The sequence below is a fragment of the Arthrobacter sp. U41 genome (assembly GCF_007679325.1).
Taxonomy (GTDB): Bacteria; Actinomycetota; Actinomycetes; order Actinomycetales; family Micrococcaceae; genus Arthrobacter.
In genome coordinates this window covers 1-56,712 of the sequence record NZ_VEGI01000001.1, presented here as the reverse complement: position 1 = coordinate 56,712, position 56,712 = coordinate 1, and the positions used below count along the sequence as shown (strand labels likewise).

The 56,712-nt window shown below is 65.9% G+C and carries 52 protein-coding genes and 1 pseudogene (1 of these 53 only partly in view); 22 read left to right on the top strand and 31 right to left on the bottom strand.

Annotation, left to right across the window (positions count from 1 at the left end; genetic code table 11):
* A protein-coding gene (locus tag FS787_RS00270) for an MBL fold metallo-hydrolase (RefSeq protein WP_144670017.1) crosses the window boundary here: on the top strand, positions 1-866 show its 3' portion. 31 nt of this gene lie to the left of the window's left edge; 866 of the gene's 897 nt are visible here — the last part of the coding sequence; its start codon lies beyond the left edge, outside the window; it ends in the stop codon at positions 864-866.
* Between the two features lie 46 nt (positions 867-912).
* Here the strand turns inward: FS787_RS00270 and FS787_RS00265 are convergent, their stop codons facing one another.
* Positions 913-2,121, bottom strand: a complete 1,209-nt coding sequence (locus tag FS787_RS00265; RefSeq protein WP_260982322.1) for an alanine racemase — start codon at positions 2,119-2,121, stop codon at positions 913-915.
* Between the two features lie 189 nt (positions 2,122-2,310).
* Between FS787_RS00265 and FS787_RS00260 the strand changes: the two genes are divergently transcribed.
* The 5 genes from FS787_RS00260 (at position 2,311) to FS787_RS00240 (ending at position 5,124) form a co-directional block, all read left to right on the top strand.
* Entirely contained in the window at positions 2,311-2,949 is a 639-nt protein-coding gene (locus tag FS787_RS00260) for a hypothetical protein (protein WP_260982321.1), read from the top strand.
* The gene (locus FS787_RS00255) at positions 2,946-3,419 is read left to right on the top strand and encodes an NUDIX domain-containing protein (RefSeq protein ID WP_144670015.1); all 474 of its coding nucleotides are present in this window, start codon (positions 2,946-2,948) and stop codon (positions 3,417-3,419) included. The genes FS787_RS00260 and FS787_RS00255 overlap by 4 nt, the downstream gene beginning before the upstream one ends.
* Positions 3,420-3,529: 110 nt before the next feature.
* The gene (locus tag FS787_RS00250; protein ID WP_144670013.1) at positions 3,530-3,856 is read left to right on the top strand and encodes a GYD domain-containing protein; all 327 of its coding nucleotides are present in this window, start codon (positions 3,530-3,532) and stop codon (positions 3,854-3,856) included.
* 36 nt (positions 3,857-3,892) lie between these two features.
* Complete coding sequence (locus FS787_RS00245; protein WP_144670011.1) at positions 3,893-4,417, top strand: hypothetical protein; 525 nt, start codon at positions 3,893-3,895, stop codon at positions 4,415-4,417.
* 68 nt (positions 4,418-4,485) lie between these two features.
* Positions 4,486-5,124: a thymidylate kinase gene (locus tag FS787_RS00240; RefSeq protein ID WP_144670009.1), complete on the top strand. Its 639-nt coding sequence runs from the start codon at positions 4,486-4,488 to the stop codon at positions 5,122-5,124.
* On the opposite strand, the gene FS787_RS00235 is transcribed toward FS787_RS00240, so the two are convergent.
* A complete protein-coding gene (locus tag FS787_RS00235) occupies positions 5,121-6,308 on the bottom strand; it encodes a TerC family protein (protein WP_144670007.1) in 1,188 nt (395 codons plus the stop codon). The genes FS787_RS00240 and FS787_RS00235 overlap by 4 nt on opposite strands.
* Positions 6,309-6,773: 465 nt before the next feature.
* On the opposite strand from FS787_RS00235, the gene FS787_RS00230 reads away from it, so the two are divergent.
* Together FS787_RS00230 and FS787_RS00225 are read left to right on the top strand one after the other, a co-directional pair.
* Positions 6,774-7,775: a M20/M25/M40 family metallo-hydrolase gene (locus tag FS787_RS00230; RefSeq protein WP_260982320.1), complete on the top strand. Its 1,002-nt coding sequence runs from the start codon at positions 6,774-6,776 to the stop codon at positions 7,773-7,775.
* A 91-nt stretch (positions 7,776-7,866) separates the two neighbouring features.
* Positions 7,867-9,552, top strand: a complete 1,686-nt coding sequence (locus FS787_RS00225) for an alkaline phosphatase D family protein (protein WP_144670003.1) — start codon at positions 7,867-7,869, stop codon at positions 9,550-9,552.
* 84 nt (positions 9,553-9,636) lie between these two features.
* Here FS787_RS00225 and FS787_RS00220 read toward each other — a convergent pair whose 3' ends face one another.
* From FS787_RS00220 to FS787_RS00195, 6 genes are all read right to left on the bottom strand, one after another.
* Positions 9,637-10,920 (bottom strand): MFS transporter, encoded by a 1,284-nt coding sequence (locus FS787_RS00220; RefSeq protein WP_144670001.1) that lies wholly within the window; start codon positions 10,918-10,920, stop codon positions 9,637-9,639.
* Between the two features lie 93 nt (positions 10,921-11,013).
* A complete protein-coding gene (locus tag FS787_RS00215; RefSeq protein WP_144669999.1) occupies positions 11,014-12,423 on the bottom strand; it encodes a rhodanese-like domain-containing protein in 1,410 nt (469 codons plus the stop codon).
* A gap of 149 nt (positions 12,424-12,572) precedes the next feature.
* Positions 12,573-12,935: a co-chaperone YbbN gene (locus tag FS787_RS00210; RefSeq protein ID WP_144669998.1), complete on the bottom strand. Its 363-nt coding sequence runs from the start codon at positions 12,933-12,935 to the stop codon at positions 12,573-12,575.
* Between the two features lie 58 nt (positions 12,936-12,993).
* Positions 12,994-13,290 (bottom strand): rhodanese-like domain-containing protein, encoded by a 297-nt coding sequence (locus tag FS787_RS00205; RefSeq protein WP_144669996.1) that lies wholly within the window; start codon positions 13,288-13,290, stop codon positions 12,994-12,996.
* Positions 13,291-13,331: 41 nt separating this feature from the next.
* A complete protein-coding gene (locus FS787_RS00200; RefSeq protein ID WP_144669994.1) occupies positions 13,332-14,243 on the bottom strand; it encodes a sulfite exporter TauE/SafE family protein in 912 nt (303 codons plus the stop codon).
* Positions 14,240-14,887, bottom strand: coding sequence for a rhodanese-like domain-containing protein (locus tag FS787_RS00195; RefSeq protein ID WP_144669992.1), 648 nt, complete (start codon positions 14,885-14,887; stop codon positions 14,240-14,242). The genes FS787_RS00200 and FS787_RS00195 overlap by 4 nt, the downstream gene beginning before the upstream one ends.
* A 131-nt stretch (positions 14,888-15,018) precedes the next feature.
* On the opposite strand from FS787_RS00195, the gene FS787_RS00190 reads away from it, so the two are divergent.
* Complete coding sequence (locus FS787_RS00190; protein WP_144669990.1) at positions 15,019-15,276, top strand: metal-sensitive transcriptional regulator; 258 nt, start codon at positions 15,019-15,021, stop codon at positions 15,274-15,276.
* A 164-nt stretch (positions 15,277-15,440) separates the two neighbouring features.
* On the opposite strand, the gene FS787_RS00185 is transcribed toward FS787_RS00190, so the two are convergent.
* Both FS787_RS00185 and FS787_RS00180 read right to left on the bottom strand, forming a co-directional pair.
* Positions 15,441-16,904: a YdiU family protein gene (locus tag FS787_RS00185; protein ID WP_144669988.1), complete on the bottom strand. Its 1,464-nt coding sequence runs from the start codon at positions 16,902-16,904 to the stop codon at positions 15,441-15,443.
* Positions 16,905-17,056: 152 nt separating this feature from the next.
* Entirely contained in the window at positions 17,057-17,359 is a 303-nt protein-coding gene (locus FS787_RS00180; RefSeq protein ID WP_144669986.1) for a hypothetical protein, read from the bottom strand.
* A gap of 312 nt (positions 17,360-17,671) precedes the next feature.
* Here FS787_RS00180 and FS787_RS00175 point away from each other — a divergent pair, with 312 nt between their 5' ends.
* Positions 17,672-18,013, top strand: a complete 342-nt coding sequence (locus FS787_RS00175) for a carboxymuconolactone decarboxylase family protein (RefSeq protein ID WP_144669984.1) — start codon at positions 17,672-17,674, stop codon at positions 18,011-18,013.
* A 62-nt stretch (positions 18,014-18,075) separates the two neighbouring features.
* Entirely contained in the window at positions 18,076-18,648 is a 573-nt protein-coding gene (locus tag FS787_RS00170; RefSeq protein ID WP_260982319.1) for an antibiotic biosynthesis monooxygenase, read from the top strand.
* A 6-nt stretch (positions 18,649-18,654) separates the two neighbouring features.
* Here the strand turns inward: FS787_RS00170 and FS787_RS00165 are convergent, their stop codons facing one another.
* From FS787_RS00165 to FS787_RS00150, 4 genes are all read right to left on the bottom strand, one after another.
* Positions 18,655-19,035, bottom strand: a complete 381-nt coding sequence (locus FS787_RS00165; protein ID WP_144669982.1) for a VOC family protein — start codon at positions 19,033-19,035, stop codon at positions 18,655-18,657.
* A 226-nt stretch (positions 19,036-19,261) separates the two neighbouring features.
* Complete coding sequence (locus tag FS787_RS00160; RefSeq protein WP_144671770.1) at positions 19,262-20,527, bottom strand: MFS transporter; 1,266 nt, start codon at positions 20,525-20,527, stop codon at positions 19,262-19,264.
* Between the two features lie 126 nt (positions 20,528-20,653).
* Positions 20,654-20,974 (bottom strand): DUF1905 domain-containing protein, encoded by a 321-nt coding sequence (locus tag FS787_RS00155; protein WP_144669980.1) that lies wholly within the window; start codon positions 20,972-20,974, stop codon positions 20,654-20,656.
* A 50-nt stretch (positions 20,975-21,024) separates the two neighbouring features.
* Positions 21,025-21,615, bottom strand: a complete 591-nt coding sequence (locus tag FS787_RS00150) for a ferritin (RefSeq protein ID WP_144669978.1) — start codon at positions 21,613-21,615, stop codon at positions 21,025-21,027.
* 348 nt (positions 21,616-21,963) lie between these two features.
* Between FS787_RS00150 and FS787_RS00145 the strand changes: the two genes are divergently transcribed.
* On the top strand, positions 21,964-23,067 hold the full coding sequence (locus FS787_RS00145) for a hypothetical protein (RefSeq protein ID WP_144669976.1): 1,104 nt from the start codon (positions 21,964-21,966) through the stop codon (positions 23,065-23,067).
* Positions 23,068-23,070: 3 nt separating this feature from the next.
* Complete coding sequence (locus FS787_RS00140) at positions 23,071-24,183, top strand: serine hydrolase (RefSeq protein ID WP_144669974.1); 1,113 nt, start codon at positions 23,071-23,073, stop codon at positions 24,181-24,183.
* Between the two features lie 76 nt (positions 24,184-24,259).
* Here the strand turns inward: FS787_RS00140 and FS787_RS00135 are convergent, their stop codons facing one another.
* Complete coding sequence (locus tag FS787_RS00135; RefSeq protein ID WP_186329054.1) at positions 24,260-25,198, bottom strand: 5'-3' exonuclease; 939 nt, start codon at positions 25,196-25,198, stop codon at positions 24,260-24,262.
* A 112-nt stretch (positions 25,199-25,310) separates the two neighbouring features.
* On the opposite strand from FS787_RS00135, the gene FS787_RS00130 reads away from it, so the two are divergent.
* Together FS787_RS00130 and FS787_RS00125 are read left to right on the top strand one after the other, a co-directional pair.
* Positions 25,311-26,081, top strand: a complete 771-nt coding sequence (locus FS787_RS00130; protein ID WP_144669970.1) for a potassium channel family protein — start codon at positions 25,311-25,313, stop codon at positions 26,079-26,081.
* Between the two features lie 235 nt (positions 26,082-26,316).
* On the top strand, positions 26,317-27,753 hold the full coding sequence (locus FS787_RS00125; RefSeq protein WP_144669968.1) for a DUF2252 domain-containing protein: 1,437 nt from the start codon (positions 26,317-26,319) through the stop codon (positions 27,751-27,753).
* Between the two features lie 73 nt (positions 27,754-27,826).
* On the opposite strand, the gene FS787_RS00120 is transcribed toward FS787_RS00125, so the two are convergent.
* On the bottom strand, positions 27,827-29,323 hold the full coding sequence (locus tag FS787_RS00120) for an APC family permease (protein ID WP_144669966.1): 1,497 nt from the start codon (positions 29,321-29,323) through the stop codon (positions 27,827-27,829).
* Positions 29,324-29,488: 165 nt separating this feature from the next.
* Here FS787_RS00120 and FS787_RS00115 point away from each other — a divergent pair, with 165 nt between their 5' ends.
* Both FS787_RS00115 and FS787_RS00110 read left to right on the top strand, forming a co-directional pair.
* Positions 29,489-30,175, top strand: coding sequence for a DNA alkylation repair protein (locus FS787_RS00115; protein ID WP_186329053.1), 687 nt, complete (start codon positions 29,489-29,491; stop codon positions 30,173-30,175).
* A gap of 208 nt (positions 30,176-30,383) precedes the next feature.
* Complete coding sequence (locus FS787_RS00110; RefSeq protein ID WP_260982318.1) at positions 30,384-31,493, top strand: cytochrome P450; 1,110 nt, start codon at positions 30,384-30,386, stop codon at positions 31,491-31,493.
* Between the two features lie 67 nt (positions 31,494-31,560).
* Here the strand turns inward: FS787_RS00110 and FS787_RS00105 are convergent, their stop codons facing one another.
* The 4 genes from FS787_RS00105 to FS787_RS00085 form a co-directional block, all read right to left on the bottom strand.
* Positions 31,561-32,364, bottom strand: a complete 804-nt coding sequence (locus FS787_RS00105; RefSeq protein ID WP_144669964.1) for a chitosanase — start codon at positions 32,362-32,364, stop codon at positions 31,561-31,563.
* 58 nt (positions 32,365-32,422) lie between these two features.
* Positions 32,423-33,802, bottom strand: coding sequence for a glutamate decarboxylase (locus FS787_RS00100; protein WP_144669963.1), 1,380 nt, complete (start codon positions 33,800-33,802; stop codon positions 32,423-32,425).
* Positions 33,803-33,833: 31 nt separating this feature from the next.
* The gene (locus tag FS787_RS18065) at positions 33,834-35,918 is read right to left on the bottom strand and encodes a chloride channel protein (RefSeq protein WP_260982317.1); all 2,085 of its coding nucleotides are present in this window, start codon (positions 35,916-35,918) and stop codon (positions 33,834-33,836) included.
* 99 nt (positions 35,919-36,017) lie between these two features.
* On the bottom strand, positions 36,018-36,602 hold the full coding sequence (locus FS787_RS00085) for a helix-turn-helix domain-containing protein (RefSeq protein WP_144669962.1): 585 nt from the start codon (positions 36,600-36,602) through the stop codon (positions 36,018-36,020).
* A 121-nt stretch (positions 36,603-36,723) separates the two neighbouring features.
* On the opposite strand from FS787_RS00085, the gene FS787_RS00080 reads away from it, so the two are divergent.
* The 4 genes from FS787_RS00080 to FS787_RS00065 all read left to right on the top strand — a co-directional run bounded on the left by FS787_RS00080 (position 36,724) and on the right by FS787_RS00065 (position 41,514).
* The gene (locus FS787_RS00080) at positions 36,724-37,776 is read left to right on the top strand and encodes an NAD(P)/FAD-dependent oxidoreductase (RefSeq protein WP_144669960.1); all 1,053 of its coding nucleotides are present in this window, start codon (positions 36,724-36,726) and stop codon (positions 37,774-37,776) included.
* A 218-nt stretch (positions 37,777-37,994) separates the two neighbouring features.
* Positions 37,995-38,678, top strand: coding sequence for a DedA family protein (locus tag FS787_RS00075; protein ID WP_144669957.1), 684 nt, complete (start codon positions 37,995-37,997; stop codon positions 38,676-38,678).
* 554 nt (positions 38,679-39,232) lie between these two features.
* Positions 39,233-40,888, top strand: a complete 1,656-nt coding sequence (locus FS787_RS00070; protein ID WP_144669955.1) for an acyltransferase family protein — start codon at positions 39,233-39,235, stop codon at positions 40,886-40,888.
* Positions 40,889-41,250: 362 nt separating this feature from the next.
* Positions 41,251-41,514 carry a hypothetical protein gene (locus FS787_RS00065; protein ID WP_144669954.1) on the top strand — a complete coding sequence of 88 codons (264 nt, stop codon included), beginning with the start codon at positions 41,251-41,253 and terminating at the stop codon, positions 41,512-41,514.
* A gap of 50 nt (positions 41,515-41,564) precedes the next feature.
* On the opposite strand, the gene FS787_RS00060 is transcribed toward FS787_RS00065, so the two are convergent.
* The 4 genes from FS787_RS00060 to FS787_RS00045 all read right to left on the bottom strand — a co-directional run bounded on the left by FS787_RS00060 (position 41,565) and on the right by FS787_RS00045 (position 45,428).
* Complete coding sequence (locus FS787_RS00060; RefSeq protein WP_144669952.1) at positions 41,565-41,702, bottom strand: methionine/alanine import family NSS transporter small subunit; 138 nt, start codon at positions 41,700-41,702, stop codon at positions 41,565-41,567.
* Positions 41,699-43,270, bottom strand: coding sequence for a sodium-dependent transporter (locus tag FS787_RS00055; RefSeq protein WP_144669950.1), 1,572 nt, complete (start codon positions 43,268-43,270; stop codon positions 41,699-41,701). The genes FS787_RS00060 and FS787_RS00055 overlap by 4 nt, the downstream gene beginning before the upstream one ends.
* A gap of 189 nt (positions 43,271-43,459) precedes the next feature.
* Positions 43,460-44,311, bottom strand: a complete 852-nt coding sequence (locus FS787_RS00050; RefSeq protein ID WP_144669949.1) for a formate/nitrite transporter family protein — start codon at positions 44,309-44,311, stop codon at positions 43,460-43,462.
* 85 nt (positions 44,312-44,396) lie between these two features.
* A complete protein-coding gene (locus tag FS787_RS00045; protein ID WP_144669947.1) occupies positions 44,397-45,428 on the bottom strand; it encodes an NADPH:quinone reductase in 1,032 nt (343 codons plus the stop codon).
* Positions 45,429-45,490: 62 nt separating this feature from the next.
* Here FS787_RS00045 and FS787_RS00040 point away from each other — a divergent pair, with 62 nt between their 5' ends.
* Positions 45,491-46,339, top strand: coding sequence for a hypothetical protein (locus FS787_RS00040; protein ID WP_144669945.1), 849 nt, complete (start codon positions 45,491-45,493; stop codon positions 46,337-46,339).
* A 32-nt stretch (positions 46,340-46,371) separates the two neighbouring features.
* On the opposite strand, the gene FS787_RS00035 is transcribed toward FS787_RS00040, so the two are convergent.
* The 7 genes and pseudogenes from FS787_RS00035 to FS787_RS00005 all read right to left on the bottom strand — a co-directional run.
* A complete protein-coding gene (locus FS787_RS00035; RefSeq protein ID WP_313959629.1) occupies positions 46,372-46,980 on the bottom strand; it encodes a lytic transglycosylase domain-containing protein in 609 nt (202 codons plus the stop codon).
* 405 nt (positions 46,981-47,385) lie between these two features.
* On the bottom strand, positions 47,386-48,528 hold the full coding sequence (locus tag FS787_RS00030; protein ID WP_144669941.1) for an acyl-protein synthetase: 1,143 nt from the start codon (positions 48,526-48,528) through the stop codon (positions 47,386-47,388).
* A 52-nt stretch (positions 48,529-48,580) separates the two neighbouring features.
* Complete coding sequence (gene sbnB / locus FS787_RS00025; protein WP_144669939.1) at positions 48,581-49,648, bottom strand: 2,3-diaminopropionate biosynthesis protein SbnB; 1,068 nt, start codon at positions 49,646-49,648, stop codon at positions 48,581-48,583.
* The gene (locus FS787_RS00020) at positions 49,645-50,652 is read right to left on the bottom strand and encodes a TauD/TfdA family dioxygenase (RefSeq protein ID WP_144669937.1); all 1,008 of its coding nucleotides are present in this window, start codon (positions 50,650-50,652) and stop codon (positions 49,645-49,647) included. Before FS787_RS00020 ends, sbnB begins: the two co-directional genes overlap by 4 nt.
* Entirely contained in the window at positions 50,652-53,276 is a 2,625-nt protein-coding gene (locus FS787_RS00015; protein WP_144669935.1) for an amino acid adenylation domain-containing protein, read from the bottom strand. The genes FS787_RS00020 and FS787_RS00015 overlap by 1 nt, the downstream gene beginning before the upstream one ends.
* A complete protein-coding gene (locus tag FS787_RS00010; protein ID WP_144669933.1) occupies positions 53,273-56,395 on the bottom strand; it encodes a Pls/PosA family non-ribosomal peptide synthetase in 3,123 nt (1,040 codons plus the stop codon). Before FS787_RS00010 ends, FS787_RS00015 begins: the two co-directional genes overlap by 4 nt.
* A 2-nt stretch (positions 56,396-56,397) precedes the next feature.
* Positions 56,398-56,712, bottom strand: a pseudogene (locus FS787_RS00005) (2,3-diaminopropionate biosynthesis protein SbnA); the annotation flags it as partial.

The window sequence follows — 56,712 nt, the reverse complement described above, 5'->3', positions numbered from 1 at the left end:
ACCCGGGGATGCGCTCGCATCGGCGCAGCGCGGCGCCGGCGATCCAGGTGCACCGGGCGGCACCCAACACGGTGCTGCTCCGGCAAAGCATCGCGGACAACTTCGAAGCGCCGTTCCTCTACCTGCTGTTCGGTGCGGACCGCGCCCTCCTCTTGGATACGGGCGCGACGGCGGACGCCACCCGGTTTCCGCTGCGGGCCACCGTCGACGCACTCATCGAGGAATGGCTGCGAGGGCATCCCCGGGATGGCTATGAACTCGTCGTAGCCCACTCCCACGCCCACGGGGATCATGTCGCCGGCGACGGGCAGTTCACGGACCGGGCCCACACCCGGGTGGTGGGACACTCGGCCCAAGACGTCGCCGCGTTCTTCGGGATCAGCAACTGGCCCCGGGGCACGGCACGCTTTGACCTTGGCGGGCGGGTGCTTGAGGTGATCCCGACGCCGGGGCACCATCCGTCCGCCATTGCCATCCACGACGAGGACACGGGCATGCTTCTCACCGGTGACACCGTCTACCCGGGCCGGCTCTATGTCCAGGATTTTCCGGCCTTTCAGGAGTCGCTCCACACCCTCTGCGATTTCAGCGCCGCGCATCCGGTCACCGTGGTCCTTGGCGCCCACATCGAGATGTCCACCCGCCAGTTCCGGGACTTTCCGCTCGGCTCAACCTGGCACCCCGAGGAGGCTCCCCTGCCGCTCACGGTCCGGGATCTGCACACGGTCCGGGACGCGGCCGCCCGTGTTGCAGACCGCCCCGGCGCCCACCGGTTCGCCAACTTCATCATCTGGAACGGGCCCTGCCGGCGGGAGTCCGCGGCCCAGTCCGCCCGGCTCCTCCTGTTCCGGGTCTTCGGCCGGTAGCGCCGTCCTGAAGCCCCGGGCAGCAACGCAATTCGCCGGCGCCAATTCAGCCGGGCCGGACCGTGCCCAGGGACGAACGGTGGAAGTCCGTGCGCCACACATCAATGGCCTGTCCGTTGCGGTCGGTGACCACGTATTCAGGCCAGCGATCGAAGGCCGAGCAGGGGTGGGATATCCCGAAGTCGACCACATCCGTGACATTCAGCCCGCTCGCGCCGGTGAGGACCGCGTGATGGTCGTAGAGGTTGCGCACAACGGCGGTTGCCCCTTCCCTGGCGTCCCCGTCCGCGGTGCGGGCTGAGAGGAAGACCGGCAGTCCGGCGTCGTAGGCGAGGTCCCGCTTGCCGGCACCGACGACGATCATGCCCTCTTCCGGGGCGGACAGGACCACGGCCCGCACCGAAACTGCCGGGATGAGGCCCGGGACCGGGCTCACGGCGGCGTAGGTGCCGTGATCATGTGTGACATAGCAGCCTGACCGGAGGATCTTCCGGGTACCTGGGACCAGGGTGTCGTCGGGAAGGTGCTCCACGACCCGATCCGGGAACGCGGATCCGCCCATGGAGTAGATGGGGGCGGCGGTCTCAAAATATTTCGCGGCTGCGAGATACACGTCCCGTACCAGCCGGCAGTGCCGGTCGACGGCTTCGATGGTGGACTCCGCCCTGCTGTTGGGCACAACGCCTTCGTAACCGGCAACCCCGGCGAGCCGGAGGCCGGGCGTGCCACGCACCTGCGCGGCGATGCGAAGTGCGTCGTGGAGGCTCCGGGTTCCTGTGCGTCCGCCCGGCGTTCCGACATCGATCAGCACGTCAAGGCTGACGGCCGCTGGAGCGAAAACCCGGGCCGCGGCCTCGACCCCTGCGGCCGAATCCACGAAGCAGCGGATCTCCCGGCCAGGATCTTCCTCGAGCCAGGAGCGGAGGCGCGTCAGGCCGTACCGATCGACCACCTGGTTGGCCACAAGGACGTGCCGGTGCCCCCAGGCCAATACCGCAGCAACCTGGTCCACGGTGGCGACGGTGACTCCGACGGCGCCGGAAGCCATCTGGCGGGCGATGATCGGTGCGGACATCGTTGTCTTGACATGAGGCGCAAGATCCACGCTGCGGCGCCGGCACCAGGCCGCCATCACCTCGATGTTCTTGTCGAGGGCCTCGCTGTTGAGCCGTAGTTGCGGATACGCCGGCGCGGTGGCCGGGATGGCCGCGACGTCCTCATCGGGTCCGCTCTGGTGTTGGATCGGGCTGCTCACGAGGCTCCTTCGTGGTCACGGGACCGGTCCGCCCGCCCTGAAGGATCTGTCAGCGGCTATCCGAGGTGAATGATGCGTTGATTGTGTCACGTCGCGCTTTCTCGGCCGGCCGGGAATTCCGTACGTCAGCCAGTCCCGGAGGATAATGGCACGGGTAGCCAACGGTCCGCACGGACGGGAGGAATCCGAATGCAACCTGCTCCGCGCATCACGGTGGAGGTGCCTGTGCTCAGTGTTGGTTCGGGGGCCGGGGACTACGAGGCACTGGGCAACTACGTCGATGCGCTGCGCCGGCCCCAGGGGCTTCACCTCACCCTGCTGCACATCGGTGTCCTGGCGGACTTCGCCCGGGACATCGCGGACTGGACCAAAGGCAACACGACGGCCGGGGACGCCGCCGGCACGACAGTTGCCTGGCTGGAGAGGCTGCCGGTGCTGGCAGGCTTCGCCGCCCGGACGCAGCGGCTGGTTCTGCTGGGCGGCGGGCGCGTGAGCGGTCTGGAAGTGGAGGTGCCGCCGCATGTGCGGGACTACCAGGTCTCCCTCGTGACGGCGCTGCACGAGCTGTTGGACGCGCTCCTGGTGGACAACGTCGATGATTTCATCCTCAGCTCAAAGGCCCTCGGTTTCCGGTACCCCCGCTGGACACCCCACATTGCCGTGGGCCGGCCCAAGTCGAGGGACCGTGGACCCTGGAACATCGAGCCATTGGCGGTGGAATGCGGCCCGTCGCGGATCCGGAACCGCCAGTTCCTCCCGGGTCTGGACACCGGGGAAGGACGCCGGGACCAGGACCTCGGGCTGCCGGGGGCAGGTGGCGTGCAATGACAGTGCGGAGTGCGGGCATTTTGCTGTATCGCCGTCGCGGTGGACGGGACGTGGAGGTGTGGATAGCGCACATGGGCGGCCCGTTCTGGGCGCGCAAGGATGCCCGGGCCTGGTCGATTCCCAAGGGCGAATACCTCGACGACGAGGACCCTCTGACCGCAGCCCTGCGGGAGTTCGCCGAAGAAATGGGCACTCCGGCGCCGTCCGCCGACTACATCCCGCTGGGGGCCTTCCGGCAACCGTCGGGAAAGATCATTACCGTGTTCGCGGCCGAGGCCGATTTTGCGCCCGAACGGATCGCGAGCAACACGTTCCCTCTGGAGTGGCCGAAGGGATCCGGAACCGTCCAGTATTTCCCCGAAGTCGACGGCGCAGAGTGGAACCGGGAGGCCGAGGCCCGCAGCCGACTGGTCAGCGGGCAACTGCCGATCCTCGACGCGCTTATGCAGCATCTGCGGCGTGCCGACTGATGAACGCCGGCCTAGCGGTTGCTTTTCAGTGCCGCGGGCATTGCTGGCCCGGCGGAGGACTGCCATCCTTGGGTAATCCGCACTCCTGGAAGTGAACGAAGGGAAAGACGATGCCGCTCTACCTGTCGAAGTTCAGTTACACCCCTGAGACCTGGGCCAGGATGATCCGCAACCCGGAAGACCGCGGAAAAGCGGCGCAGGAGTATATCGAGTCGGTGGGCGGCAAGCTCCATGGCTTCTGGTACGCGTTTGGCAGCCATGACGGCTACAACCTGTGGGAGGCCCCCGACAACGTCTCCATGGCCGCGGTGGCGGTGGCAATCGCCGGGGGCGGCGCGCTGAGTTCGCTTGAAACGACTGTCCTGTTGAGCGTGGACGAAACGATGTCAGCCCTGCGGATGGCAGCGGAGGTGGGCTACCGGGCCCCCGGCGCCTGACGGTTCTGTTCCAACCACTGAGAGGGGACTTCCTCGATGAATGCGACTCAACCTGCCGGGCGGACTGAACCGACTGCGACCCAGCGCGCAGCGAGCCTCAAGGAGCGTGTCTATATCAGTTTCACGTGCCTGGCCGTCATCCTGGCCCTGAGAAGCCACGCTGACGAAACGTCGCCCGCCGCCGCGGCGGCCACCCTCAGTATCGTGGTGATCGGCTCCCTGCTGGGCATCTTCGTCGCCGACCTGCTGAGCCACCTGACGGTACATGAGGAGCTCCCCAGCCGCCCGCAGCTGCGACACATGGTCGCCGTCAGCACCGAATCCCTCGGCGTCCTCGTGACGCCGCTCCTGCTCCTCACGGCGGCCGGCTTGGGTCTCTGGTCGACGGCCGTGGCCCTTCAATGGGCAATAGTCGTCCTAGTTGTCACACTCTTTGTCATCGGGTACCTCGCGATCCGGCGGCTTGACCTTCCGTTCCGCCACAAAGCCCTTATCGTCTTCGCCGAAGTAGTGTTGAGTCTCCTGGTCATCGCGCTCGAACTGCTGGCCCACAGTCTCTGAGGGATCAAGCGGTGCCTCTCATTCGTTGGCTCAGGGAACCCACACCACCACATCACGAAGGACACTGCGTGCTGATCGTGCTCACCGGAATTGACGGCTCAGGAAAAACGACGGCGGCCGAGGCCACCGTCGCGGCCGCCCGCCAGGCGGGGCAAAGCGCCCTGCTCCTCCGGAACTACGCCGGCCGCCGAAGGATGTCCCTGCTCGGCGCCAGGCTCGGCCTACAGGCGCCTCCCCCGCTGGCGGACTTCCTTGAAACAGCGATCCGCACGTTCAACGTCCTGAATTCACACCGCCGGGCCCGGACCTTTCACGGCCTGGTTGTGATGGACCGGCACCTTCACTGCCAGCTCGCGCTCCGCGGAATGCACGGCCTGCCCAGGGGCCGCTTCCTCCCCTGGCTCATCCGGACGCTTCCCCGGCCTGACCTTGTCCTCTACCTCGACGTCGACCCCCGCGAGGCCCACGCACGGATCCTCGCGCGCGGCACAGACTCGGAAAGCCTCAACGACCTGGAGTCGCTGCGGGACGCGTATCAATCCCTTCCCGAGTTCCCCGGGTTCACCCGCATCGCCGCCGGCGGGACCCCTGCCGAGGTGCTGGCCCGGATGCACGCCGCCATCGCGGACGCCGGCAGGCCCCGGCCGGACGGGTGCTCCCCGGCCGCCGCCACACCGACCTGCCAAAGTGCGGGGCCCGGTACCTAACGGGCGAGGTACTCCTCGTGCTGCCGGTGCGCTTCCGCCACCAAGGCGCGAATCTTGTCGATGTCCTTGGCCTTGTTCCGGTACTTGAGATCCATGGCCAGGATCTGGGACTCCTCCTCGGTCAGCATCCGGTAGATCCGCTCACGCTCTGCGGAGTCGGCGGTGTATTCCAGGTCGAGGTAGTTGACGGCGTGCCGGCGCGCATTGTTGATGGACGTCTGGGCTTTGCCGGCTTTGCTCATCAGCGACGCGACAACGGTAAAGACGAGCACCCCGACGATGACGCTCAGGGACGTGGCGGTGCTGATCTCGATGACGGGTACCGGCTGCCCTCCGTTGATGAACGGCAGGTTGTTTTCGTGCAAGGCGTGGAGCACCAGCTTGACGCCGATGAAGGCCAGAATGGCCGCCAGTCCGTAGGCAAGGTAGATGAGGCGGTCCAGGAGCCCGTCGATCAGGAAGTACAGCTGCCGCAGGCCCATCAGGGAGAAGGCCGTGGCGGTGAAGACAATGTAGACATTCTGGGTCAGCCCGAAAATCGCGGGGATGGAGTCGAGGGCGAACAGGATGTCAGTCCCGCCGATCGCGACCATAACCAGCAGCATCGGCGTCAACGCACGCTTGCCGTCAACGACCGTGAAGAGCTTGTCGCCGTCGTAGTGTTCCGTGGTGTGGAAGAGCTTCCTGGCGATCCGGATCATGAAGTTGTCGGCCTGATCGTCACCGTGGGCGTCCGGCCGGAGCAGGTTGCCTGCGGTGATCAGCAGGATCAGGCCGAAGATGTAGAACACCCAGGCGAACGAATTGATCAGCGCGGCGCCCAGGAAGATGAATCCGGTGCGGGCGATCAGCGAGAAGACGATGCCGAACAGCAGCACCTTCTGCTGGTCTTCGCGGGGTACGCGGAAGCTCGCGATGATGATCAGGAAGACGAAGAGGTTGTCCACGGAGAGTGCCTTCTCCGTGATGTAACCCGCAAAGTACTCCGAGCCCATGTCAGTGCCGCCGAAGATCCACACGAGAACACCGAACACCACGGCCAGGCCCACGTAGAGCGTGGACCACGCGGCCGCTTCCTTGAGCGTGGGCACATGGGCCTTGCGGATGTGGAAGAAGTAGTCGAACGCCAGCAGGGCCAGGATGGCCGCGATGGTGATTGCCCAGATGAGGGGAGAAACTGTCATGTTGCTCAACTTCCGTGAAGGGGCCGGCCCCTGTGTCCAGCGCTGTCCGGTTATTCCGATGGTATTAGGAAATGAGGGGCTCGTGGTGCCCTGAACCTTCCCGACTAACCCCTTGAGTGTGTCTTCCAAGGGAATGCCCCCACACACCGGGGGTCTAAGTCATGCCACAGCGACCGTCGCGCATCCGATTCGCACAGCTGTTTCACAGGCAGGCGCTATTGACGATACAGCCGGATCCGCAAGAATTGTCGAAACTGATAGAGGCATCGCGGATTCAAGGTAGACCGCGGTTTGCCGACTGTCAGTGGCGGGTGTCTTGACCGGCCCAGCCGGAACTGACCACTGAGAGGGCTTCCGAACATGTTGACGCTGCGCAAGCATGTATTTCCTTCGATCCTGGCCGTGTTGCTGCTGTCGTCGACGGCGTGCACTTCGGAGTCCGCAGCCGGTAGCCCGCCCGGCGTCGTGACCAGCAGCCCGGGCAGCGGTGCGGCCCCGCGATCCAGCAGCCCCAGCGTTGAGGCTCCGCGGCTGGAGCCCGCGGGCAGGGTGGATGCGCAGGCCGTGCTGAAGGATTTCAAGCGCCGGGGCATGGTGGGCCACCTTGAGGCGCTGCAGCGGATCGCCGATGACAACGGCGGGAACCGCGCGTCGGGAACCTCCGGGTATGAGCAATCCGCCCGGTATGTTGAGGAGCAGCTGCGCGCCGCCGGTTACAACCCGGTCCGGCAGACGTTTACCTTCGATGAGGGTCGCAGGAACCGGAACCAGGCGGAGAGCTTCAATATTCTCGCCGAGACCGGGGGCAGCGCCGCCAACACCGTCGTGGTGGGCGGCCATCTGGACTCCGTCGAAGATGGCCCGGGGATCAACGACAACGGCAGCGGCGTCGCTGCCATCCTCGAAATAGCAAAGTGGATGAAGGAAAAAGGGACTGATCCCACGAACCGGGTGGTCTTCGCGTTCTGGGGCGCCGAGGAAAATGACCTCGACGGTTCCCGGCATTACGTCGACGAGCTAAGCGAGACGGAGAAGGACCAGACCTCGGCGTACCTGAACGTGGACATGGCGGCCTCTCCGAACGGTATACGGTCCTTCCACGACGGCGACGGGTCCGATTTCGGTGACGGCGGGCCGGAGGGCTCCAAGGAGATCGAGGACGTATTCTTCCGCTTCTTCGAGGCGAACTCGCTGCCGGCGGAAACCACACCCTTCGAAGACGGCGACTCCGACTACGACGCGTTCCTGCGGGCTGGGATTCCCGCCGGCGGGCTGTTCAGCGGCGACGAGGAATCAAAGACGGACACCCAGGCGCAGGCCTACGGCGGCACACCCGGCGGGGACCTCGACCCGTGCTACCACGAGGCCTGCGACACGCTCAGCAATATCGACAGAGCGCTACTCCAGGAGATGTCCGGCGCCCTGGCGTACGTCACCGCCGCCTACGCGCTGGCCCCGGGGAACTAACGGGCCCGCGATGTATCTCAGCGGCGCTGCAGCGGGTCCATATTCCACCCGCCCATGGCCGGACGCGGGGCCGAGCAGGTACAACTGAGTCATGACAACCTCTTCCTTGGTGCTCGGCCCGATGATGCGCTACGTCGATGAGACCTCGGCGAGCGTCTGGGTGGAGACCCGGTCCGCTGCCCGGGTCACCGTCCGCGCCGGTAGCAGGAAATGGCAGGCCGCCACGTTCGCGGTTCACGGACACCACTACGCGCTGGTGGAGCTGGACGGACTGGAGCCAGGCACGGTGACGCCCTACGTCCTCGACATCAACGGAAGCCAGGCCTGGCCCGATCCCGGGTCGGAGTTCCCCCCGTCCATGATCGCGACGCTCCAGCCCGGCAAGCCGCTGCGGATGGCCTATGGCTCCTGCCGCACCAGCGTCCCCCACGATCGGGCAGGCAACCGGACACACGGCATTGACTCGCTGCGTGCCTACGCCCTCAAGATGGCCTCCGGCGACGGCACGAAGTGGCCCGACCTGGTGACATTCCTCGGGGACCAGGTCTACGCCGACGTGACCAGCGAGCAGATGCAGGAGTTCATCCGCGCCCGGCGCGACATCGACGAGCCGCCCGGCGAGGAGCTCAAGGACTACGAGGAATACGCCCACCTCTATTTCCTGGCCTGGTCTGACCCCGCGAACCGGTGGCTGCTGTCCACCCTCCCCAGCGCCATGATCTTCGATGACCACGATATCCGCGACGACTGGAACACCTCCCTGAGCTGGAAGAAGGAAATGGAGGCAACCTCCTGGTGGCATGGCCGGATCGTCGCGGGGCTGGCCTCGTATTGGGTCTACCAGCACCTCGGGAACCTGTCGCCGCAGGAACGGGGCGAGGACGCGGTCTGGCAGCAGATTGCGGACCACTCGGGTGAGGACGAGATCGATGTCAGCGCGCAGCTGGACGCTTTCGCGGATCGGGCCGACCGGGACCCCGAATCCTACCGGTGGAGCTACTGCCGGGATTTTGGCGACACCCGGCTGATCGTGGTGGACTCCCGTGCCGCCCGGAATCTGGAGCCGGACCACCGGGCACTGGTTGACAAGACGGAAATGGCCTGGCTCGACGGCCGGATGCGCGGCGGTTTCCGCCATCTGCTGGTGGCGACGTCACTGCCCTTCCTGCTGCCGATGGGTTTGCACTACGTCGAGTCCTGGAACGAGGCCGTTTCCCAGGGCGCGTGGGGGAAACGCGCCGCCCGCATCGGCGAAAAGGTGCGCCAGGCGGTGGACCTTGAACACTGGGGAGCCTTCCAGAACAGCTTCCGGGAGGTGGCGGCCATGGTGAACGAGGTGGCCGACGGCAAACGCGGCCAGGCCCCGGAAACCGTTACTTTTCTCTCCGGAGACGTCCACTACTCCTACGTCTCGGAGGTGGAGCGCACCTCCGGCAGCAGGATCATGCAGGCCGTCTGCTCCCCCATCCGAAACCCGCTGCCCCGGCTGATGAGGTCCTTCGCGGCCGTCATGTCCTACGGTCTGGCCACACCGGTGGGCGCCCTGGTTGCGCGCTCGGCCAAGGTTCCGGATCCGCCGTTCCGCTGGTCCGGCGTCAAGGGGCCGTGGTTCGACAACAACCTGGCCTGCCTGGAGGTGGCGCCGGAGGGGCTGAAACTGTGGTGGCAGACCGGCGTCGTGGACGGCGGCGACCAGCTGCATCCCGGGCTGAAACTCGTTTCCGCCGTCACGGTGGCCCCGCGGCGGGCCGAGGAGCCACCCAGCGGGCGGCCGTGAAACCCGGGGCGCCCACCGAAGGCGTCTACCCGGCCTGACGGTGCCGGGCTAGACCGGGCGGTCTGCCAGAGACTCGCCCCCACGTCAGGCCAGGCGGTGGTGATCCTTGCCGCGCATGCGGACGGCCACGAGGAGTCCGGACAACGCCGTCAGTCCGGCGACGACTCCGACGGCGGCCGGAATGCCGTACGCATCGGCGACGATCCCGGAGAGCAGCGCGCCCACAGCGAAGCCGCCGTCGCGCCAGAGCCGGTAGATGCCCACCGAGCGGGCGCGCCATTCCGGATGCGCGACGTCGCCGATGGCCGCCAGCAGGGTGGGGTACACCATGGCCGTGCCCAGACCGAGGAGCGCGGCGGCCGTGAGCCAGATCCCGAAGTCCTCGCCGACGGCGATCATCGCCAGGGCGGCGGCCTGGACAAGCATGCCGCCGACGATCAGCCACTTCCGGCCGTACCTGTCCGACAACGCCCCGGTGACGAGCTGCGCGGCGCCCCAGACGGCCGGGTAGACGGCGGCGAGGATGCCGATCTTTTCGATCGTCAGTCCGGCAGCGGCGAAGAGGACCGGGAAGAGGCCCCAGGCCAGTCCGTCGTTGAGGTTGTTGACCATCCCGGCCTGGCTGACCGAAGACAGTGACTTGTCCCGGAAGCTGGTGAGGGTGAAAATCTCGCGGTTGCTCAAGTGCCCGTGGGCGTCGGCGTGGGCGTTCGTGTGGTTGGCGGCTTCAAGCCGGGCGTGGCCCTGGGTTTCCTTCACAGCGAAGACCGACAGTCCGAGGCCCAGCGCGATGTACGCCGCGCCGAGCAGGAACGGTCCGGGCCGCAATCCGTAGTTGGCGGCAATGTAGCCGGTGGCGAGCGCGGTGCCGGCCACGCCCAGGTACCCGGCCGCCTCGTTCAGGCCCATGGCCAGGCCCCGCCGGGACGGGCCCACCAGGTCCATCTTCATCACGACGGTGGTGGACCAGGTGAGGCCCTGGCTGATGCCCAGGATCACATTGGCGGCAACAATCCAGCTCCAGGAGGGTCCGAAGATGAGCATCACCGGCACCGGCAGGGCGATGAGCCAGCCCGCGATCAGGACGGGTTTGCGGCCGAAGCGGTCGGACAGGGTGCCGGCGAAGTAGTTGGTGGCGGCCTTGGCGAGACCGAAGGCGAGGATGTAGGTCAGCGCCGACGTGTACAGGTCAAGGTGGAAGACCTGCCCGGCCAGCAGCGGAAGGACGGTGCGTTCCTGGCCAAGCGTGCCGCCCACCAGGGCGTTCACGGCGACGAGGAGCATGAACTGGGCCAGATTCTGCCGCAGGCCCAGCGTGATGCCGGCGCGGCGGCCCTGCTGCAGTGAATTGGTGTTGCCGGATGTCATGCTGCTCCACATGGTTGGGACGAACGCTGGCGGCGGCCCTGGTGTTCAGGGCCACCGCCAGTGGTATCGGTCAGTTAGTGCCGGTAGTGCGGGTTAGCGGGCGGAAACGGTATCCAGCTCCTGCTGCCGTGCGGTCCACGCGGCGTAGCTGCCGTCGAGTTCGACGACGTCGTAGCCGGCGCGGCGCAGGGCGCTGGCCGCGACCGAGTTGCGTACGCCGCTCTGGCAGTAGCTCACGATGGTGCCTTGGGCCGGGAGCTCATCCAGGTGCCACATCACGCGGCCGCCGCTGAGCTGGTAGGAACCCGGAACGTGGCCGGCGGTGTGTTCGGTGCGGTTCCGCACGTCCAGGATCATGGCCGCGTCGAAGCCGTCGAGCTCTTCGGGCTGGATGAGTTTCGGGGTGCTGACGGGCAGGCCCTCGAAGCCGGTGACGTATCCGGCAACCTTGTCGATGCCGACGCGGACCAGGTGGTCCCACATGTCCTGCGCGGCGTCCTGGTCCGGAGCCAGCAGCACCAGCGGGTTCGGATCGGTTTCGGGGTTCACCACCCAGGCGCCGAAGCTCGCCACGGACTTCCCGGCCGGGACGTTCAGGGAACCGGTCACGGTGCCCTGGTGGACCTGGTCATTGGGGCGGGTGTCGATGAACGTCACCTTGTCCGCCGCGAGGTCCTGCGCCACAGTGTTGAGGTCCAGTTCCTGCAGCGGTGCGCGTTCGCCCATCACCGCCGGGCCCTCACGGTTTTCCCGCTTCATCCGGCCGAAGTATGCGTGCGCGTCGGGCTGGCCGTCGAGGAGTTCATCGATGAAACCCTGCTCGTCGTTGGCCGCCAGGTACGGGCCCCACCACGCGTAGAGGCGCTCGTAGCCGACCGTGGAGGACGGGATCGCGCCGAGGGCCTTGCCGCAGGCGCTGCCGGCGCCGTGGGCCGGGTGCACCTGGACATAGTCCGGCAGGGTCAGGAACTTGTCCCGCAGGCTCGCGAACAGCTGCTTCGCCCCCTCGAAGCGGGTGTCCACCCCGCCGGCGGCTTCATCCAGCAGGTCCGGGCGGCCCAGGTCACCGGAGAACACAAAGTCACCCGAGAGCAGGTACCCGGCCTGGTCGCTGAACGCGCCGTCGGTCACCAGGAAGGAGAGGTGCTCCGGGGTGTGTCCCGGGGTGTGCAGTGCCTTGATGGTGATGTTGCCCAGGGTGATCGTGTCGCCGTCGAACAGCCGCTCCCCGTCGAATTCGTACTGCCAGTCCGGTCCGCCTTCGCCGGAAACGTAGATCTTCGCCCCGGTGGCCGCGGCAAGCTCACGCGTGCCGGAGAGGTAATCGGCGTGGATGTGGGTCTCGGTGACCGCCACGATCTTCATGCCATTTTTCGCGGCCAGGGACTGGTACACCGCGATGTCGCGGCGGCCGTCCACTACTACCGCTTCACCCTTGGCCTGGCAGCCGATCAGGTAGCTGGCCTGGGCGAGGTCCTCGTCATAAATGCGTTCCAGAAGCATGTGCTCTCCTTCGTAAAGAGTGGGGGTAACCCCGTCGACTACTAACAATAATAATACCCCGGGGGGTATCCCGCAAGGCGGGTGGCGGCCGGAGCATCCGTCGCCCCTCCCCCGAAATTTCGCCGCGCGGACTTCAGCCGGCGCGCCGGTCAGCCCTGTGGCTGCGCCGCTTGGGCCCGCACGGTGGCCATGTCCAGGTTCTTTACACCCTCGATGACCTGGTCCAGGCCCGAGGCGTTGAGCGCTCCAGGCTGCGAGAAGACGAGGGTCTTGTCGCGGAAGGCCATCAGCGTGGGGATCGAGGTGATTCCGGCGGCAGCCGCCAGGGCCTGTTCGGCCTCGGTGTCCACCTTCGCGAAGATGACGTCGGGGTGCTTCACCGAAGCCGCCTCATAGGTGGGGGCGAACATGCGGCAGGGGCCGCACCAGCCCGCCCAGAAGTCGATCAGGACAATGTCGTTGGTTTCCAGCGTTTCGGCGAGGGTCTTTTCGGTGATGTCGATGGTTGCCATGTCTGGTTCCGTTCCTCCGGGTGGTTGGTCTTCTGGCGGGCTGTTGCCCAGTGGCGGGTCAGGTGGTGGGCAGGCCCGCGCGGGTCCACGCGATCATTCCGCCGTCCATGGTGTCTGCCGTGAAGCCGGCACCGTTGAGGGCATCCGCCACGCGGGCGCTGCGGTTGCCGCTACGGCAGATGGCGATGACCGGAATTTCCGGGTCCAGTTCTGCCAGCCTGGCCTGCAGCTCGCCCATGGGGATGTGGAGCGCGCCGGGAATCATGCCTTCGGCGACTTCGAAGTCCTCGCGGACGTCCAGGAGCTGCGCCTGGTTCCGGCGCTGGTCCGCTTCGGTGATGCTGATTTCTGCCATGGTGATGCCTTTCGTGTCGGGAGTGGGTGGAAGTGGGCGCGTCAGACCGGAGTGGGCTGGATGTCCCGGTTTCGGGTGGTGCGGTTGGACTTGCGCAGCGGGCAGGACCGGACAAAAAGCCAGCAGACGGCCGCCGCGACAACGGCGGTGCCCGCGACCGCCAGGGCGATGGGTCCGCGCAGGTCTACCGGGGCCTGCTGGATGAGGACAAAGGCGCCCATCACCTGCACGAACCAGCCGAAGCCCTTGCGCAGGGCTGCTTCGGGAATGCGGCCGGCGAGCTTGGACCCGATCAGGGTGCCCACTATGGCGGCCGCCGTAACGGCCAGGGTGATCCCCCAGTCCAGCTGCACGGTGGTGAGATAGCCGGCTAGGCCGGCGAAGGACTTCATTGCGATCACCACGAGCGAGGTGCCGACGGCGATTGCCATCGGCAGTCCGCCGAGCAGCGCCAGGGCCGGAACCACCAGGAATCCGCCGCCGGCGCCCACCAGGCCGGTGACCAGGCCGACGACGAGTCCGTCGAGCAGGACCCGGAACAGCGGCAGTTCGGTGTGCTTGGGCGCCCCGGTGTCCGCGTCAGCCTTCTTCTTGCGTCCACGGATCATGGCGATGGACGTGGCCACCATCATGAGGGCAAACGCAATCAGGAGGATCTGTCCTGGGATGTGCCCGCCCAGGAGTCCGCCCACGAAGGCACCGGCCATGCCGGCGGCTCCGAAGAGGAGGCCGGTGCGCCACATCACGCGCCCGGCGCGGGCGTGGCTGACGACACTGACGGCCGAGGTCACCCCGACCACGAAAAGGGACGCGGCAATCGCTTCCTTGGCTTCGAATCCGGCCACATAGACCAGGATGGGCACCGTGAGGATGGATCCGCCGCCGCCGAGCACACCGAGCGAGAGCCCGATGAGCACCGACAGGGCCAGAACGAGAATCAGCGTGGCGGTCATGAGGCCTTGGACTCCGGGGTCACGTCAGCCGCTACAGGAAACCGCAGGATGGCCGATTCGCGGGTCGGCTCCTCAGCGGCCTTGTTCCAAGGCATTGCGGAAATCGCTTTGCCCATGGCACAGGTGTTGGTGGCGGCCGAGAAGGTCAGGCCGGCGCCGATGCCCCCGGCGAGAAGCCGGATTTTAGGTGAGATGAACTTGCCTCCGGCAAGGCCCAGCACGACGAGTGAACCGGCGGCGAGCCGGACCTGGCGCTCCAGGTCCCAGCGTGACTTGCCGCGGACCACGTCTCCGCCCGCTTCGGCAAACCCGGGGGCTCCGCCGGCCAGGACGTACGCGTTGCTGATGCCCGCGCCACCCAGGCGCTGCCGTGCCTGCTCGGCCCGTGCTCCCGACTGGCAGACCAGCACAACGCGGCTGCCCAGGCGGGCGGCGAGCTCATCGGTGTGCTCGGAAAGCAGCGGCAGCGGGACGTTGTAGGAGCCGCGGATGTGCATGTTTTCGAACTCGGCGGCCGAGCGGACATCGATCACGATGAGGTCCTGGTGCTCCTGGAACCAGCTGCGCAGCGTTTCCGGCGCCAGCGAGGTGACGGCCTGTGCGGATTGGGAAGCCTTGGCGGGAGAAGCAGAGGAGGGCGTCATGGGTGTCCTTTCGAGACGGTCTAACAGAGAACTGAATACCCCACCGAGTATTGCAGATACCCCTGGGGGTAGTCAAAAATACCTAGGGGGGTATATTCTTGGGTATAGCCATCCCTAGCTTTGGAGCCCCCATGGACCTTGATTCAGCAGACCTGAAACCCACCATCAACCGACTCAAGCGTGCCCAGGGGCAGCTGGGGGCTGTCATCCGGATGCTTGAGGAGGGCCGTGACTGCAAGGACACCGTGACGCAGCTGGCCGCCGTCTCGAAAGCGCTGGACAGGGCGGGCTTCGCCATCATTGCCAGCGGGCTGGAGCAGTGCGCGGCCCGGAACGACTCCAGCATGGACACCAAGGATCTGGAGAAGCTGTTCCTGTCACTGGCGTGACTCCCCCGCACACAGACGCCACTGCGCCTGCACGGCTTGAGGAGTGCGCCCAGGCCTAATACACGGGATGGGAGAGATGCCCTGGTTGCTCACGAGCCGCCGGTCCAAGCAAGGCCTGCCGGCCGGCCCGACGGCGACGGCGGCGCCGTTCTCACGGCCTGCCGCTAGGTTCCGCAGAACGTCCGGTACGGGCCGAATTCTTTCGGCGCGGCGGTGGCGTAGCGCTCCAGACCAGGCCGTTCGTCATAGGGGCTGGTCACGGCCTCGAGCAGACGGCGGAGCGGGTCCAGATCGCCCCCCGTGGCGGCGTCGAGGGCCTCCTCGACCAGGTGGTTGCGCGGGATGTAAGCCGGGTTGACCCGGTCCATCGCGTCGGCGTCGGGGTTTAGGGCCCTCCAGCGCGCGGCCCACGCATCGAACGCCGCCGTGTCGGTGAAAAGGCTTCGCGCAGGTACCGTATGGCCGCGGGCTGCGGCGCCAAGGCTCCGGAAGAACGATGTGTGGTCAGCGCGGGAAGCCTGCATAAGGCTGAGCAACTCGTCCACGAGCGGCGAGGCCACGTCGTCGTCGAGGCCGTCCGGCAGACCGAGCTTGGCCTGCATACCGGCCGACCACGCTGCGCTGTACTGCCGGCGGAAACCGGCAAGGGCCTCCTGCGCCAGGGCAACCGCCTGCTCCTGCTCATCGTGGAAGAGGGGAAGGAGGGCCTCCGCGAGCCGCGTGAGGTTCCATTCCGCCACCAGGGGCTGGTTGCCGTAGGCGTAGCGTCCGGTCTCGTCGATCGAGCTGTAGACCGCGGCCGGGTCAAAAGCGTCGAGGAAGGCGCAGGGACCGTAGTCAATCGTCTCGCCGGAGATTGTCATGTTGTCGGTGTTCATGACCCCGTGGACGAAACCCACCAGCATCCACTGGGCCACCAGCGCCGCCTGGGCGGCTATCACCGACTGGAACAGCACAAGATAGGGCTGTTCGGCCTCAGCCGCGCCGGGGAAGTGCCGGGCGATCGCATGATCGGCGAGGCGGCGCAGGAGGCTGAGGTCGCCGGTGGCGCGGGCGTACTGGAAGGTGCCGACGCGCAGGTGGCTGCTTGCGACCCGGGTGAGCACCGCACCCGGCAACATGGTGTCGCGGCGCACGGGGCGCCCCGTCGCCACGACGGCCAGGGACCGCGTCGTCGGGATGCCCATGGCGTGCATAGCCTCACTGACGATGTACTCCCGCAGCATCGGGCCGACGACGGCGAGACCGTCGCCGCCGCGGGCGAACGGCGTGCGCCCCGAGCCCTTGAGGTGGACATCGCGAAGATGCCCTTCCGTGTCGGTGATCTCCCCGAGCAGGAGGGCGCGCCCATCACCGAGGCGGGGGGCCAGCCAGCCGAACTGGTGCCCGGCATAGGCCTGCGCCACCGGGGTGGCGCCGCCGGGCACCAGGTTTCCGATCAGGAAACGCACGCCGTCGCTTTCGTGCAGATAGTCAGGATCCAGCCCAAGCTCGGCGGCCAAAGGCTCGTTGAGGACCAGGAGGTGCGGTTCCGGCGCCTCCTCGGCCTGCCAAGGAATGGCCAGCTCCGAAAGCTCCCGGGCAAAGCGTCCGTCAAAGGCGACGGCTGGAGGGGCTGCGGCAGTCATACAACAAGGTTATCCCCGGCACCCTGGCCGGCGTTACCGGGGTGTCACTGCGCCGGCCTGGCGGTGCGCACGAGGAACGGCACGCCGTTACCGGGCCCCGGCGAGGGCCCCCGATGACGCGGCCGCACCCAGCCCCGGCAAGTACGTCGGTCCTAGACTGCTGCCACCATCTCGATCGCGACCGTCTCGATGATCCTGGTCGATGGTTCACCGATCAGGGCCGGCGCTGTCACCCCCGTTTTCCAGGTGTCGTTCTGCAGCCGGCCGAGAAAATCCACGGCCGCAGCCTGAGTATCGAAATCCATCTCGAGCATCACGTAGTCCTCCTGGTCCAGCGGACGCGAGATTCGGTAGGACCGCACCCCGGAGGCGGCACGGTTCAGCGGGTCGCTGTCGAATGCCCTCCTCCACATGCCGAAATCCCGGACCCGGTGTTCGATCTGCAGGGTAATCATGGGGCACTCCTGTCGACAGTTCTAGAAGCCCAACTGTAGGCCTGAAAGGCCCTTCAAAGTAAGGAGCCGGGCCGGAGTGGTTTCCGCATGGATGGGTTCAGGATGTGTCCGGGTTGCCCGCTTGGGGTGGCCGCTGATCGGGTCATCCCCTGCGGGTGATGCTGACCTCCGCGGTGGCGGGATACGTTGCATGGCGGGTGGCGGAGACCGGTTGGCATCGCGTCACCGAGCATCCACCCGCCTCCGCATCCAACCGCCCCAACCCGGAACTGCCTCAGCCCATAACCGCCGCGACCAGATGGAGACATGATCATGGCCGAAGAAGAAACCCCCGTCCTCGACGCACTCGCCGAGATCACCGCCGTATCGATCGACCGCTGCAATCTCGATGACCGTGAGATCATGCTGGCCCGGATCGCGGCGCTCGTGGCGGTGGATGCCCCGCCTGCGTCCTACCTGCTCAACGCCGGTACCGCGAGCGACGTCGGCATCACCCTGGAGGACGTGCAGGGTATCCTCATCGCCGTCGCGCCGGTCGTCGGCACTCCCCGGGTTGTGGCGGCGTCCGGCAACCTCGCCCGCGCGCTGGGCTTCGCCGTCGCGGTGATCGAGGCGGAGCTTGAAGCCGAGCTCAACGCCGAGTCCGGGGACTGACACCGGCCCGACGACGTCCTGCGCCGGCGCGAGGGGTTCGCGTCGCCGGTAAGATTGGTGCAGTGACCCTTCCTGACTTGCGCCCCCAGCCCGTCACCGTATCCGTTGTGCGGACAGTCCAGCCTGGCCGGACCCGGCAGGCCAGCGCCTGGGCCCATGCCGGCCAGGAACTGGCCCGCGAGTGGCCAGGCTATCTCGGGTCCGGCTGGGTACGCTCAGCCGCTGATTCGAACGAATGGCACATGCTGTACCGCTTCGCCGATGCGGGTCTGCTGAACGACTGGGAACAGTCGGACGAACGGCGCTGGTGGATTGACAGCGCGGCGGACCTCGTGGAAGTAACCCAGGTTGAACGGCGGACGGGCATCGAGGGCTGGTTCGCCCAGCCCGGCGATGCCCTTGTCACCGTGCCCGAGACCGTAGTGCCTCCCCGCTGGAAGCAAATGGTCAGTATTTTTCTTCCCTTTTTTCCGCTCAGCCTGCTGGCCAATTTCCTGCTGCACCCGCTGACCGGTGACTGGCCGCTGCCCCTGCAAGTGCTGTTGACCGTCTGCCTCCTCACTCCGCTGATGACCTACATCTTCCTTCCCGTGACCACCAGGCTCCTGGGCCCCTGGCTTCGCAGGAAACGCTGACCACAGCTACGGGCGCTGGAAGAGATTCAGGATGTTTCCCTCGCTGTCCAGGAACCAGGCGGCTTTGCCCATCGGGGTGTCCGCGACCCCGTTTTCAGTTTTCAGGCCCGGAAAGTCGTACTCTTCGAACACCACGCCGCGGCCGCGGAGGTCCTCCACCTCGGCGTCGAAGTTGTCCGTTCCCCAGCCCATCTGGGTGCTTTTCGCGGTACCCGCAAAGTCGCTCCGGTACAGCAGAAATGCTGTACCGTTCCCGCAGCGGTAGATGAGGTTCTCCTCGTCCACGGTGTCCGCGGGCTCCAGCCCCAAAACGTCACGGTAATAGGTCCTCGCCCGGGCGATGTCCTTGGCGGGGAGGACGGCGTTGATTTCAAGATCCTTCAGCATGACTAATTTCTCCCTCGTGATCAGCGTTGATCATCTTTTCGGAAGCCACCCAGCTGCCATCCACACTGCAAAATGATGTGGCCGTCAGGCCGGAGAACCGGGCCGCGTCGTGCAAACCCGGGCCTCGGGTCACTGGCAGTCATCCGTCCCAGCACCGGCGCCGGCCACCCCTGTCAACGCCCGGAAGGTGCTGATGCGCACTATCCTAGGCTTGGGCCCGGCAGAGTCAAGACTGCGCGGAATCCGCCGCCGTCGAGGTATTGGCGCGGTCGGCCGCGGGGTGCTGACGCCGGCTCGCCAGCAGGAAGGGCGCCGCGATCAGCTCGATGACGCCGGCAATCGCCAGCGAGGCGGAATAGCCGTACACATCGGCCGCCCTGCCGAGCAGCGGCTGGACCACGACGCCGCCGCTTGATCCCATCAGCGAGTCGAAACTGAGCACTGTTGCGCGCTGCTTCGACGCGATCATGTCATTCAGGTAGGCCTGGCGCACCGGGGTGCCCGCCGAGGAGACCAGCGCCCAGAGCGCCAGCAGCGCCAGTGCCACCCAGAAAATCCGCGTGAACCCGAGCACCACCAGCAGCAAGGAGCTCACGACGCTGCTCAGGATCAACACGGTCGTCCGCCGGCCGACCAGGCGCCGGATCCGGGGGGCCAGCCAGCCGCCTAGCACCTGGGCGCCGGCCACGATGGCCGCCGCCAGGCCCGCCACCGAGTACGCGCCCGGATCACCAAAAAGCTCCAGCAGGTACGGCTGAAGGGCGTAGAAAACGTAGATCCCGACGCCGGCGCTGAACGGCGCGGCCAGCATCACGTAACGCACCGGCGGGTTTTTCAGTCCGTTCTCAATCGAGGCGGAAAGTACGGCACGGGTCGCACGGAGCGGATGCCCTGAGCGCTCGGGGGTGAACCCGACGTCGCGCATCAGCCAAAAGGCCACGGCGAACATGACCAGCAGCACTCCCACCCGCAGCAGGAACGGCACGCCTAGGTCGGTGGCCTGCGCGATCACGCCGCCGGCGACCGAGCCGGCGAGCATCGCAACGCCGGAGACCATCAGTCCCCTCCCGAGCACCGTCTCCAGCCCGCCCTCATACCCCGAAAACCGCAACGCGTCCACGAGCCAGGCTTCCACCGCTCCGGAGAAGAAGGTGAATCCCAGCCCGAGCAAAACGGACACCACCGCCCACCACCAGAAGGGGGCGGACAGCTGCCAGAGCAGGTAGTAGAGGTACGTGGAGACGGCCAGTGTCGCCGTGCCGAGCAGGAACGACACGCGCCGGCCCCACCCGTCGGCAATCACTCCGGTGGGCACCTCGAACAGGACCATCCCGGCCGTGAAAAAGGCATTTGCCGCAAAAGCCTCCAGATTGCTGAGTCCGGCGTCCAGCAGGAAGAGGGTGTTGATCCCCCAGATGAACGAGGCCGCAAGGGTATTGCCCAGCGTCAGCGTCAGGTAGATGCGCTGGATCTTTCGAGCGGCGGCGTTCATCACCTCGCCGTCCCCGGGGCTAGTGGGGAGCACGTGCCCATTCTCGCCCCCTTTGCCCGGTGCGCGCCAGAGCGGCGGCTAGTTGCGCAGGAGCATCCGGATCGGATCTGGAACATCACCGGCTGCTCAACCGGCGTCGGGCACTCCGGCGTCGGGCACTCCGACGTCGACGCTGACCTGGTCTCCGGCTTCGATTCCTGCTGCGGTCCTGATGGTCTTCTTGACGGGCAGCAGGTAGGAACCGCTCCGGCTGTCCGGGAACAGGGACGTGGACCAGCGGTGTCCGGAGATGGTGGCCGTGATTTTGACGGAGCCGAAGCCCCGGCGGATCGTCAGGGTGTCCTCCCGGACGTCCGCCGCGACCTTCCCTGGAACCGTGAGGAAGTGCCACCCGGCTTCGCCCGGATACAGCCACAGGCGGGCCGTGAAGGTATACCTCAGCACCATGGTCTGATTATTGCAGGATGGCGTTCGCCGCCGGCAAGGTCTCTTCTTCGCTAGAGTGAGCCGCCGGCGGCTTCCGGTGTGCCGGTGTCCTCGGGCGGTCCGCCGTGGCCGCCTCCGTGGCCGTGATGGCCGCCGTGCCCTCCTCCCCCGTGCTGGCCGGCGTCTCCCACCCGTTCTCGGGCCAGGAAGGTCTCGACGTCGAAAAGGTTGTCTGCCCGGCGGGCGACGTTGAGCAGCGTGGACATCGATGCGACCTCCTCCACCTGCTCCTTAAGGAACCACAACATGAACTGTTCACCCAGGGGGTCGTTTTCCGCCCGGGCCGCGGCGAAAAGTTCCTTGATGCGGTCCGTGACCTCAACCTCCTGGGCGAGGGCAAGGACCAAGGGTTCCTCTGCCGATGTGAAGTCGTTCCGGACCGGGTCAATCCCCGGGATGGTGATCTTGATACCGCGGTCCAGGATGTAGCGCACCATCATCATGGCGTGGTTCCGCTCCTCCAGGGACTGGCGGTAGAAGTGCTTGGCCAGCTGGGGAAGGTCCTGCCCGTCGAACCAGGCGGCGATGGCGATGTACTGCTGCGACGCTGCGAACTCGTTGCCGACCTGGCGGGTCAGCAGCTCGTTGAATTGTGGGCTCATGGTGCTCTCCTCAAGTCAGTGTTCAAGGTGTGGACCTGGGGCGCCAAGGTTCTGCCGGATCAAGGTTGTGCGCAGTCCGGAAATGCCGGAGGGCCTGTAACGAGCGTGCTCCGCGTTGGATCCCTGCGTCAAGGCCGTTTCTCTACCCTGACGCTGATTGCATGAACCGGATCATGTGCCGTTTCCACCGTCTGTTGACACGAGCAGTTGGGGGTCTGATGCTGGGCTGATCCGGTATTGCCGGCCCTCCGGCGGGGCAGTCAGCAGCAAGCAGGTGGACCAGGCCCGTCGTCATGCTTTTCGACGCAGAGATAAGAACACCGCAGGGATAACAATGAGGAGCACCCCATGCATATAGACATGCCGACCCGGTACGACCTGGAACGCCTGGCGGCCGCACGCGATCCGCACAGCGTCACCGTCTATCTTTCGACGAGCAGCGTCCCGGCCGATTCGGAGAAGAATCAGACCAAAGCGCGTTCTTTGTTCGGTTCTGCCGTCAAGCAACTGCAGGAGGGCGGCGACAAGGAATCCGTCGCCGCCGTAGAGGCGTTTCTCCACGAGCTGTTGGAGTCCCCGGAGTTCTGGTTCGACATGGGCCGCAGTCTGGCCATCTTCGCGACGCCGACGTCGATTCTTGAGTTCCGTCTGCCCAACGACCTCGAGGACCACGTGAGTGTGACTGACCGGTTCGCCATCACACCGCTCCTTCGCGCCTCAACCTTCCCGAACGCGGCGCTTGTGCTCGCGATCTCGCAGAACGGGGCGCGGCTCGTGGAAGTCTCGGCCGACCGGCCGGCCGAAGAAGTCACGGTCCCGGGGATGCCGCGCGATGCAGCGAGTGCCGTGGGGCTCGATTCGATCGGCGGCCGCGCCCCCTCCGGGCGGCTGCAGGGCGACGAGGGACGGAAGGTGCGGCTGACCCAGTACGCCCGGTCCGTCGACCAAGTGCTGCGTCCGATGTTGAACGGACAGTCCTTGCCGCTGGTGATCGCTGCGGCGGAGCCGCTGAGGAGCATCTACCGCAATCTCACGGGATACGCACACGTCGCTGCTGAGGCCATCGAGGGGAATCCCGACGAACTGACCCCGACCCAGTTGGCGGACGCCGCGCGCGGTGTGCTGGACCGAATCTACGCGGCCGATCTTGTGGCTTTGAAATCGACATTTGAAGAGCGTCGCACCAACGGCCGCGCGGCGACGGACCTCAGCGATCTGGCCCGGGCCGCTGCCTTCGGCGCGGTGGAGACGCTTGTTGTGGACATGGACGCCGTGGTCAACGGTTCGGTCGGGGACGACGGCGCACTCACCCTGGACGCGGACGCGGGCAACGATGTGATCGAGGAAATCGCCCGGCGGGCACTCGGAACAGGTGCCCGGGTTCTTGCCGTGCGCCAATCCGACATGCCGGAGAAGGCGCAGGCCGCCGGAATTCTTCGCTACGCCGTCTGACACATGGACAGGTCCGGACCGGGCACACCACCCCGCGGCGTGACGGCGGCGGTCGCCACGATGATGCGCCGGGGCGGCGTCCCGGGCCTGTCGATGGCCGTGGTGAATCGGGAGGGGACGCTCCTCGCTGCCGGGTACGGCCTCGCCAACCGCGCAGCGAACACGCGGGCGACCGCCTCGACGTCGTATCTGTGGTTCTCCATGTCCAAGATTGTGACCGCGACAGCTGCGCTCCGGCTCGTGGACGAGGGCCGCCTCGATCTGAAGGCCCCGGCCGAGGAGTATGTCGGGTACCTCCACGCGCAGGGGACGACGCCGCCGAGTGTTGGCCAGTTACTCAACCACACCGCCGGTTTCGGCAACCCGATGCCCGTGCGCTGGGTCCACCCGGCCGGCGCGGATCCGCCGGATCCCGGGGCGCTGCTCCGGCGCCTCATGAGCAGGCGCCGTGCCAACCGCCGCCCGGCCGGGCAGAGCGCCAGGTACTCCAACGTCGGGTACCTTGCCGCCGGAGAGGTCATCGCCGCCGCGGCAGGGGTGCCCTTCGAGGCGTATATCCGGCAGTCCGTCCTGCATCCTGCGGGCATGGAACACACCGGGTTCCGCTATGGAGACGGTGCGGACAAAGCGACCGGGTACGTCAAGGCGCCCCGGATCGTGGACCCCGTGCTGCGCGGCCTGCTGCCAGGCGGGATCGCCGGAGACCGCCACGGGCCATATCTGTCACTGAACCCGTTCTACGTGGACGGGCCCGCCTACGGCGGACTGGTGGGCGACGTTTTGGACGCCGGCAGGTTCCTTCGCCTGCACCTGCGCGACGGCGAGCTCGACGGCGTCCGGGTCCTCTCCGCCCACACCGCCCGACGCATGCGCTCCATTGACCAGGCCGGCAAGCCCTTCGACCACGGAACCGGGTGGTTTCGCCGGCCCACCAAGACCAACGCAAACTGGGTGGAGCATTTCGGCGCCGGCGCGGGCTTCTGGAACGTCATGCGCCTTTATCCCGACCGCGGTCTGGGCGTCGTCGTGATGAGCAACAGCACCCGCAGGTACAACTTCGAACCGCTCTTCGCGCTCCTGGCATCGGCGTCGTGGCACTCATCGCCGTCGGTCTAATCGCCGCCCCCTTAATCGCAGTCGGTCACCGCGTCGTCGGCCCTCCGTCACCGGCGTCAACAAATGTGGACGGCGCTCAACGGCGCCGGTCCAGCGCCTCAAGGAGCCGCCTGACCGAACCGCCGAGGTTCCAGTCATCCGCAAGACGCTCCAGCTCGGCGCGAGACTCGCCGGCGACAGGGCGCAGTTCCGCGCCGGCCTCCTCGAGCGTGGGCAGCTCGAGGTCGCGGACAACACCCACGACGGCGGGAGCGACCGCAAGATAGTCCGCGGCCGCAGCGAGCTTCGACCGCACGGACGCTGGCAGTCCGCTTCCAGCGTCCGCCGCCTCCGCGAGCAGCCCGTCAAGCGTGCCGTACTCCCCCAGCAGGGATGCGGCGGTCTTCTCACCGATGCCGGGGACACCGGGAAGTCCGTCGGAGGTGTCGCCGCGGAGGGTCGCGTAGTCGGCGTACTGGGCGGGCAGGACGCGGTACTTTTCGACGACCACCGCGTCGGTGAGGACTTCGAGGTTCTTCATGCCGCGCGCGGTGTAGACCACCCGGACCTGACGGGCGTCGTCGACCACCTGGAAGAGGTCGCGGTCCCCCGTCACGACGTCGACGGGAAACCCGGCGTGGCTGGCATAGGTGCCGATGACGTCGTCGGCCTCATGGCCGGCGGCCCCCACGACGGCGATGCCCGCGAGGTCGAGCACCCTGCGGATCATAGGGATCTGTCCCGTGAGCGCGTCCGGCACAACCTCGACGTCGGGGGCACCCTTAACGACCTCGGCGACCCGGTGTGACTTGTACGTCGGGATAAGGTCCACCCGCCACTGCGGCCGCCAGTCGTCGTCCCAGCACGCCACGAGGTGCGTGGCGTCGTAGTCGACGGTCAGCCGGGCGATCATGTCGAGCAGGCCGCGCACGGCGTTCACCGGCGTGCCGTCGGCGCGGCGGATCGTGTCGGGCACACCGTAGAAGGCGCGGAAGTACAGTGACGCGGTGTCGAGCAGCATCAGTCGATGGGACATAACTGATCCTGACACGGCTGTGCCTCTTCGCGCTGGACCCTCACCGTTTTGTGTTGAGGATCGCCGGGCATTTTCTAGGGACATCCGGGGAACAACGCCCTACGATTCAGCCATGAAGCAAGAGACGTGGAAGAAGTATTCCGAGTGGCCCCTCGTCGGTGCGGCCTTCCTTTTCCTGGCGGCGTATTCCATTCTGATCATCGCGGAACCGCCAGCCCCCTACGCGGATGCCCTGCTCATTGTCATCTGGACAACATGGGCTGCCTTCGGCGTCGACTACGTCGTGAAACTACTACTGGCTCCCCGGCCGGGTCGATGGTTCATCCGCCATCCTTTTGAGTTGCTGGTGGTGGTACTTCCGGTGATGCGCCCATTGCGGCTCCTGCGGCCATTCTCCTTGCGTCAAGTCATGGACCGGGCCCCCGGCACGGCCATCAGGGCGCGCGTCATGGCCTACGTCATTGCGTCCGCCGTCATTCTTGTCTACACCGTGGCCCTGAGCGTTCTCAGCTTCGAAAAGGGCGCCGAGAACGCGAATATCACCACGATGGGTGATTCCCTGTGGTGGGCGATGGTCACCATCACCACCATTGGTTATGGCGAGTTTTATCCCGTCACCGTCCTTGGTCGTTGGGCTGCCGCCGCCCTGATGATCGGCGGCTTCGTCGTCTTGAGTATGGTCACGGCCACCGTGTCTTCCTGGCTGGTGGAAAGCGTGGCTGCGGCAGCGGATGCGAGGACACGAGCCAGCCAATCCGCAAGCAGCGAGGAGCTCGCCCGGCTAACGGAGCAGATCGAGAGGCTCCATCACCGGCTGGCCCTGGGCCCGGAGGAAACCGGCCGTAGCCACACGGACATCAATCCACGTAAGGAACCAGGTTAGGGGCAGCAATGGAGCCGGCGCGCGGGCGGCGCGTCAGCACCGAGGGTGCCCCCGCGGTGCGTTGACGATTGGGCGCTGCAGGGCCAGAATCGCAGTGTGACGGCGGTCGAGATACGCGACTAAGCGGCCATGTTGATGAGCACGGAGCCAAGGCGCCTTTGCGCGCTCAGCCGGGACCGGCACCGGGCACTTAGTGCCGGTGGCGGTCCCTGACGTAAGTGGGAGGTCGACGATCATGGTTGAGACCAAAGTCAAGCACCCGAGTGTCGAGGAACGTCTTGCGAACGGCAAAGGATGCCGGGACCAGACGCCTGTCACCAGCCACACAGGGTGGACTCGCGCCGCCGACCGCCCCGATCCGGTCGCATTGCTCGAGGAACAGAACCGCACCCGGGAACAGGACCTGGTGCCGGTGCGTCACGGCCGGATGCTGGTCTCGCCATTCACGTTTTACCGCGGTGCGGCCAAGATTATGGCGGCCGACCTGAAAGACACCCCCCGGGCTGGCCTGGTGACCCAGCTGTGCGGGGACGCCCACCTGTCCAACTTCGGCGTCTTCGCCTCACCGGAACGGACCCTGCTGTTCGACCTCAACGACTTCGACGAGACACTTCCCGGCCCGTTCGAGTACGACGTCAAACGCATGGCCGCGAGCTTCACCATCGCGGCGCGGAACAACGCGTTCACCGCGGAAGAAACACGCGATGTCACCGTCGCCGCTGTGCGGGCGTACCGCGAGGCAATGGCTGAGTTCGCGCAGATGGGGACCCTGGACATCTGGTATGCCCGTCTGTCCGAGGAGCAGCTGATGGAAACCATCGACCTGGCCGTGGCAAGCCAGAAGGGCAAGGCCCTCAAGAAGGCTGCCCAAGGCTTGGGAAAGACGGCACGGCAAAACGTCGCAAAGGCCCACACCCGTGACAGCCTGCAGGCGCTTTCCAAGCTCGCCGAGCGCGTGGACGGGAAGTACCGGATCGTCAGCCAGCCGCCAATCGTCATCCCGGTCCGGGAGCTGGGTGAGTCATACGGCATGTCCGGGGATAAAGTCCAGCGTGTCATTCGTTCGCAGCTTCGTTCCTACCGGGCCACGTTGCCCGACGACCGGCGTATCCTGCTGGAGCGCTTCGAAGTCATCGACGTCGCACGCAAGGTGGTGGGAGTCGGCAGCGTCGGCACCCGGGCGTTCATCGCCTTGCTCCAGGGACGCGACGAGCAGGATCCACTGTTCCTGCAGGTCAAGGAGGCCACGAGATCAGTGCTCGAGGACCACTTGCCGAAGAGCCGCTACAAGCAGCCCGGCGAGCGTGTGGTGCAGGGCCAGCGGATGATGCAGGCGGCGAGCGACATCTTCCTCGGGTGGACGAAGGGGGAACAGGACAATCGGTATCTGTACTGGCGCCAGCTGCGTGACATGAAGGGCTCAGCCGTGGTGGAGACGATGAAACCGATGGGCATGACGCTCTATGCACACGTCTGCGGATGGACGCTCGCCCGTGCCCACGCACGGTCAGGCGATCCGATCGCGATCGCCGCTTACCTGGGCAAGAGCGACAAGTTCGACCGGTCGATCACCGACTTCTCCGACCGCTACGCCGACCAGAACGAACAGGACTACCAGGCCTTTGCCGACGCGGTCCGTACAGGCCGGCTGGCAGCAACCGACGCCATTTAGGCATCGCCGCGCCGCCGGCAAGCGCCCGGGGCAGGGCGGCGCCGCCGGTACGGCTACCGGATTCGGTACAAGGTCAGTGGCCGGGCGGCAGCGGCGGGACCTGGTCATCCTTGCCGACGTTCTGAATGCCGACCGGTTCGCCCGGGCGGGTGTTGGACTTCCTGGTGATCAGCCAGGTGATGAACCACAGCACGACGCCGATCGCCATCAGGCCCCCGGCGATCTGGTACTGGATGACGGGCCGGCCGACCCACGGACCGGCGAGGAAGGCACACAGCAGGGCCGCAACCACCGGAAGCTGCCCGGGCGAGGTGAAGAACACCTTGCGGCTGGGGTCCCGCTTGCCCCGGAGCACCAGACAGGCCACATTCACCACGGTAAAGACGCACAGCAGCAGGAACGCCGTCGTACCCGAGAGGTTCGCCACGACGTTGCTGTCCGGGTCGCTGGTGACGTACCAGATGAGTCCCAGCGCGAGGACGGTTGAGAAGACGATGCCGGCCCACGGCGTGCGGCGCACCGGGAGAACCCTTCCGAGCTGCCGCGGCAGGACATGCTGGCGGGCCATGCCGTAAATAAGGCGGCTGGCCATCAACATGTTGATCAACGCGGTGTTGGCAACGGCGAAGACCGCCAGGAACGGAAAGACCTTGTCGATCGGGAAGTCAGGTGAGCCCTTGTGCACCACTTCGAGGAGCGCGGCGCCTTCGGCCTCCCTGATCCCTTCGAGTTCGGTGGGCGAGAGCACGGTGACCACGGACACCGCCACCAGCATGTAAAGGACCACCGCGACGCCGAGACCGGTCAGCATGGTCCGGGGGAAGATCCGCTCGGGATTCTGGGTCTCCTCCACCATGTTGACCGAGTCCTCGAAACCCACCATGGCAAAGAACGCGATGGAGGTGGCTGCAGTGACTGCCAGGAACAGGCCCTTGTCCTGGGAGTCCGTGAAGACCGTGACCTCCGCCAGGTTCCCGGTTCCTTGGGCCATCACATAGAAGCCGACGCCGATCACAATGCACAGCGCGGTCATTTCGATGAGGGTGAGCACCACGTTGAACTTCACGCTCTCGCCCACGCCGCGCAGGTTGATCGCCGCCAGCAGCAGCATAAAGCCCATGGCGACGGCGGTGATCGCTCCCTCTCCCGGCATTTCCATCCAGCCGTTGATCACCAGGCCTCCAAAGAGGTTCTGGGCGAGGACGTTCGCGGATGTCGAGGCGCTGGTGATGCCGGAGCAGACGACGGCGAACGCAACCAGGAACGTCACGAAGTGGATCCCGAACGCCTTGTGGGCGTAGAGCGCTGCACCGGCTGCCTGCGGGTACTGGGTGACAAGCTCAAGGTAGGAGAAGGCGGTCAGCGTCGCGACGATGAACGCGAGCAGGAACGGCAGCCAGACGAGACCGCCAACCGTGCCGGCCATGGTTCCGGTGACGGCATAGACACCGGCGCCGAGGATGTCGCCGACGATAAAGAGGAGCAGGAGCTTGGGTCCCAGGACCCGCTTGAGTTCCGGTTCGTCACCTTCGGGAGTTGCGTCGAACACCTTGTCTTCAGTTGTGCTCATGGGTGACCTCCAAGCAGCTGCGCGGGTCCCTGAGAAGCCGCGCCGGACCCGACATTGACGTGATCTACCTCACCTTGGACCTCTGGAGTCGCTTTGGCAACAACCTGTGTCCGGAACCGCCGGACCCAACTAGGCTGGGTCACACGCGATAGACAGGAGGCTGAGGTGGCTGAAACGACGGTGGCCGAGGTGACGGCGGCCGAGGTGTTGGCCGAGCTGGCCGCGCTCGAGGACCCGAAGGCCCGCGCAGTGAACGAGAAACACGGCGACAATCACGGTGTGAACCTCAGCAAACTGCGCGCGATCGCGAAGCGGCTGAGGACACAGCAGGAACTCGCGCGCCAGCTCTGGGCGACGGGTGACACGGCGGCGCGCTTGCTCAGCATCCTGATCTGCCGCCCGAAGGCGTTCGAGCGGAGCGAGCTGGACGTCATGTTGCGCCAGGCCCGCACCCCCAAGGTGCACGACTGGCTGGTGAATTACGTGGTGAAGAAGAACCAGCACGCCGAGGAGCTGCGCCTTGCCTGGTTCGCCGACCCGGATCCGGTAGTGGCGAGCGCCGGTTGGGCACTGACCACCGAACGCGTGGCGAAGAACCCGGAGGGCTTGGACCTTCCCGGGTTGCTCGATGTCATCGAGGCGGAAATGAAGGACTCCCCGGACCGCCTGCAGTGGGCAATGAACCACTGCCTGGCTCAGATCGGGATCGAGCACGCGGAGCAGCGCGCCCGGGCACTCGCCGTCGGTGAGCGTCTGCAGGTGCTCAAGGACTACCCGACTCCCCCGGGCTGCACGTCTCCCTTCGCGCCCGCCTGGATTAACGAGATGGTGCGCCGGCAGCAGGATCAGTAGGGCGCGTCCCGCCACGCCGGCCCCCTGGGAGATGGCTTGGATTTTCTACTGACGCGCGGAGCGGCATTCGCTAAACTCAGGTTTTTACGGTCCATCAACCCGACGGTTCGCCCAGACGGACAGGCCGCAGGGCTGAGCAGAGAGGCCAGCCATGGACTTCGCGCCGGAAAATGAGAATTCGCTGAATCCCTTTCCCCACTACGGGCGGATGAGGGAGGCTGCACCCGTCTTCCACGACGAGCAATCGGGGACCTGGCATGTCTTCCGGTACGACGACGTGCAGCGGGCGCTCTCCGAACATGCCAGGTTTTCCTCCCGGATGGGCGGCGACGATCCGTCCGAGACTGGTCAGCTGTTCGCGGCCAGCCTGATCACCACCGACCCGCCGCGGCACCGGCAATTACGCTCGCTGGTCACCCAGGCGTTCACGCCGAAAGCCGTGGACGCGCTCGCTCCCCGCATCTCAACGCTCACGGATGAGCTGCTGGAGGGAATCTCGTCCCACGGCACAGCAGACCTGATCCAGGCATTGGCCTACCCGCTGCCGGTCATCGTGATCTCGGAACTTATGGGCATAGCCGCCGAGGACCGTGACCGCTTCAAGCAGTGGTCCGATGTCATTGTCAGCCAGACGCGGGCCGGCGGGACGGACGAGGACCACCACGCCACCAACATGGAAATGACCGGATACTTCCTGAACCTGATCGAGGAGCGCCGGAGCCGGCCCGGGAACGATCTGATCAGCAATCTGCTCTCCGCCGAGATTGACGGGCAGAAACTGAGTGTGGCCGAGCTGCTGGGCTTCTGCAGCCTGCTGCTCGTCGCCGGCAATGAAACAACCACTAATCTGATTGGCAATGCCGTTCTCAGCTTCACCGAAGTGCCCGGCACCATCGAGCGCCTCCTGGCGGAGCCATCACTTCTTCCTCAGGCCATAGAAGAAGTGCTCCGCTTCCGCTCGCCCGTTCAGTCGATGTACCGCGTGACGGTTGCAGACACAACCCTGGGCGAGGTTCACATTCCGGCCGGCGCCCCGCTGGTGGCCTGGATCGGCTCCGCGAACCGCGACGAGCGACAGTTCCAGCACCCTGACCGGTTCGACGTCGACAGGGGCCAGATCCGGCATCTGGCGTTCGGCCACGGCATTCACTTCTGCCTGGGTGCCCCGTTGGCCAGGCTCGAGGCAAAGATCGCACTGGAAGCCGTCCTGTCCCGGCTCCCCGGGCTGGCCCTGGCCCCGGGAGCACAGCTTGAACGGATGGACAGCACCATCGTCTACGGCTTGAAGTCGCTCCCTGTCAGCTGGCAGGCGGCCTGAGCCGGACGAACCAGGCAGGGCCACTATCCACACGTTGGCTGGGGGCTGCGGAATGGTCAGTAGATAACTACTTTGGTTGCGGGTAGGAACGGAGCTCAAATGTGTCGCCGTAGACGGACCAGCTGAACGGCGGAATGAGCTCAAGGTTGCCAGCTTCCAGGAGTCCGTAGTGGATGTCCTGGCGCCCGTTCCGCTGGTAGTCACCCCAGCTCCTAAGGATCCTCACCCTTGCGTCCACCACGGCGGCGAGGTACTTGGACTCGTCCCCGCCCTGGGCCGGGGGGCGCCGCGCCCGCCGTGCCGCGGCCAGGATGCCGCCGAACGACTCCTCATCGTCCCCAGGGCCGTGGTTGACCGATACGTCGTAGTAGATCGCAAGCCCCAGCGGCCCGACCCCGTCCCGGGCTGCCTCTTCCAGCGCCGGCCGCCAGTAGACCCGGTCCCGTTCCTCCTGCTGGGCCCGCTGGAAGGCAGGGTCACCCGCCGCCGACCTCCAGTCCGCCACGAAGGACGGGTCCAACAGCCGATGGCTCAGCGCAGGCCGGTCTTCGTAGGCTGCGTCCATGATTTGCTCCAACAGCGGCAGGTGCTGCCGCAACGGATTTCCCGGGGCGGATTTTGTGTACGCCTGCAAAAGCTCGAGCATGTCACCGGTGCCGCTGCACCAGCCCACCAGCCCGGCGGTGTAGCCCCGTCCGTCACCGATGTCCTCGATGTAGCCATAAGAGGTAGTCCAGTCAGGAGTAGAGTTCTCGGCGGTGGACGTGAGCTGGAGCGCAATCTCCTTGTTTACCGGATCCGCGATATCGGCCCGGGCCCGGGCCTGTTCACTGACCTGCCGGCCCCGTCGTCCCCAAAATCGGCCCGGCATCAGACCTCCCGAAGTAGTCGTGACTCCGGGCCTGGCAACCCGCCAGCCACCGTAATAGTCAATGTCCGGGGCCTGTGACGACCTTATTGCGTTCGGATTCGTGCGCGCCGCCCTTCTTCGCCAGGGTGGAGCACGCCTCCTCGATGTCCCGGGCGAGCGTGTCGACGTGCTCCCGGCTCATCGTTTCCTTCACCAGGGCCCGCATGATCGTCACGTCCTGGGCGTTCGGCGGCAGGGTGTAGGCCGGCACCATCCAGCCGCGCTCGGCCGAGAGCTGCCAGGCAATGTCGAACTCGTTGTACCCGGTGTCGGCCGCGAGCCGGAACGCGACCAGGGGAAGCTGCTCCGCGTCGGGGCCGATGATCTCAAACCGGCCCATGGCCTCCAGCTTCTCGGCGAGGACGCGGGCGTTGGTCTGCATGTTCTGCATGATGTAGGTGTAACCGGCACGGCCGTAGCGCACGAAGTTGTAGTACTGGGCAAGAACCATCGACGAGCCGGTGGAGAAGTTCAGGGTGAACGTCGAGTCGGTCTTGCCGAGGTAGTTCTCCTCGAAGACGAGGTCCTTGGCCAGGTCGGCCTTCTCCCGGAAGATCAGCCAGCCGATGCCGGGATAGACCAGTCCGAACTTGTGCCCGGAGACATTGATCGAACGGACCTGCTCGAGCCGGAAGTCCCATTTGGAATCCGGGTAGAGGAAGGGCCAGACAAATCCTCCGCTGGCCCCGTCCACGTGCAGCGGCACATCAAGGCCCCGCTCACGCTTGATCCGCAGCAGCAGGTCGTTGATGCCGACGATGTCGTCTTTGTGACCGGTGAACGTCGTGCCCAGCACGGCTGCGACGCCGATGGTGTTCTCGTCCACATGGGCCTGCACGTCGTCCGGGCCGATGGTGTATTTCCCGGGCTGCAGCGGCACGATGCGCGGCTCGACGTCGAAGTAGCGGCAGAACTTCTCCCACACGACGTGCACGTCGCCGCCGAACACCAGGTTCGGGCTCGACGTCGACGCACCGGCGGCCTCGCGGCGCTTGCGCCAGTTCCACTTCAGGGACAGCCCGCCGAGCATGATCGCCTCGGAGGATCCCTGAGTTCGGGCTCCCGTCGTCTCGCCCGGAGCGTGGAAGAGGTCGGCGAGCATCCGGATGCAGCGTTGCTCGATCTCGGCCGTGCGGGGATATTCGGCGTGGTCGATGAAATTGCGGTGCAGGTTCGCGGCGATGATCTGCTGGGCCTGCGGCTCCATCCATGTCGTCACGAATGTCGCCAGGTTGCGGGCCGGATCACCTTCCAGCGCCAGGTCCTCAGACACCAGCCGCAAAGCGTCCTGAGCGGGAATGCCGGTCTCCGGGAACACCCGGCTCGGAACTTCCTGGGTGACGAATCGGTTGCCGAACAGCGCCACGTCGGCATCCGTCGGCTGAGAATTTACTGACATCACTTCTCCTTCAGAAACTGTTGCAAAGGGGTTACGGAAGAGTTCCCGGGTCCGCAGGAACCGTGGCGTCGGTGGATCCCGGACTAAGCATCAGAACCGCGCCGGTGAGGAAGAACAGGGCTCCCACGAGTGTGCCGAGATTGGCCAGCCCGGCGTTCCAGACATCGCCGCTCGACGGTAGGACAAAGGCCGCGACAGCAGAGACGCCGAACGCAACAGAGCCGGCAACGTTGATCACGCCGATCTTCCACGTCCGAGGCCTCGGCATGCCGGCAATGGCGCCGCGACCGGCATACCGCAACGCCACAGCGCTTGATGCAAGGAAGGCGACTGAACCGAGAGCGTCGGGTCGCCACACCCGTTGCTCGGCGAGCGCCGCACTGAGGTTGACCAGTAGCGCGTTCGCCGTACTCCAGTTGAACCACAGCGTGCCGGCAAGTTGAAGCGCGCAAGCGAGCCAGACGAGATTCCGCGGCGCCCATACCCAAAACGATTGGCGCCGCGTGGCACCCACGGCCGGGAGCGCGTCAACGGCTTCGCGGTACTGCAGGAACGCCGCACAGGTGAAGAACAGCGAACCGACGAAGAACGTGACTCCACACCAGTGCAATCCCACGGCCTCGGCGTAGAACGGTACCGCCCCCAGGGCGAACAGACTCGAGCCAATGATGAACAGCCAGGCGATCCACCGGTCCCGTGCCGTCAAAGGGCCCGCGCTCGAGATCTCAGCTGCATGGTCGGTCCTCGAATCGGCCCGCTGTTGGCCGACGCCGACATCGTCAGGCGCCACGGACGCCGTCGGGCCCGGGACGGGGAGCACATTGGTGATCACGAAGGCCACCGCCACGGCCACCACCACCTGGGGTGTTACCGCCACACCGTCCACTCCCATCAGCAGCGTGGCCAGCAGCGTCGACGTCAACGGCAGCCGCAGCATCGCTGCGCACATGGCTCCCATGCCCATGCCGATCCCTGCCGCGAGATTCATTCCGGGCAACCCGCTCGCGGCAATACCGAGCGCCGCACCGATAAACATCGACGGGAACACCGGCCCGCCACGAAATGCGCTTAACGAGAGTCCATAGACCAAGGTCTTACAAGCGATCAGCAGGACCAGCACCGCAAGCGGGTAGTCTGCGGCCTGTTCCACCAGCTCCGGAAGCGCGTCCTGCCCCGAGAACAACACCTGCGTGAAGCTGCGCCCGGAGATCAACTGGTACACCATCGCGGTAAGACCGATCAGCAGGCCGAGCGCAGACGTCACCAACACCCGGTTCAGATGCACGACCGGACGCAGCGACAGCGCGACCCAGCGGATCAGCCATCCCAACAGCGCGCCGACCGCGCCCATGACCACCGCCCAGCCCAACGTCGCCAACGTCGGCGGCACCGCCGGCGGCACCACCGGCAGCGCGAGCGAGAAGCTGCCCAATCCGGTCCAGCCGTCCAGGCCGACGAACACCAGCGCCCCGACGCCGGAAGCGAGCAATCCGGGCAGGGCCACCAGGCTCAGCGTCATTCCCCCGATCCCTGCGGCCTCCATGATCAGGAATGCACCGAGCACGGGAGACCCGAGCAGGGTGCTGATCGCCGCGAAGCTGCCGGCCGACGCCATGATCGTCAGGGCCATCGGCGGAGCGTCCTTCTTCACCAGGTGCACCGTCAACGCCCCGAGGCCACCACCGATCGCGATCAGCGGCCCCTCAGGCCCGAGCACCGCGCCCAGGCTGAGCGTGGCCAGCGCCGCGAGGACTATGCCCCCGAGCTCCCGGCCAGCGGGCGGACCGCCGCCCGTCTTGAATCCGAAAGCGGGTGAGTGGCCGCCGTTTCCCGGCAGATACCGGATGGTCAACGCCGTCAATAGCCCACACAGCGCCAACCATGGAACCGGCCACCACGCAGGAGGAGCACCCCCGAGGACTTGATTCGGCAGCCCGTCGAAGACGAACCGCTGAAGCGCCGCGACGAAAGCGAGAAAACCGTACGCAATGATCGAGACGGGAACGCCCAGGATCGCTGCAAGCACGAGCGCGGCGAGGTAAGGCCTGGAACGAATCACGACCATCGGATCGATCCCTGGCGACGACGCGGCGGGCTCGCTCATTTCCGACGACATGTCCGCCAAGCTAGCGTTTCGAGTCGGGACAGTCATCACCCAATGCGGGTGAAAGGGAACCTAGGCACACCGATGCCCAGAACCCTCGGACTTCCTCGGCTATGAGGACTTGGGCCGCGCGCGTACGTGCATCCGCTCGCCCTGCTGTCCGAACAGGCTGATGAACTCGACGGGTCTGCCGTCAGCGCTGGCGAACCAGTGCGGCGTACGGGTGTCGAATTCCGCGGCTTCGCCGGGGCGAAGTTCAAAGTCCTTGTCGCCCAGCACCAGGCGCAGCCGTCCGTTGAGGATGTAGAGCCATTCATAGCCTTCATGAACCCGCGGGTCGGGCTCTGCCCCGCGGGCATCGCCCGCGAGCACCATCTTGAAGGCCTGCAGCCCACCCGGGCGGCGCGTGAGGGGAACAGCCGTCATGTCACCGTGGGTGATGGGCTGGAGGTGGATCCTGGGATCCCCGGTCAGCGGGGCGCCCACCAGATCATCGAGGGGAACACCGTACATCCTCGCGAGGGGCAGCAGGATTTCGAGGTTTGGCCTGCGTTGGCCGGACTCAAGGCGGGACAGGGTGCTCACCGACACTCCGGATGCAGAGGACACGTCTCCGAGGGTGAGGTTCCGTTCGGTACGGAGTGCCCGAAGCCGGGGGCCGACCGCCCCGAGGACATCGTCAAGTTCGTTAGCCATACCCTCACTTTGCCATAACGGCAATAGACTTTGTCAAAACTGATTCATGCGAGGGAGGCTGGTGTCACCGCCACAGGACACTGGCGGGGAACTTTCAGGACACGACGAAGGACACATCAGTATGGACACCACACGGTATGACGTTGTCATTGTTGGCGGCGGCGCAGCGGGACTCAGCGCAGCCACGACGCTGGGCCGGGCGCTGCGCTCGGTACTGGTCATCGATTCCGGAACCCCACGCAACGCACCCGCGGCGGGTGTACACGGCTACCTTTCGAGGGACGGGATAAACCCCGGCGAACTGCTGTCCATCGGACGCAGCGAAGTGCTCTCCTACGGAGGAACGGTCCTTGATGGCGAAGCCGTTGCAGCGGATCGAACCCCTGATGGATTCGAGGTGGTTCTGGGAGATGCCCGCCGGTTCTCCGGCAGGCGAATGCTCGTCACCACCGGCTTGACGGACGAACTGCCTCCCATCAGCGGGCTTCGGGAGCAATGGGGAAAGGGGGTTGTGCACTGCCCCTACTGCCACGGCTGGGAAATCCGCGGGCAACGGATCGGAGTGCTGGGCACCGGCCCGTTGTCCGTCCACCAGGCACTGCTGTTCCGGCAGTGGTCCCCTGACATCACCCTCTTCCTCAACGACACCGTCGAACCCACCGACCAGGAATGGGACAAGCTCGCCGCCCGCTCCATAGCGGTGGTCGACGGCGCCGTGGCTTCCGTTGACGCTGTCGACGGCGTCCTCACCGGACTCACGCTGCGCCAGGGCGCCTCCTTCGGCGTACAGGCACTGGCCGTCGGAACAGGCATGGAGGCCAGATCCGCGCTGCTGGAATCACTTGGGCTAAGTTCCCAGGTGCACCCGTCGGGGGCCGGACGGTTCATCGAGACCGACACCATGGGCGCGACGGCCGTCGCCGGCGTGTATGCCGCCGGCAATGTCTCCAACTTGATGGCCCAGGTGATCACAGCTGCGGCCGAGGGAGTCATGGCCGGTGCACGGATCAATGCCGATCTCATCGACGAGGAAACCCGCTGGGCCGTTGACGGGCGCTTCGGCCCCTTTTCGGCCGCCTCGGAAGCAACCGTCTCCAGGATCGCGCTGGATACCCGGCGCCATGGCCTGGATGAGGGGCGGGAGGCCGTCGGCATGGGCCCCGGGTCCCGGTGATCTGACCGGAGCGCCCGGGTTGGCGACGCTGACCCGAAACGCGGGGTCGCCGTCGGGCCCGCCTGTGACCGCAAGGTGCTCTTGACGCGGTCCGGGACACAAGCGTATACAAGGGCCATCCGGGGGTCGTCGCAGGGGTCACGGACGCAAAACCGACGCGGGCAGCGCGGGGACCGTCACTACGAACCACGGCGGAGCAGCAAAGTGAGGTGTGAGCGATGACCGGATTAGCAGCCCTTCGCTTCGTGGCTATCGGCTGGGCGGGATTCTTTGCCGCGGAAGCAGAGATTGCGGACGACTGGGGCTACTACTTCGGCGTCTTTGTGATCGTGTTGGCACAGTGCGCCGGTGTACCGCTTCCGGCCGTAGCCGTCCTGCTTGGCGCCTACGCGTCGGCGCGCCACGGGGAGCTCAACCTCGCTGCCGTTATCGCCGTCGGAAGCCTGGGCGCCATGATCGGGAGCACTATTGGCTACGTACTTGGGCGGGTGGGAGGCCGGCCGTTGATGCTGCGCCTAGCACAGCGCTTCCACGCCGATGAGAATCGCATCGTCCAACTGGAGTCGTTCTTCGATCGGCACGGCGGCACAGCCTTGTTCTTCGGCCGCTGGGTCATAGTCGTCCGGCTCTGGGGCGCCATCGCCGCAGGCGCTGCCAAGATGCCCTGGCCCAAGTTCCTGCTCTGGACCATCACGGGGTCCATTGCCTGGGTTGCGAGCCTCAGCGTCCTCGCCTATCTGGCCGGGGCTCTGGCCCAAGCCATCGGCGACGCCCTGGACATCGGCGGCTGGGTACTCTTCCCCATCGTCGCGGTTGGCCTGGTCTTCGTGTGGCGCCGGCGCAAACGCCGGAAACTTAAGCTGGCTGGAGGGCCAGGGGACGGCGCGCCAGAGGCCGAATAAAGCCGCCGCCTCATTGCGCCGCTCGGGAGCAACCTCCGCCCGACACTTGAACGTCCCGCCTCCGCATTCCCGGCAGGGCGACTGCTCCTGCGTCACAGCGGCCGGGCCGTACGAACATAGGAACTACCAGACACCTCAGCCCGTGTACAGGTAGCCCTCGTCACCAAAATTCGGGTAATCACTACCCATGTGTCGAGGTGCAATCCCCCCGTAGCCTTGGTTTTGTGTGGTGGATATCGCGCATCACCGTAGGCGATGCATGACGGACGCCGCCGACCACCCGAACGATCCCGAAGATCAGCTTTCGGCAGCCGTGCACAGCTCGCGCACAGCGTGCCCAGGCTAAAAACCTTGGGGCAGAATAACGATTTTAGAGAGAATGCGCGGCATCGTGGGCGGTCAGGTCCGCGAAGGTCAGAAGACACGTAGAAGGCACACGTAATGAATGAAGCGTTGGCTACTTTCGTGCGGGGCGAAGGGCAGCACCAGAGCGACGAAGCCGTGGCCCAGGGCCTTCCGGGAGTTCTCCTCCGGGGCCGGCAGAGGGGCACTCCGTGACGGAGCGCCAGACGGCGGATATGTCGCCGCGCGTCGGAAGCGTAGGGGAAACGCCGCTCGTCAGCGGGCCACCTGCCGCTCCGTCACGAGTTTCCGGCCGGGACCGGTATCTGGATCTGTTGCGTGCCATCGCGCTTGTCCGTGTTGTCGCCTATCATTCCTTCGCCGGCGCAGTCTGGCTGAGCATGGCATTCCCTTCGATGGGCGTGATGTTCGCCCTCGCAGGATCCCTCATGGCACGTTCCCTTGAACGCCCCGCACTCGGAGTTCTCAGAAGCCGTACCCGGCGCCTGCTTCTGCCGCTGTGGGCTTATAGCGGTACCGTCTTGGTTCTCCTGCTCTGGCAGGGTTGGACTCCAACGGTTCGAGCCGGGGGCTCCTGGCTCCAAATCCTCTTGTGGTTCATTCCCCTCGGGGACCCACCGTTCCCGCAGAACATCGGCTCTGACGCTGGTCTAGTCGAATCCTCCTGGGCCCTCCAGGCTGAAGAGGGCTTGTGGTACATCCGGACATATTTCTGGTTCATGCTGTTATCTCCGCTTCTACTCAAGGCATTTCAACGGCTGCCGTGGACAACGCTGCTGGCACCGTTGGGCCTCATGGCAGTTCTCAGCATGGGTCTAATCCCTCTTCCGGACTGGGGAAACAGCGCCATCACCGACTTTGCCACCTATGGTTCCTGCTGGATCCTCGGCTTCGCCCATAACAACCGCCTGCTGCTCGAGATGCCTCGACGGGCGGTCTTCGCCGCTGGTCTGGCCCTCATGGCCCTGGGCCTCATATGGGCGTCCAGCCACCTAGAGGACACGGAATGGGACCTGAATAACATTCCCCTGGCCCAGGCTCTGTGGTCGCTGGGCTTCTGCGCCATGTTGCTCCGAATCTCGCCATCATGGCAATCGCTGCCCAGGCCGATTCGGTATCTCGACAAGCCAATCAGCCTCGTCAACAACCGGGCCCTCACCATCTACCTCTGGCACAACCTCCTGCTGGTGATCAGCGTGATGGTAATCGACCGGCTCTACGAGATCGACGACGTCGCAGCAGCCATACCGTGGGTTCTAAGTAGCGAGTGGACCCTGTTCATCGGTGTGTGGCCGCTCCTCGCCGTCCTGTTCCTCACCATCGGCTGGGTCGAAGACGTGGCCGCCCACCGCGCCCCGCGGCTGTGGCCCACCGGGTCACCCAAGAAGCCGTCGGCCCTTCCCAGTGCCGCCGACCGCAACCGGTCGGGCCAGGATCTGCACAGCCGCACCGCGGATGCTCACGAGCCTACGGCCGGCAGCGAACTCCGCACCAGTCACCCGTGGCCTGGGGAACCACAAGTCAGAAGCGGCGAGCTGACCGCCATACCGTTGGCGCAGCAGCCAGGCCAGTTCACTGCGTATAAATGCACAGTCCCCGCAGGACCGGTCCGTGCCCGGCCTGAACCACGCACTCACGATGGAAACGGCTGGATCTATGTCCTGAAAGGACGTCTCCTGCTAGGAGTCGGCGACCAGGACATGGTCCTTACCCCGGGACAGTCAGCAGAAATCGATGCCGGCACGCCCCACTGGATTGGAAGCGTCGGGACCGAGCCGGTTGAGTACTTGGATATCTTTGCAGATCACGGCATCCCGGCCTCTCAGCCCGAACCGAGGAACAGCTAGTGGACGCCCATTCACGGCCCGGTCCGCCGGGCAGGCGGCCACATCCTTGGCTGAGCTGGAAATCCGAGTGGCAGGTGGTATCAGTGAAGAAGTTTATGCCCCTGGTCGCTAGCGGAGCCCTTCTGCTGGCCGGCTGCACACCTGCGTCCCCGCAGACAACACCAACTCATGGGCCGGTGGACCATGCAAGAGAGACACGCAAGCCAACACCGCCACCCCCGCGTTCGGCTCAGGCGGCCTCCGCCGATCAGTTCGCCGGCATCATTGGCAGGGACGAGCAAACCTGGCGAGCTTACGAGGCAAACATTGAGGCTTGCAACAAGGCCGCCGAAGGACGTACGCCGGACGACTACATACAATCCATGGAGTGCATCAAGAATGCCCAAAAGGCTGCGGCTTCAGCCCGGGATGACATCACAGCGCTCCTCGCCCTAGGGTCCCCGCCCCCAGAACTCGCGGTCCTGGTCACTGAGACCCTCACTGCCCTCGCACCGCTCAGCGAGTCGAACGCAGCAAGCTTCTGTCAGGACGCCGGCAGCGACCGCTGTGCCAGCGCCGTTGACCAGATCGACCAGGCTGCGGTGACGCTGGTCGAGGCAGTCGATGAATGGGCACCCTACAAATAAGCCGGCTGATGCTGCAACGGCCGCCGGGGCCTGAGCACTTGATCCGCCGGTCAAAGCTCCGGCGCGTGCTCCTCGGGCAGCGCGCCCTCGTCCTCGGGGTGACGTTTGAGGTTGAGCAACGCGAGCGCCAGGCCGCCCCACACCGTGAGGATGGCAATGACCATCATGGTGATGGCGATGGGTGTCATCGTGCTGACTCCTCTTCTTCCTCGTCCACGATGGACTGATACTCCGGGTCATGGTGGGCCTTGGATTTCCGGCTCCAGGGGATGAACGTCAATGCCAGCGCCAGGACCACGAGCCCGCCGGCCATGCCCCAGCCGAACAGGCCCACAAACCACTCGGGATAGCCTTCATAGGTGGTGGAGATCTTGCTCATGAATTCGTTGGACACAAGGTAAATCAGCACAAGCGGCACCACACCGCCGATCAGCACCATCCACGCCCGGCGCATCTTGATCGTCGAAGTGCGGTTAAGGTGGGCTGACAGCAGCGGAAGCTTACGCAGGAACCAAGCCAGCACCACCACGGTCACCAGCGCCCCGAGCGTGATGCCAAAGCTGTTGACGAAAGCGTCGGAGGTGTCCAGGAGGTATAGGCCCGTTGCCGTCGGGAAGAGCCCCAGCGACACGGCCGCGACCAGCCCGCTGACCACAAGTGACGCCTTGACCCGCCCCCACGCCAGCTTGTCCTGCACCGCCGCCACGATGACTTCCAGGACCGAGATGAGCGACGTAACCCCCGCGAACACCAGGGATCCAAAGAACAGCACCCCCATGAGTGCGCCGAACGGCGCTTGGGAAACGATGGTGGGGAAGGCTACGAACGCCAGCCCGATGCCTTGTGTGACAACATCGTTCACGCCGGCTCCGGCGGCCTGGGCCATAAACCCCAGTGCGGCGAACACGCCGATGCCGGCCAGGATCTCGAATCCCGAGTTGGAGAAGGCGACCACCACGCCTGAACCGGTCAGGTCGGTCCTGCGCTTCAGATAGGAGGAGTAGGTGACCATGATGCCGTAGCCGACCGAGAGCGAGAAGAAGATATGTCCGTAGGCCGCAGCCCACACTGACGGGTCGGCTAAAGCTTGCCAGTCGGGGGTGAAGAAGGCGTTGAGTCCTTCTGTTGCGCCTGGCAGAAACAGCGATTGGATCACCAGCAGCAGGAACATCACCATCAGCAGCGGGAGCAGGATCGAGTTGGCGCGTGAGATCCCCTTGCGGATTCCGGCCACCATGATGATGATGACGGCGATCCAGATCAGCAGCAGCGGGAAGAACACGGACGGCACGTAGTTGAAGCCGACACCCGGCGCCTCGGAGACGTTGAGGAAAGTCCCGAAGAAGTAGCCCTCGGCGTCGTCCCCCCACGCCTCGGTGAAGGAATAGATGGTGTACATCAGGGACCATGCGACAATCACCGCATAGTAGGCTGCGATGACGAAACAGACCAGCACCTGCCACCACCCCAGCGGTTCAGCCGCCCGGTGGAGCCGGCGGTACGCCAGCGGGGCGGAGCCGCGGTATTTGTGCCCCACGGCATAGTCGAGGAACAGCAGCGGGATGCCCGCCGTCAGCAAGGCGACGAGGTACGGGATCAGGAAGGCGCCGCCGCCGTTGTCGTAGGCGATGTACGGAAAGCGCCAGATGTTTCCCAGACCCACAGCTGACCCGATGGCCGAAAGGATGAACAGCCTGCGGGTGGAAAATGTCTCCCGCTTCGCCGGTGCGGCACGGGAACTGGACGGGTCGCTCATCCCGTCACGCCCTGCACAGCGGTTCTTAGGTTAGTGCTACAGCGCTGGACACCGCGCTTTTCTGGCCGGTCCATGTTGGCTCGCTCTCGGATGAAGGTGAAAGTCCGATTCACTGGCTATTCCGAGACTTTACTTATACGTCGCGCCTCATGGAAGCCCCGGTTGCTACACCCGGGCAGGCGGCGCCATTTAGCCGGAGAGGTGCACGTCTTCCGGGTCCTCGGGTGAGTCATCGCGCCGTTCCTTCACGAGCTTGCTGGCACTCACCAGCCGAAGCGCGGTCACCAGCAGGATCCCGCCCAGCATGTTAAAGAGCACTACATACGAAAACCAGCCGAGCCATTCAAGGTAGCTGATGTCGGCACCCGTGTGGATGGCACCGAAGATCAGCAGCGAGTCCAGGATCGAGTGGAAGAGCTGCAGCCCGTAGAGCAGGAAAGCGCCCACGACGGCGGCCGCGATCTTGCCGGTGACGCTGTCCGTCCCGTGCTGCATTCGGGTCATCAACGTGATAGTGCTCCCTGCCAGCACGGCAAGACAAACGGTTTGCCAGTTGAACCCCGCATCGAGGTAGTGGGCGGCTTCCTTCGTGATGATCTCGCTCCACTGCGGGAACGCCGTCATGATCAAAGCCATGAACAGCCACCCGCCCACCAGGTTTGCTACGAGAGTGCCGCCCCAGAGCTTCCCGAGCTGCGCATAGCTTGCTTCCCGCGCGACGACGGCGGCAATGGGCACCAGGAAACCTTCCGTGAACAGTTCGCTCTTGGCCAGCAGGAGGGCAATGAGCCCTGCACTGAACGCAAGCCCAGCAAGAAGGTGGTTCCCGGTCTCATAAAGAACACCAAGGTAGGCCATGATGCCAACGCCTATTTCAAACCCGCCGAACAATCCGGTGATGAGCACGTCCCGAAACGAGCGGTTCAGCCGTTGCGCGCCTTCCTCAACGGTGCGGTCGAAGGATTCCTCCACCTCCTCCTCAACCGGGCCTGGATTGTCGCCCAGTTCCCGCCGCCGTGCATCGCCGTCGGTATCGCTCATTCGTGTCGCCTATCCGCCTGAAAATGTGAAGCCACTCTACCGTGACGCTGCTGCCGGACGGCTTCCTCGTCGGCGTGGCACAGCACTAGCTCGCTGACACATCAATCAGCACCTTGCCGATGATGCTCTCCTCCACCGCCGCGTGGGCCGCAGCCGTGTCAGCCAGGTCAAAGCGATGCAGCGGCAGGCCTGCAGCCTCTCCCACCGGAAGGGAGCCGTCGGCGATGGCCGCATTGATGTCCTCGGCGGCGTCGTGCACCGCCGCCATGCCCACGGTGTAGAGCAACACGAACTGGTAGCGGACGTTGAGGCTGAAGTGCCTGCGCACGTCCAGGGTCACTTGATCGCCGCCGTTGTTGGCGTAGACCGCGATGGAGCCGCGGTTGCGGATCACTGCCAGGTCCAGTTCCGCGTTCTGCGCGGGCGCCACCTCCACGATCTGGTCGACGCCCTCGGGAGCGATCCGACGAATCTCCGCGGCCGCGTCGCTTTCCCGGTAATTGATGACGTGGTCCGCTCCGGCGGCCGTGGCCAACGCAGCCTTCGCCGGTCCACTCACGGTCGTGATCACAACGGCGCCGGCCCACTTGGCTAGCTGGATCGCCGCATGGCCCACGGCGCCGGCCCCTCCAGCAACGAGAATTACCTTGCCGTCCAAGGCTCCCGGACGCAGCCGCTGCGGGCCGTCCTCGGCGATGGTCAAGGCCCTGTGGGCGGTAATCGCGGGAACGCCCAGGCTTGCGCCGACGTCGAATCCGGCATTTTCCGGCAGCGGAAAGACCCGTTCGGCCGGCAGGACGGCGAACTCCTGGGCTGTCCCGCCGTCGGCGCGTTGGTAGGCGGCCAAGGCCACCCAGACCCTGTCACCGACGTTGAGATGCTCGACGCCGGGTCCGACGGCGTCCACCATTCCGGCGCCGTCCTGGTTCGGCACCACCTCCGCGAAGGGCAAGGGCTCGCCCGGTCCGGAACCGCGGCGCGACTTCCAGTCGGTGGGGTTCACCGCAGAGACCATGATCCGCACGCGCACCTCCCCGAGCCCCGGGTCGCGGATCCCGCGGTCGACTAGTTCGAGAACAGACGGATCACCCGTGGCACGGTACACGATTGCTTTCATACTCAGACCAACGCCGGCCTCGACCAAAAATTCCCGCCGTGCCGCGATAAACTGGACCGATCATGATCGGTGCGCTGCTCCGTATTTTGGCCTGGTTCGTCATCCTGGCGACCCTCCTCTCGGCCTGCGCGCCAACCATGAGACCCGATGAGGCCACCACCCGTCCCCCGATCCAGACCTCCTCGGCCCCGCCGGCCGCACGCGATGACGTCCCCGCTCCTCCCCGGCCCCCGTCCCCCACCCCGACGCCGGTTCCCACGCCGTCTCCGGCGCCCCGGTCGTTCGCCCTCAACCTCTACCAGGAGGGTGATTTCGTGCCGCAGTACACCTTTGAGTGGTGTGTGGCGGCGAGTATCCAGATGATGCACAACCTCATCGACGACACCGGGGCTCGGACATGGACCGATCGCGTCCAGCAGGGGGAGCTCTGGGAGATGGCCCGGGCACGGTCGTTCAACTCGTTCAACGGTGCCAACCCCTTGGGTTGGGCGGAGGTGCTGAATGACGTCGGGATGGGGCCGTACGCCGTCGTGAGCGTCGCCGACTATGAGGAAGCGCTGCGGACCGCAGCGCGCGCCATTGCCGCCACGGATCGGCCGGTCGGGCTGGTCATGTGGCGCGGCCGCCACGTATGGGTGATGAGCGGTTTCGAGTCACTCGGCGATCCCGACCAGTTCCCGGACTTCCCGGTCACCGGCATCCGTGTCCAGGATCCGCTCTACCCGTACGGGGACGACAAATGGGGACCGTCCCCCGCGCCCAACGCCCTGCTCACCCCCGAACAGCTGGCGACCCAGTTCGTCGTCCGCGAGCCGCGGCGCTGGAGCAGCAACATGCCCACCGGCTACATGCTGGTGCTGCCGCTCGCCAAGACCCGATCAGGTCCTGATCCGAAGGTTCCGAGGACCTAGCGGCCACCGCCATGGGCCTTCAGACCGTGGACTCATTCGGCGGTACCCGTCTTCGCGGCGTATGCGGTGGCTTGGGTCCGCACCTGGCGGATGTAGGGATCGGATTGGTTGTAGGAGTAGATGGCGTCGGTCCATCCTTGAGCGGTTGAGAGATCACGGCCGTTTGCGCACAGATATGCCGCCGCACTGAGGGCGGCGTCGTCGATATTGAATGGGTCCGCTCTTCCGTCCCCGTTCCCGTCCCGCCCTGCAAGCTGCCAGGTGGTGGGAATGAACTGCATGGGTCCGACAGCGTGGTCCCAGCGGGCGTCGCCGTCCAGGACGCCTGCGTCCGTGTCGGCGATCGCGGCGAATCCGTTGCCATCAAGGCTGGGGCCCACAATGGGGCGGCTCGACTGCCCTGCGGCGTTGAGGCTGCCACCGCCATAACTTCCGTGCGCTGATTCGACGGAGCCGACAGCTGCCACGGTGTTCCAGCCGATCCCGCACATCGGAGCGGAATCGTTTGCCATGGCTGCCGCGGCAACGTAGGCCCGGAGCGCGCGGGCAGGGATACCGGTCTGCGCGGCAGCCCGGGTGAGCCACTGGGCATCCGGGTTCGGGGTGACGCTCACCGCGGTGGTGATGCCGGTGGACAACATTTGAAGTTTCGCCCCCGCGCGCGGGGGTGCAGAAAAGGCGCCCCTGGCGTCTGCGCCGGGCTGCCGCACTGCCCAGAACGAGAATGCGGCGATGAGCGAAACCGCGAGCAGGCTGAAAACCAGAAGGCGTTTTAGACGAAGCACGGACTAATCAAACCATCCAAGCGGAGCGACTGGTTGACGACGCGGTTACCAGCGGATCACGAAGACCGTCGGGTCGCTCGCGGGGTTCTGGCCGGCCAGAGCACCGGTCACCAACTAAAGAGCCCCTCAGGCCCCTAAAAGAAGCTTTGCGCACACTCAGTGGCCCCCAAGCCGCTGAATAGGGCGTTTCTCGGATCCGTCATCGGCGGTTGCGTTCTATGCGACGCGGTAGGCGGAACCGCCCCGATTGCGGTTCCTACGTTAGGCCTTCACAAGCGCCGGCGTCTCATTGTTCGCGGCAGTGCCCGAACCGAGGTAGCGCTCGATGCTGACTGGGCAGTGGCCAAGCCCGCCGCCCTGCCCCCGGCGGCGGAAGTTGATAACCTGGCCGGTTCTGCCGCACCCGCAGGTGCCGGTCTCGACGTCGCCCATGTCGTCGGTGAGGAGGAAACCGGGGTAGCTGGTGCTGAGGGCGTCCAGTACGGCGATGGTGCCGGTCTCCCCCGGGGCGATCTCCTTGGCGCTTTGGCCAGGGTCCCGGATGGAGATGTAGCACCATGGCGGAACGTGCTTGCGATGCAGGTGGCATTCGACAGCGAGCATGTTCGACTCGATCATCCCGTACATGTCGCGCACATTCACCGCACGCACGCCGAGCAAGTCGTGGCACCGTTCCCGAAAACTTTCATTAGGGATGGCCTCGGCTGTGTGCCGCTTCCAGCCCCCGAGAGTGATGATCATGCTGAACGGGTCCAAGCGCACAGTGATATTCTCCCGCTCAAGGAACCGGAGGAGCCGGTCGATGAGGAACGGCGGACTGACGATGTGGCGTGTCATATGTCCCTCCCATCGGCGCAGGTGCTCCAGGGCCTCCCCGGCGTCGAACGCCTGGTCGGCAACGAGATATGCGTGGTGGTCGAAGACGCTGTTCAGGATGTTTAGGTCCTTGAGCAGTCCCATCTCCGAGGCTTCCGGGTCCGACGGGTTCAAGAAAAGTCCCGCGCCCCCTGACAGGCTGAAGAACGTCCGGTAGGTGCCGAGCAGGGCGACTAGCGCCAGGGTCATTGTCTCGCTGTTGCGGGGGATGACGGAAGGGACACCGCGGGTTCCGCTGGAGCGGGTTTCGGTCTCGACGTCGGCCAAGGAGCAAGTAAGCAGCACCTTGGCGTCGGGACGCTTGAACATGCCCACCGGCAACAGTGGCAGGGATTGCAGGTCGTTGATGTCCTTGATCGTGGCGGGGTCGACTCCCAGGGCCTCACACTGGGCGCGGTAGAAGCCGTTTGCGGCATGGTGGTAGATCGCGGCGTCCCGCAGGACGTCGGTGACCGACTGGGCCCAGTCCTCAGGGGACTGGACGTAGGCCTTGGACACATTCCCCAGCATCTGCGGTAGGGAGAACATTGCGTCACTCCTCAGTGAGTGCGAATCGATGAATGCGGTTTGCGCCGCAGGGTCAGCCGTACCGACGCAACTCGGAAAAGAAATCCTCGACCACCTGGAGCTGGCCGCTGCCGGCAAGTTCGTCGTAGACGTACTTGCCGACTGCCAGGTCGAGCACGCCCAGTCCGAACGGCGAGAACACAATAGGGCGGTCGTCCGTCAGCGGGACCCTGCCTTCCATGACGTCGGCCAAGGTGCCGTCAACGAAGTCCCTGTTGCCGACCGTCTGCTCCGCGAGGTGGGCCGACGTCCCGGCTTTCAGGCAGTGGTCGACGTCGTCGAGGATGTTGGTGGACGCCAGCAGGATCTCAGGGGCCAGATCGCGCAGGGACACGTGCAGCACCAGCGGATTGTGTGCGAACCACGTCGTATCGTGCACGTGCGGCTGGCCCGCCACCGTGGCGAACACGATGAGGTCGCTGCTTCTGATCAGCTGCTCGGGGCCGTCGTGCACGGTCACCCGGGCACCTGTACCGCTGCGCTCGAGATAGCCCTTGAAACCCTCCTCACTTTCACCCGAGAGGTCGAACACCCCGATCTCGTCGAAGGACCAGTCGGTGGCCTTCAGGAAGGTGTGGATGTAGCGGGCAATGAGGCCAACGCCAAAGAACCCTATGCGCCGGGGACGCCCGCGTCCCCGGCTGAGCCAGTCGGCAGCAGCGGCGGCAGATGCAGCGGTCCTGGAGGCGCTGATGATGGAGCCCTCCATGCAAACCAAGGGGTACCCCGTAGCCTGGTCGTTGAGGATCAACACCGCAGAGGCGCGCGGAATTCCCGATGCCACATTGTCCGGGAAGCTGGAGACCCATTTGATGCCATCAACCTCTACTTGTCCGCCGACCGAGGCCGGCAGGGCGATGATGCGCGAGGTAGGCCGGTCCGGGAAGCGCAGGAAGTAAGACGGGGGGTTCACCGAATCTCCGGATGCATGCACGCGGTAGGTCTGCTCGACCAGCTCGATGACCTCCTTTTCCCGTCCCTGAAGCACCTGCTGCACCTGGGTCCCTGAGATGACCGCGAAGGGCGGAACCGTCTTCGGCTCTGCGGCCGCTGCGGCAGGGGAACTGGCAAGCTCGGTCATCGTGCACCGTCCTGGTTGTGGTTGTCGAGATCGAAAATGTTGCGAGGCTCGGCCATGCCGACAAGAATCTCCCGAGGCCCCTCATAGGACTCGCGGCTATGCGCCATGCGGATGTTGTCGACCAGCATGAAGTCCCCCGTCTCCCAGGGGGTTCGAAGGGTGTGGGCCTCGTAGATGTCGTTCAGGAGCGCGACGATGTCCTCACCGATCGGTTCGCCGTTGCCGAAGCGGGTGTTGAACGGCAGCCCGTCTGGACCGTAGACGTCCACCAGGTATTCACGCACCTCGGACGCGATCGTCCATTCGTTCAGGAACGCGACCTGGTTGAACCAACAGCGTTGGCCGGTCGCCGGGTGCCGGACCACGGCGGGGCGCCGTTGCCGGGTGCGCAACTCCCCGTCGGGCTGCCACTCGAACTCGATCTCGTGCGCCCGGCAGTAGCTCTCGACGTCGGCGCGGTCGGAAACACCGAACGCCTCCTCGTACGAGGCGCCGATGTCCTCGTTGTAGCTGCGGGCGAGCAACCACCCCTCACTTTCGAAGCGCCGGACGATGTCCGTGGGTATGGCGTCGAGCACGGCGCTGGCGTCCGCCACACCGGTCACCCCACCGACGCTGGGTGCCCGGAGACAGGCGAACAGCATCAGTCCGGGGAACTCGAGCGCGTAGCTTAGCTCCTGGTGCATGCACATCGGTTGGTTCGCGGGCCACGTGAGGGATGAGTACACGCCGTCCAAGTAGGGCTGCCTGGTTGCGAAAGCCTCCCGGTCCGGCATAAGGCCGCCTGGAACCAGCCGCTTAAAGGTATCGGCCACTTCGGCTGGATCACGGAGGCCGAGGCCGCGGACCAGGACGGCGCCGTGTTCATCCACCGCCGCGCGCAGAGCCACGCGGTTCTGTTCGGCCCACCGCACGGGGTCGTGGCCGTCCTCGACGGTGAGCATCGGCGCCCGGCCGGCTTGGCGTTCCACGTCGAATTGGATCCGGGGTGATTGAGACGACATCAGAGGTCCTTTCCTTTCACAGGTAGCGGGTGTGAGTGGCCAACCGGCCCTCCCACCGGGGCCATGGAGTGGGGCTCGGCGCTGGCTTCCGCAGGCCGCGGGGCGGGCGGAACGGCAGCATCCGCCGGAGACGAGGCCTCGAGCAGGGCTGCCAAGTCCGCCAGGACGGGTGTCTGCATGATGTCTTTGATCGACACTGCGCGCTTGAGCAGGACGGCGAGCTTCACCGCGGACAGCGAAGTTCCGCCCAGTGCGAAGAACGAGTCCTGCCCGCCGATCCGGCCCGCCGGCAGGCCGAGCACCGTCGCCCACGCCTCGGCGAGCCGCTGTTCGGTGGCCGAGAGGGCTTCCGTGGCGGTGCCGGCCTCGGGAACGACCTCCCGCGCCATGCGGGTCAAGGCCTTCCGGTCGATCTTCCCGTTGCCGGTCAGGGGCAGGCTCTCCTGCCACCTGTACGCCGACGGAACCATGTAGCCCGGTACCCGCGTGGCCATCTCGCTGCGGATTTCGTCGACCTCGAGCGGCCGGTTGCCGGAGTAGAACGCCACCAGGAACTTGGTCTGCCCGGCGCCCTCGCCCTCGCCCTCGCCGACGACGACGGCGCCGTCGCGGATGCCAGGAACCCGCAGCAGCGCGTTCTCGATGTCGCCGATCTCGATGCGGAACCCGGAGATCTTGACCTGGTTGTCCCGCCGGCCCAGGTATTCCAGCTTGCCCTCCGGGGACCAACGGCCGTAGTCGCCCGCACGATAGAGCCGGGCGCCCTCCACGTAGCGGTCTGTGGAGTACGCCTGCGCCGTCCGCTCCGGATCGTTGATGTAGCCGCGGCCCACACATACTCCGGAGAAAGCGATCTCGCCCGGCGCCCCAAGCGGCACGAGCCGCTGCCGCTCGTCGAGGATGTGGATCCGGACGTTCGGGATCGGCGGGCCCAGTGGCACGGAGCCGCCCGCGGGCGCTGCGCTCATCACCTCGTGGTTCGTGTCGTCCGAGGTCTCCGTAAGTCCATAGGCGTTCACCAGCTTGACGTTCGGCAGCACCTGGAACCAGCGGTGGACCAGCTCACGCTTCAGGGCCTCCCCAGTTGCCGAGACGCAACGGAGGTGCGGCAGGGCACGGGGTTTACTGCCCATGTATGCCACTAACGCGTCCAGATACGACGGGACGACCTGGAAGACCGCCGCCGCGCCCCGTTCCACCGTGTCGACGAACCGCTCGACGTCGAGGATGCGGTCCTGCTCGACGATGAGTGTGCGGCCGCCGACGAGCAGGGCCGAGACCAGTTGCCACAGCGAGATGTCGAAGCATTGGGGGGCGCTCTGGGCGACGACGTCTCCGGGGCCGATCCCCAGGTCCTCAATCTTGGCGTACAGGTGGTTCACCATCCCGTCGTGCTCGCACATTGCACCCTTCGGTTCGCCCGTGGAGCCCGACGTGAAGTAGACGTAGGCGAGTTGGTCTGGCCGCACCTCCAGGCCGAGGTCGTCGTTGGCGTGCCCCTCGGCCTCGATGTCCTCGAACAAGAGCTTCGTCACTGCAGGCATTCCTTCCAGTGCCTCATCGAGGGTGGTGGTGCTGCCGCCTTCGGTGAGCACCACCCGGGCCCCGGCCCGCGTGAGCGTCCTGGAGATGCGGTCGGCCGGGAAGTGCGGCTCGATCGGCAGGTACGCGCCTCCGGCCTTGAAGATGCCGATGACGGCGGCCATCCACTCCAGGTCCCTTTCGGCGACGACTGCCACGATGTCCTCCGCCCGCAGACCACGCCCGTGCAGGGCGCGGGCGATCCGGTTGGCGCGGGCGTTCAGCTCCGAGTACGTCCACTCGCGCGCGTCCTGGACGGCCGCGATGCGCTCAGGATGCTGCCGGACACGCTCCTCGAACAGTTCGTGGAAGCGCCGCTGGGGCCGGGGCCGCTCGGGTCCGGCCAGCTGTTCCAGTTGCAGCCGCCGCTCCTCGGGGTCGACGAGGTCGGCGTCGGCGGGTTCCGCCTCGGGGTCGCCGACCAGATGGCGGAGTGCGCTCAGATGATAGCCAGCGATCCGCCGGGCTGCGTCCTCGTCGAGGACGTCGAGCCGGTAGCGCAGGCGCAACGCTTCGCCTGCGGCGTCGCGGAGGGACAGGCTGAGGACGAGGCCTTCCGCCAGTTCGGGATCGTCGTCCTGATTGGTGCTGAATAGCACCTCGTAGGCTGCGGAAGCCGGCCGCTGCCCCGCCTGTGGTCCACCGGTTCGATCGGCGCGGGCCTGGACCTCCCGGAGGTGGGCCTCTGAGACCAGCGCCCGCCATGAGCCTTGTCCCAGATCGAGTTCGCAAGGCCAAGTCCCCGACGCGTCCCTGCAACCGGTGGTGACCTCCGTTTCGCCGGACAGCGCCTGGAGCACCCTTGCATGAGCCGCCAGCCAGATCGATGCAGGGGTCGCGTCCAGCATGCGGGACACGTTCCGCACCGCCTGGCGCAGGTCCTCGGGAACCTCAACTTCGACTCGTCCCTGGCCCGGCCGGCGGTCCTGTGTCCATCTGGGAACCGCCGTCGGCGCGGCACCCGCGGGGGCGGTCCGGTCGTTGCCCTGGCCCGACGAGTGGTCGGCGACGGTTCGGCAGGTCAGCGCAGAGGTGGTTGTCATGACACGGGCCTTTCCAGTGCGACGGGGGACGTGGAGGGGGCTCGGACCTCTTCGGCCGGGTTACCACCCCACAGCGTTCCCCGAGGGAGGGTCGTCCCCTTCATGACGAAGGAGTCGGCGGCGACAACGGCACCGTCTTCAATAGTGACTCCATAGTGGACAAAGGCGGCGACGCCGAGCGTGACGTCGTTCCCGACGACGTTGTAGTCGGACTTGAACATCCCGTCCTCTTGGGAATGGGACTGGATCGTCGTGCCGTTGTTCAGCGTGCAGCGGGAGCCGACCGTCACCAGGGTCCGCTCGACGATCCCGCAGCCGTCGTCGAAGACCCGTGAGCCCATCCGCACGCCCAACAACCGCCAGATCAGCGGCTTGAACGGCGTTCCGTTGAAGAGCGCCAGGAACCTGCTCTGGGCCTGCAGCTTCCAGTACCGCTCGTGCCACCAGAAGTAGGGGTCGTAGATGGAGCACAACTGAGGCCGGAGCTTCCGGAACCCTGTTGCGAGGTGCTGGATGCCGACGGGGACCAGCACGCCGAGCAGGAGCATCACGACTAACGACGCGCTGACTGCGAGGAATCCGAATTGATCGGACAGTTCGAGGCCGGCATACATCGCGACGAGGGCCACCGAGACGTTGAACCACCGCGCCAGCATCCACAGTGCCATCGTGCGCAGGTTGTGGCCGTTCTTGGCCGCCAGGTCCCGGCGGAGCCGGGCCCGGCTCCTGTGCTCCTCGGGCCGGGTGTCCCGCAGCACGGAGCGGGGGATCTCGAACGCCGGCGATCCGAGCAGGCCCACGTCCTGGCGCACCGGACCGTCGATGGGGACCATGACCTTGGTCGCGAGCAGGCAATTGTCCCCGGCCCTGGATTCGGCGGGGTACAGAACGGCGTTGCCCAGATAGTTGTGAGCACCGATCGCGACCTCCCTGATCTTGAACGACGTAGCCGAATAGTCGGTGTTCATGAAGGACACCCCGTCGGCAATCATCGTGCCGGTGCCGATGGTCGAAAGGAACGGGTTGTCGTGCTTGAACCCCGTGCCGAAATTCGAGCCGGACTGTTGGACCTGCGGCTGCTTGTACCCGATGGCCCGGACGTAGTTCACGACGTAGGAGCTGTCGCCGAACAACTGCCCGAGCATGGGACTGTTGGTCATCCTTGCCACCGCCCGTGCCGCCGCATCACGCAGCCCGAACAGCGGATACACCGTCTCGGGCTTCAGCGCGAGTTGGAGCAGCCCCGGCAGTGTCGTGATGAGGGCCAACGCAACGATAGTTCCGCCAAAGACGGCCAGGCCGGCGTAGACGGCGGCGTCGGCGTAGAAGACCCAGTCGGTGAACGCCAGCTCCTCCTGTGGCTCCAGAAGGGCCGCGACGTTCGGGTTCGCCAAGATGAACAGCGCGATCGCGAGCGACCACATGGTGCGGCCCAGTCCGATCGCGCCCAGAAGCTGGGAAACTGCGAACCAGCCCCGGCGCCACGGCCGGTAGGGCGTCGGGGCGACCGTTGCGTAGTCCGCACCCCCGGGTCTGCCCGGCGAACCGTGCCACCGCTCGCCCGCCGGCACTGCTTGGCCGGTGTAGAGAGTGGACCGGTGGCCCAGCTGCGAGCGGTCGCCCATCGACGTGTTGATATCCAGGACGCTGCCCTCGCTGACGGTCACTTCCTTGCCCAGCGTGACCCCGCCCACCTGGATGACGCCGCCATGGGCGCGGTAGCCGTTGAGCATGACGTCCTTGAGGATTACCGTCCCCTCACCGATGGTCAGCAGGTCGGTGCAGATCGGCAACCGATTCGTCATGATCATCACGTTGCGGCCGACCTTCGCGCCCATGGCCCTCAGGTAGAAGGTCGTCAGCGGTGAACCGGTCATCAACGAGAGGGGAGAAGTGCGCATCAACGCCTTCACCAGCCAGAAGCGGAAGTAGGCCAGACTCCAGATGCGGATCTCCCCCGGCCGGAAGCGCCCGATGAAAATCCACTTGGCGGCCACCGGCAGGATGCACAGCAGCACGAACGTCGCAGCGCCATAGACGATCGCTCGCAGGTAGAGCTCCCAGAAGGGCGTCCCATGGCTCACCCAGTCGTGGTTGCCAGGCGCTGCGGCCGGGAACAACCACTGGTAACCCACGACCATGATGAGGCCCGCAAGCAGGCAGTAGCCGATGTAGACGAGCACCTGCAGGGCGCCGCAGGCGACATACTCCCACGTCCGCGCGTCCATGGGCGGCGGCGTCTCCGGCACGGAGGCCATGGTTGGCGACGGCTCCGCCTCCTTTTCCTGCTCCGGGGGAACCTCGAGGGCCGCTGCCAGAGCGGATATATTCGGGTTGCTGTAGATCTCCTTCATGGACATTTGGGGCAGATCCGGCTGCTTGCGCACCCTGGCGCAGAACTTCGCCATGACCAGCGAGTCCGCTCCGAGGTCATGGAAGAAGTCGTCGCCCACCGCGACCTGCTCTAAGCCGAGCACGCCGGCGAGCACTTCGGCCAGCCGCTCTTGCAGCGGCTCGGACACCGGGTCCGCCGGCGTCAAGGCCGCGGCCAGCGCCGAGATCGTTGGGTTCTGGTAGATGTCTTTGATCGACACGGCAGGCAGGTCCGGCTGTTTGCGTACGCGGGCGCAGAACTGGGCCATGACCAGCGAATCGGCGCCCAAGTCCTGGAAGAAGTTGGCGTCCACCGGCACATGCTCAATATCCAGCACTCGGGACAGCACCTCTGCCAACCGGTCCTGCACCTGCACCTGCGCCGTCGCAGACGACTCTTCTGCCGGTGCCAGAGCCGCGGCCAGCGCCGAGATCGATGGATTCTGGTAGATGTCCTTGATCGACACCGCTGGCAAGTCCGGCTGTTTGCGCACGCGGGCGCAGAACTGTGCCATCAGCAACGAATCCGCGCCCAGGTCGTAGAAGAAGTTGGCGTCGACGGGGACGTCGTCCTTCTTTACCACCGACGCCAGAAGATCCGCCAGCCGGCGCTCCAAGGCAACGGCCGTACCCGTGGCTGGAGCGGCCGGAGAGCCGTTCCCGGCCGGAGCCGCGGTTGCATCAGGAATGGGGAGATCGATGGGAGATGGGGAGCGCGGAGCGCCCTGCAGGTTATCGAGACGCATTTTCACTTCAGGAAATTCCCTACGGCCGCGGTTGCTGCGTAACCGGCCACCGCTTTACGTGCCGGGTGCTGTGGCTCCGACACCGGGTCGGACCGGCGGCCCGGAGCCCCTGCCAAATCGTCGGCGGTTGCCAGAGCTTCGGCGCCGAAATGATCGTGCACCCAGTCAGGGTTGTAGACAGTGTCCAGGTAGGGTCGGCCCATGTCCGGGGAAATGGCCACCGCCGTCAGGTCTTGGGCGTCGTGTTCGGTGAGCCAAGACGCGGCGCCGTGGACCACGGTCCCGGTGGAGCCACCGAGCGTGAAGCCGGCAGCGGC

Bases quoted from the DNA above. Each gene is read 5' to 3' on its own strand.
- FS787_RS00060 (WP_144669952.1), bottom strand. From the start codon at position 41,702: ATGACACCCATCGCCATCACCATGATGGTCATTGCCATCCTCACGGTG.
- FS787_RS00260 (WP_260982321.1), top strand. From the start codon at position 2,311: ATGCAACCTGCTCCGCGCATCACGGTGGAGGTGCCTGTGCTCAGTGTT.
- FS787_RS00205 (WP_144669996.1), bottom strand. From the start codon at position 13,290: ATGGCAGAAATCAGCATCACCGAAGCGGACCAGCGCCGGAACCAGGCG.
- FS787_RS00165 (WP_144669982.1), bottom strand. From the start codon at position 19,035: ATGCTGAAGGATCTTGAAATCAACGCCGTCCTCCCCGCCAAGGACATC.
- FS787_RS00100 (WP_144669963.1), bottom strand. From the start codon at position 33,802: ATGTCAGTAAATTCTCAGCCGACGGATGCCGACGTGGCGCTGTTCGGC.
- FS787_RS00200 (WP_144669994.1), bottom strand. From the start codon at position 14,243: ATGACCGCCACGCTGATTCTCGTTCTGGCCCTGTCGGTGCTCATCGGG.
- FS787_RS00045 (WP_144669947.1), bottom strand. From the start codon at position 45,428: ATGAAAGCAATCGTGTACCGTGCCACGGGTGATCCGTCTGTTCTCGAA.
- FS787_RS00040 (WP_144669945.1), top strand. From the start codon at position 45,491: ATGATCGGTGCGCTGCTCCGTATTTTGGCCTGGTTCGTCATCCTGGCG.
- FS787_RS00065 (WP_144669954.1), top strand. From the start codon at position 41,251: ATGGAGTGCATCAAGAATGCCCAAAAGGCTGCGGCTTCAGCCCGGGAT.
- FS787_RS00210 (WP_144669998.1), bottom strand. From the start codon at position 12,935: ATGGCAACCATCGACATCACCGAAAAGACCCTCGCCGAAACGCTGGAA.
- FS787_RS00190 (WP_144669990.1), top strand. From the start codon at position 15,019: ATGGACCTTGATTCAGCAGACCTGAAACCCACCATCAACCGACTCAAG.
- FS787_RS00085 (WP_144669962.1), bottom strand. From the start codon at position 36,602: ATGGCTAACGAACTTGACGATGTCCTCGGGGCGGTCGGCCCCCGGCTT.
- FS787_RS00015 (WP_144669935.1), bottom strand. From the start codon at position 53,276: ATGACAACCACCTCTGCGCTGACCTGCCGAACCGTCGCCGACCACTCG.
- FS787_RS00215 (WP_144669999.1), bottom strand. From the start codon at position 12,423: ATGCTTCTGGAACGCATTTATGACGAGGACCTCGCCCAGGCCAGCTAC.
- FS787_RS00105 (WP_144669964.1), bottom strand. From the start codon at position 32,364: ATGCCGGGCCGATTTTGGGGACGACGGGGCCGGCAGGTCAGTGAACAG.
- FS787_RS00185 (WP_144669988.1), bottom strand. From the start codon at position 16,904: ATGACTGCCGCAGCCCCTCCAGCCGTCGCCTTTGACGGACGCTTTGCC.
- FS787_RS00255 (WP_144670015.1), top strand. From the start codon at position 2,946: ATGACAGTGCGGAGTGCGGGCATTTTGCTGTATCGCCGTCGCGGTGGA.
- FS787_RS00125 (WP_144669968.1), top strand. From the start codon at position 26,317: ATGGTTGAGACCAAAGTCAAGCACCCGAGTGTCGAGGAACGTCTTGCG.
- FS787_RS00030 (WP_144669941.1), bottom strand. From the start codon at position 48,528: ATGTTCTCCCTACCGCAGATGCTGGGGAATGTGTCCAAGGCCTACGTC.
- FS787_RS00110 (WP_260982318.1), top strand. From the start codon at position 30,384: ATGAGGGAGGCTGCACCCGTCTTCCACGACGAGCAATCGGGGACCTGG.
- FS787_RS00250 (WP_144670013.1), top strand. From the start codon at position 3,530: ATGCCGCTCTACCTGTCGAAGTTCAGTTACACCCCTGAGACCTGGGCC.
- FS787_RS00010 (WP_144669933.1), bottom strand. From the start codon at position 56,395: ATGCGTCTCGATAACCTGCAGGGCGCTCCGCGCTCCCCATCTCCCATC.
- sbnB (WP_144669939.1), bottom strand. From the start codon at position 49,648: ATGACCGAGCTTGCCAGTTCCCCTGCCGCAGCGGCCGCAGAGCCGAAG.
- FS787_RS00245 (WP_144670011.1), top strand. From the start codon at position 3,893: ATGAATGCGACTCAACCTGCCGGGCGGACTGAACCGACTGCGACCCAG.
- FS787_RS18065 (WP_260982317.1), bottom strand. From the start codon at position 35,918: ATGTCGTCGGAAATGAGCGAGCCCGCCGCGTCGTCGCCAGGGATCGAT.
- FS787_RS00130 (WP_144669970.1), top strand. From the start codon at position 25,311: ATGAAGCAAGAGACGTGGAAGAAGTATTCCGAGTGGCCCCTCGTCGGT.
- FS787_RS00145 (WP_144669976.1), top strand. From the start codon at position 21,964: ATGCATATAGACATGCCGACCCGGTACGACCTGGAACGCCTGGCGGCC.
- FS787_RS00225 (WP_144670003.1), top strand. From the start codon at position 7,867: ATGACAACCTCTTCCTTGGTGCTCGGCCCGATGATGCGCTACGTCGAT.
- FS787_RS00140 (WP_144669974.1), top strand. From the start codon at position 23,071: ATGGACAGGTCCGGACCGGGCACACCACCCCGCGGCGTGACGGCGGCG.
- FS787_RS00195 (WP_144669992.1), bottom strand. From the start codon at position 14,887: ATGACGCCCTCCTCTGCTTCTCCCGCCAAGGCTTCCCAATCCGCACAG.
- FS787_RS00160 (WP_144671770.1), bottom strand. From the start codon at position 20,527: ATGAACGCCGCCGCTCGAAAGATCCAGCGCATCTACCTGACGCTGACG.
- FS787_RS00175 (WP_144669984.1), top strand. From the start codon at position 17,672: ATGGCCGAAGAAGAAACCCCCGTCCTCGACGCACTCGCCGAGATCACC.
- FS787_RS00180 (WP_144669986.1), bottom strand. From the start codon at position 17,359: ATGATTACCCTGCAGATCGAACACCGGGTCCGGGATTTCGGCATGTGG.
- FS787_RS00135 (WP_186329054.1), bottom strand. From the start codon at position 25,198: ATGTCCCATCGACTGATGCTGCTCGACACCGCGTCACTGTACTTCCGC.
- FS787_RS00080 (WP_144669960.1), top strand. From the start codon at position 36,724: ATGGACACCACACGGTATGACGTTGTCATTGTTGGCGGCGGCGCAGCG.
- FS787_RS00155 (WP_144669980.1), bottom strand. From the start codon at position 20,974: ATGGTGCTGAGGTATACCTTCACGGCCCGCCTGTGGCTGTATCCGGGC.
- FS787_RS00220 (WP_144670001.1), bottom strand. From the start codon at position 10,920: ATGACATCCGGCAACACCAATTCACTGCAGCAGGGCCGCCGCGCCGGC.
- FS787_RS00020 (WP_144669937.1), bottom strand. From the start codon at position 50,652: ATGTCGTCTCAATCACCCCGGATCCAATTCGACGTGGAACGCCAAGCC.
- FS787_RS00150 (WP_144669978.1), bottom strand. From the start codon at position 21,615: ATGAGCCCACAATTCAACGAGCTGCTGACCCGCCAGGTCGGCAACGAG.
- FS787_RS00075 (WP_144669957.1), top strand. From the start codon at position 37,995: ATGACCGGATTAGCAGCCCTTCGCTTCGTGGCTATCGGCTGGGCGGGA.
- FS787_RS00120 (WP_144669966.1), bottom strand. From the start codon at position 29,323: ATGAGCACAACTGAAGACAAGGTGTTCGACGCAACTCCCGAAGGTGAC.
- FS787_RS00050 (WP_144669949.1), bottom strand. From the start codon at position 44,311: ATGAGCGATACCGACGGCGATGCACGGCGGCGGGAACTGGGCGACAAT.
- FS787_RS00035 (WP_313959629.1), bottom strand. From the start codon at position 46,980: ATGTTGTCCACCGGCATCACCACCGCGGTGAGCGTCACCCCGAACCCG.
- FS787_RS00235 (WP_144670007.1), bottom strand. From the start codon at position 6,308: ATGACAGTTTCTCCCCTCATCTGGGCAATCACCATCGCGGCCATCCTG.
- FS787_RS00055 (WP_144669950.1), bottom strand. From the start codon at position 43,270: ATGAGCGACCCGTCCAGTTCCCGTGCCGCACCGGCGAAGCGGGAGACA.